This window comes from Streptomyces sp. NPDC001108 (assembly GCF_053598535.1).
In genome coordinates this window covers 1-56,953 of the sequence record NZ_JBSFKL010000019.1, presented here as the reverse complement: position 1 = coordinate 56,953, position 56,953 = coordinate 1, and the positions used below count along the sequence as shown (strand labels likewise).

Here is a 56,953-nt window from a genome sequence, read left to right as displayed (position 1 = left end):
GGACCAACTGGTGTCGCGGAAGAAGCGCTTGATCTCGCCGACGATGGTCGGCATCGCGAAGGTGGGGAATTCCACCCCGCGACTGAGTTCGAATCGGTCGATCGCCTTGATCAGGCCGATCGTGCCGACCTGGACGATGTCCTCCATCGGTTCGCTGCGGGAGCGGAACCGGGAGGCGGCGAACCTGACCAGGGCCAGGTTCAGTTCGACGAGCGTGTTGCGGACGTACGCGTACTCGTGGGTGCCCTCTTCGAGGGATTCCAGCCGGGCGAAGAGCGTCTTGGACAACGCCCTGGCGTCCAGCGGATCGACCTCGTCGAACGGCGGGATCTCGGGAAGTCCTTCGAGGCCGGCGCCGGCGGCGGAAGGATCCGCGGCGAGGACGTCCGTGGCGGGGGAGTCCGCCTGGGCCGGTTCCTGAGGACATGCTGACGTCGCGTGGTGGGGACGCGTTCCGTCGAGCCGGGGTGACATGGGTCTCCTCCATCGTTCTCGGCATATGGCTGCCGATGCCCATACGTGTGCCTGCGGTGAAGCGGCGCCTCCGAAGCCGGTCGTGTCGGGTGGTGTTCTCTACCCTTACCCGGTTCGGACAGACAGTTACAAGCGCCAATTGGGATGTTATGTCCGGTTTGTTGGTGTCGTCCGGTATCGCATGGCACACAGATCGCGCGTCGACCGCGTAATCTTTCAAGAACGTCAGAGGCAGCACATCCACGTCATCCGCACGTCCGCGCACGCGGTGATTCCGGGCGGTGACGATCGACGAAGAGGGGCGGCATGGACCGCGGGACGGTCGGCAGTGCGAATCGGGGTCGACTTCAGGTCGGGGTCCGGACCGAAGGGCGCAGTGAGGTCGTCACGCCCGTGGGTGAGCTGGACCACCACACGGCCGACCTGCTGCGCGAGCCCCTGGAGCGCGCGGTCGAGCAGGGCCGGGCACGCCTGGTGGTGGACTGCTCGGGGCTCGAATTCTGCGACTCCACCGGGCTGAACGTGCTGCTCGGTGCCCGCCTGAAGGCGGAGGCGGCCGGGGGAGGGGTCCATCTGGCCGGGATGCTGCCGGTGGTGGCGCGGGTCTTCGAGATCACCGGCGCCGAGGCGGTCTTCACCGTCCACGACTCCCTGGAAGCGGCGCTGGAGACGTGACCGCGGCGCGCGACCGGCGTGCGGGGGCCGGGGCGCGCGGCCGCGCACGCGGAGCGGTCCCGGGCGCCCCGGGTGTTGCCCGCGTCACGCGATCCGCACGGACGAAGTGGGTGTTGTCACGATTCGGCCGGGCAGAAGACATCCGGCAGGGCCAAGGACGACCCGAACGCTCCGCATCCGTATCCGTACTCGTACCCGTGTCCGTACTCGCATTCGTAACCACATGTGTGATCGCAACTGGAACCGTCCGGAACCGTCGGACGGTTGTGGCGGCGACAAGGTGAATCGGTGAGGTGAAGCGCTGATGAGCACCACCCGGCAGCATCCGCCGGGCGACCTCGGCCGGGAGCCGCAGGACGCCGACGCGGACGAGGGCGCCGCCGCACCCGCGTCCGGTCCGGACGGGCGGCAGTGGCACACCCTGGCGTTGCGCGGTGTCCCCGGGGTCGTACCGGCCGCCCGGGACTTCGCCCGCCAGGCGCTGCACGAATGGGGCTGGCTCCCCGCCTCCGGCGCCGACGCCCGCGCCGCCGCCGAGGACGTCCTGCTGGTCGTCTCCGAGCTGGTCACCAACGCCTGCCTGCACGCCGAGGGGCCGGACGAGATCCGGATCGCCCGCACGGCGAAGGTGCTGCGGGTGGAGGTCGTCGACGGGGGTGCCGGGCAGCCCGCGCCCCGTACGCCGCACCGCGCCGGACGCCCCGGCGGCCACGGGATGTTCATCGTGCAGCGGCTCTGCCTGGACTGGGGCGTGCTGCGGGTGCCCGGCAGGCCCGGCAAGACCGTCTGGGCGGAGCTGGCCGCGCCCGCGTAGGGCGCCCGTCCAGGGCCTTTCACCACACTTCGAGGAGCGCGCCGGATCGGCGCGCTCTTTGTCTTCCCTCCACAAGGTGCCGGGCGTACCTTGAGCGCCCGATCTGATATGTCGTCAGGAAATCGCGTCGGTGGAAACCGGCGTGCGACGACCTCCGGCACGAGGGGAACTCAGGTGTCCTACCAGAAGCGAACAGCTCTCGCGCTGGCGTCCGCGCTGGCGGGCACGGTGGTGCTGATGGCCGCGCCCGCCGCCCACGCCACGGTCGTGGACGTCGACTACAAGTGCAAGACCCCGATCGGCGACAAGCAGGCCGTGTCGCCCATCGACATCAAGGCCGTCAAGAGCGGCGGGGGCTACCGGCTCACGATGTCCTTCCAGAAGGGCGTCTCCTCCAGCCCGATCGAACTGGGCAAGGGCGCCATGAACCCCAGCGCGGTCATCAAGGTGGGCGGCGCCGACTCGGGCCAGGTCCAGGTCTCCGGTCCGTCGAACTCCGCCGCGATACCCGCCAACACCCCCATCAAGATCAGCGACCTGTCCGGTACGTACACCCCGAGGAAGAGCGGCAAGGTCGACTTCACCGCCGGCGTGCTCACCATCAAGGCGATCGGTACGACGACGACCTGCACCCCGGCCAACAACCCCGGCCCCGCGCTCCAGTTGGACGTCACGGCGGCCTCCGGCGGCGCACCGCAGAGCACCTCGGGCGACGGCGGGGGGCAGCTCCCGAAGACCGGTCCGCTCGACTCGGCGGTGGCCCTCGGCACGCTCGGCGGCACGGTACTGCTGGCCGGTGCGGCCGGGGTGCTCTGGCTGACCCGGCGCGGCCAGGGCGCCGAGGCCCGCTGAGACACGGCCCCGCACCGATCCGCCGGACACGCCCAGGGAGCCGCCCATGCCGTCGCCGCCAGGTCACGCCGCCCGACTCGTCCTCGCCGTGGCGCTGTGCGCCCTCGCGCTCGTCCTCGCCCCGGCCACCGGGGCGTCGGCCGCCGACGCGTGGACGGCGCGGCCCGGGGTGTCCGGCTCCGGCGCGGGCGGCCGACCGTACGTCTATCTGGAGGGCCCGCCCGGGGCGGTGCTCCACGACCGGCTCTCCGTCACCAACCCGGGCCGGTCGCCGGTCACCGTACGGCTGAGCGGTTCGGGGCTCGGGGGGCGGCTGCGGACGGCCGCCGCCGAGGTCACCGTCCCGGCCCGCACCCGGGCCGACGTGCCGTTCACCGTGACGGTGCCGACGACGGCTCCGCCCGGCGACCGCCCGGGTGCGATCGCGGTGCGCGGCGGCGGCCGCTCGGCGGACGTACGGGTCCGGCTGCGGGTCGCCGGGCCGACGCTGGCCGCGCTCACCGTGGAGGACGTCGCCGTGTCCGGACGGCTCATCCACTACACGCTGGTCAACCGGGGCAACGCGGTCCTCGCCCCGAGGCTCGCCGTCCGCGCCGACGGGGTGTTCGGGCCGCTGCTCCGGCGTCCGGCCCGGGACCTTCCGGTACGGGTACGGCCCGGCGGGCGGGTCCGGCTCACCGAGCCGTGGCGGGAGCGGCCCGCGTTCGACTCGGCGACCGTACGGCTGGCGGTCGGCGCGGCGGGCGGGGCGCACGACGAGGCGACAGTACGCGCGGTCTCCGTCCCATGGGCGCCGCTCACCGCCGGCGCGCTGCTGGCCCTGACCGGCGCGGGAGCGGGCGCGTACGCCCTGCGTCGGAGGCGGGCGCGCGGTCGGCGGCCGGATGACGGGGAAGGGCGGCGGCCGGACGGCGAGCAATCGCCGCCAGCCGGTGAGGAATTGCGGCCGGTCGGCCGGGAGCACTCCAGGAGCAGGCACGTGGCGAAGGCGGGAGCGGAATCGTGACTGGACAGGCCGGACCGGCAGCACCCCGCGGCGGCGGCCACCGCCGGGCCGCGGCCCCGTGCCCCGCGCTGCTCATGGCCCTGCTGACCGTACTGCTGGCCGCCCTGCCCGTACTCCCGGTGGCGGGCGGCATGAGCACGGCGGGCGCCGCCGACGCCGCCCCCGCCGTCTCCCTCTCCACGCAGCAGGCGGGCAAGGGCGGCACGATCACCGTGAAGGGCGGTGGCTGGCGTCCCAAGGCCCTGCTCATCATGCTGATCTGCGGCCGGTCCACGACCGACCGGGGCGTGATCGGCGGCACCAACTCCTGCGCCAACGCCGAGGGCCAGGCCGTCACCACCGACGGCCGGGGCGTCTTCCGGAAGAAGCTCCCGGTGGCCGAACCACCGGTGCCCTGCCCGTGCGTGGTGCACGTCGCGACCGTCACCGGCGCGTCCGCCACCGCCGACGCCGCGTTCGTCGTCGCCGGGCATCCGATCGCCCCGCTGCCGAAGGAGGGCACCGGCGGGCGGCTGGCGGTGCTCGCCACGCCCCGGCTGGCGGGCGACGGCGGAGTCCTCACCTGGTTCGGCGCCCCGCCGGCCCGGCGGCTGGTCCTCACCGTGGGCAACCTGGGCTCCTCGCCGGTCGAGGACCCGGTCTTCGAGATCGGCACCGCGCACGGCGTCTTCGCCCCGCAGTGGGAGGAGCGGCAGTGGCGCGGCACCGTCCGGCCCGGCGGCAAGGCCCACGTCGAACTCCCGGTCGAGCTGACGGCGGGGGCGCACGGCGACTACCAGGTGTCGTTGCGGTACGGCGGAAAGGTGCTGGCCGAGCAGCCCTGGGGGGTCGGGCGGCCCTGGGGCGTCACGCTCTTCTGGGTGCTGCTGTGCCTGGTGGTGCCGGCCGCCGTGTTCCGGGTCGGCATGGCGGTCGTCGACAAGGTACGGCCCCGCTCCGCACGCCCCGCGCGGCGCGCCCCGAAGCCCGCCCGTAAACCCGCCTCGAAACGCCGCGCCGGTCGGGGCACCGGGCGTCGAGGCACCCCCGACAGACCCACCGGACCCACCGGACCCACCGGACCCACCGGACCCACCGGACCCGACGGGCCCGACGGGACCACCGGCTCCCCGGTCACCACCACGGCCGCGCTGCCGTGGTTCACACCCGATTCCGCACCGTCAGAGAACAGACCGACGACGAAGGGACATTCGTGAGGACGCAACGGACGCAACGCAGGACCGTCGCGGCCGGGGTCGCGATGATGCTCGGCGGCGCGGGCATCCTGCTGGTCGCGAGTCCGGCCCAGGCCGCCGACGTCTCGTACGCCACGGAGTGCATTCCGCCGCCCATCTCGGGGCTGCCGCCCGTGGAGGGCACCACCCAGGTGCAGCTGACCGCGCCCGCCGAGGCGAAGGTCGGGGACACCGTGGAGGTGGTCTGGAAGACGGTCCAGGGCGCTTCCAAGAACCCCGGCATGATCGACCTCCAGAAGGACACGGTCAAACCGACCGGCACCGTGAAGGTCGGCGGCGCGGCGACCGGCACCCTGCAGATGGAGGGGGAGCGGCAGAACCCGCCGATCCCGAAGAACAGCGACATGGTGCTGTCCGACATGAAGGGCACGCTCAAGCTGGAGAAGGCCGGCGAGATCACGCTGACGCCGGACGCGTACAACATCAACGTCTCCAAGCCGATCTCCACCGACACCAAGTGCACCCCGAAGGAGACCGTCCAGCCGGGCGCGACCATCAAGGTCACCGAGGGCGGCGGCTCCACGGCCGGCGGTACGACGACCGGCTCCACCACGGCGGGCGGTACGACCTCCGGCTCCACCACGTCCGGCGGTACGACGGCGTCGGGAGGCACCACGTCCGGCTCCACCACCTCGGGAGGCACCACCGCTGGAGGCAGTGATTCCGGTGGCTCCACCTCCGGCGGCGGCGGTGGCCAGACCGACTTCCCGGGCAAGGAGGTCGCGGTCCACTTCGCCTGCACCTCCCCGGGACCGGCCGACATCGGCTCCAAGGTGACGATCAACGCGAAGAAGAGCGGCGGGAGCTACGCCCTCACGGTCAAGACGGCCAAGGGTGTGATGGACAGCCCGGCCGACCTGCCCGCCGGCGCGCTCAAGCCGTCCATGGACGTCGCCCTCGGCGGCGCCGACAAGGGCTCGGTGAAGGTCACCGGACCCGCCAACGCCGAACCGCTGAAGCTGGGCAAGCCGGTCGACCTGGCCGACATGACCGGTACGTACAAGCCCGGCGCGTCCGGCAAGTCCACCCTCAGCCCCGGCACCCTCACGATCGACGTGAACCTGGGCGGCCAGAAGCTCAGCATCCCGTGCAAGGTGAAGGGCTCGGCGCCCACGTCGCTGACGCTCGACACCGCGGCCCAGGAGGGCGGCGCCACCGGCTCCGCCACCACGGGCTCCTCCGGCGCGGCCGGTTCCGCGGCGGGCGGCACGGCCTCCGGCGGCGGGCTGGCGGCCACCGGGGCCGAGAACACCGGCACCCTGCGCGCCCTCGGCCTGGTCGCGGGCACCGCGATCCTGCTCGGCGGCGCGGTCTTCACCTTCACCCCGTGGCGCAGGCTGCGCACCACCCGGTGACGGCCCGGCTCCCGTAGCCGCGTGGGCCAGGTGCTCCGGAAACACCGCGGGGCCCGCCGCACCGTCGGAACCGAGACGGTGCGGCGGGCCCCGCGTACGCGAGGGGCGCGGGTCAGCGCACGTCGCCCATGAGGGCGCTGACCTTCCTGCGGTACATCCAGATCGCGAACGCGGCGACCACCGCGAGCCCCGCCTCGAAGGCCACGATCCCGGTCTTGTCCAGGTTCACCCCGGCCAGCGAGAGCAGGCTGGTGGTGCAGTCGCCCGCGGTCACCGCGAGGAACCAGACGCCCATCATCTGGCTGCCGTACTTCGCCGGGGCCATCTTCGTGGTGACCGAGAGGCCGACCGGGGAGAGGCAGAGCTCACCGACGGTCTGCAGGAAGTAGATCGACACCAGCCACATCGGGCTGACCTTCTCGCCGTCCGAGGCCATCGTCAGCGGCAGCATGAAGACGAAGAAGGAGACACCGACCAGGAAGAGGCCCGAGCCGAACTTGACGACCGTGCTCGGCTCCTTGCCGCGCCGGTTCAGCGCCAGCCATATCCAGGCGACGACCGGGGCCAGCGCCATGATGAAGACCGGGTTGATCGTCTGGTACCAGGAGGTCGGGAAGTCCAGCCCCAGCACGCTGTTGGTGGTGGAGGACTCGCCGAACAGCGACAGCGTGGAGCCGCCCTGGTCGTAGATCATCCAGAACACGGCGGCCGCGACGAAGAACCAGATGTAGCCGGACATCTTCGACTGCTCGGTCTTCGACAGGTCGCGGTCGCGCTTGATCCGCGCCAGCACCATGACCGGGATCACCAGACCGGCGACGGTGATCGGGACCAGCGCCCAGTTCAGCGTGTAGAGGTCGGCGGCGACGACCGCGCCGTAGAAGACGACCGCGACGGCCAGCCAGATCAGGCCCTTGCGCAGGGTGGAGCGGCGCTCCTGGTCCGACAGCGGCTTCGGTACGACGCTGCTGCGCGGGCTGAGGTGCCGGGTGCCGATCAGGAACTGGGCCAGACCCAGCGCCATCCCGAACGCGGCTATGGCGAAGCCGAGGTGCCAGTTCACCTTCTCGCCGACGGTGCCGATGACCAGCGGCGCGGCGAAGGCACCGAGGTTGATGCCCATGTAGAAGACGGTGAAGCCACCGTCGCGGCGCGGGTCGTCCGGGCCCTTGTAGAGGTGGCCGACCATCGTCGAGATGTTGGCCTTCAGCAGTCCCGAGCCGAGCGCGACCAGCGCCAGACCGGCGAAGAACGTGCCGGTGCCGGGCAGCGCGAGGGTCAGGTGCCCCAGCATGATGATCGACGCCGAGACGGTGACCGTCCTGCGCGGCCCCCAGACCCGGTCGCCGAACCAGCCGCCGGGCATGGCGAGCAGGTACACCATCGCCATGTAGATGGAGTAGATCGAGGTGGCTGTGGCCGCGTTCATGTGCAGGCCGGATCCGGAGACCAGGTACAGCGGAAGCAGGGCCCTCATGCCGTAGAAGCTGAAGCGCTCCCACATCTCGGTCATGAAGAGAGTGGCCAGGCCGCGGGGGTGGCCGAAGAAGGTCTTCTCGGCACCGGAGGTACTGGCCGGGTCCTTCGTCAGGCTGGACGCCATGGTCGATCCTTGTGTGCTCGGGACGCGACGCCGGTGAGCGTGGTGCGCCCGGTGGGGGGAGGCCGGCACCGGCGCGTGCCGGTCCCGCCCCTCACGCCCGGAAGGGGAAGCCGTCCCTCTTCCGTCCGGCACCGTGGGGGAGCCGCCCGGAAGGGGACGAGGACCGACCGCGCCGGGATCCACGCCCGGCACGCTTCCTCGCGTTCCGGGCCCGGCCACAGGTCATTCACTGAAAGTCGCGACTGGTGGGTACCAGCCGGTCAACAAAAGAGACCCTCGGCGCTAAAAGCTGCCCAAGGGTCCTTGAGTCGTGCAACAGGCGTCAAGCAACCATACGGCACGACAGAGCCCCATTTGAAAGGACTTGAGAGATGGATCACAGGTGGAAAGGGAACCGAGGTCGCACATTCGAAGGCGCCGACCCGCCTGATGCGCAGACCCGCAGGGCTTCTGGATCACCTCCCGGCGGCGACCCCGCGCGGACTACCATCAGTCCATGACCCGTGTACTGCTCGCCGAGGACGACGCATCCATCTCGGAGCCACTGGCCCGCGCCCTCCGCCGGGAGGGATACGAGGTCGAGGTCCGCGAGGACGGCCCGACCGCGCTCGACGCCGGCCTCCAGGGCGGGATCGACCTGGTCGTGCTCGACCTGGGGCTCCCCGGGATGGACGGACTGGAAGTGGCCCGCAGGCTCCGCGCCGAGGGACACGCCGTACCGATCCTGGTACTGACCGCCCGGGCCGACGAGGTCGACACCGTCGTCGGTCTCGACGCCGGCGCCGACGACTACGTCACCAAGCCCTTCCGCCTCGCCGAGCTGCTCGCCCGCGTCCGGGCCCTGCTCCGCCGCGGCGCCGCCGAGCCCGCGCCGCAGCCCGCCACGCACGGCGTCCGGATCGACGTCGAGTCGCACCGCGCCTGGATGGGCGAGGAGGAACTCCAGCTCACCGCCAAGGAGTTCGACCTGCTGCGGGTCCTGGTCCGCGACGCCGGCCGGGTCGTCACCCGCGACCAGCTCATGCGCGAGGTCTGGGACACCACCTGGTGGTCGTCGACCAAGACGCTCGACATGCACATCTCCTGGCTCCGCAAGAAGCTCGGCGACGACGCCGCCAACCCCCGCTACATCGCGACCGTGCGCGGCGTCGGCTTCCGCTTCGAGAAGAGCTGACGCCCGCCGCCCCAGGGGCGAACACCGAGGACGGCAACGTCGAGGACGGAAGCACCCAGCACCATGCGCCGCAGACTGATCAACTCCACGCTCGCCGTGGTGCTCGTGGTGATCGGCGTCTTCGGCGTCTCCCTCGTCATCGTCGAGACCCGCACCATCAGCAACAGCGCCCAGGAGAGCGTCGACTCCGAGGCGCTGCGGCTGATCAGCGTCGTCGAGAGCCGGATCCTGGAGGACGAGAAGGTCACCTCGGCACTCCTCTCCCAGCAGATCGACCACAAGCGCTACGCCCTGGTCGAGATCCCCGGCCGGGCCCCCATCGAGCTCGGCAAGCAGCCGTCCGGCAACGTGATCAGCAGCACGGCCGAGGGGGAGCGCGGCGAGAAGGTCACCGTCGAGGAGTCCAGCTCGGCGGTCACCCGTGAGGTCGGCCGCACGCTGCTGATCATCGGCGCGGTGGCGCTGCTGGCCATCGTCTCCGCCGTCCTCCTGGCCGTACGCCAGGCCAACCGGCTCACCTCGCCGCTGACCGACCTGGCCGAGACCGCCGAGCGGCTCGGCTCGGGCGACCCCCGCCCGCGCCACAAGCGGTACGGGGTGCCGGAGCTGGACCGGGTCGCCGACGTCCTGGACGCCTCCGCCGAGCGGATCGCCCGGATGCTGACCGCCGAGCGCCGCCTCGCCGCCGACGCCTCGCACCAGCTCCGCACCCCGCTCACCGCGCTCTCCATGCGGATCGAGGAGATCTCCGTCACCGACGACCCGGAGACGGTCAAGGAAGAGGCGAACATCGCCCTCACCCAGGTCGAGCGGCTCACCGACGTCGTCGAGCGGCTGCTCACCAACGCCCGCGACCCCCGTACCGGCTCCGCCGTCGTCTTCGACCTCGACGAGGTCGTCAAGCAGCAGATCGAGGAGTGGCGCCCGGCCTACCGCAGCGCGGGCCGCGCCATCGTCCGCTCCGGCAAGCAGGGACTCCAGGCCGTCGGCACCCCGGGCGCCGTCGCCCAGGTGCTGGCCGCGCTGATCGAGAACTCCCTCATGCACGGCGGCGGCACGGTCGCCCTGCGCACCCGGGTCACCGGCAACCAGGCGGTCATCGAGGTCACCGACGAGGGCCCCGGCGTCCCCGCCGACCTGGGCGCCCGGATCTTCGAGCGGACGATCAGCGGCCGCAACTCCACCGGAATCGGCCTCGCCGTGGCCCGGGACCTCGCCGAGGCGGACGGCGGCCGCCTCGAACTGCTCCAGCCGAAACCCGCGGTCTTCGCCCTCTTCCTCAGCCGGACCGCCCTGAACCGGCAGGAGCCGGACCGCCCGGTGCGCTGAGCCCCCGGCGCCCCGGACCTACCGGCGCGCGGCGGGCGCCGCCGCGGACTCCTCGGCGGGAGCCTCCACGGGGACGGGCAGAGCCTTGAAGACCCACGTCCGGTAGGACCAGAAACGGAACAGGGTCGCCACCCCGATCCCGAGGACCTTGAAGACGTTGCTCTGGACCGGGGTGTCCCACCCGAAGCCGTACGTCGCCACGTACAGCACACCGGTCTCGATGACCGCCCCCACCGCGCTGAACAGCAGGAACAGCGTCAGCTCCCGGGTCCGGCCGCTCTTGTCGCGGTCCCGGTAGGTCCAGTGGCGGAAGCCGATGTAGTTGCCGAGGATCGCGACGAAGGTGGCCAGCAGGCCGGCCCGCACCGTCGGGATCGGGGTGTAGCGCCAGAGCAGGTTGGACACCACGATGTTGACCACCAGGCCGACCCCTCCGACCACGCCGAACTTGGCGACCTCCCGGGCCAGTAGCTCCAGCCGCGCCCGCAGTCCGCCCCGCTCGCCCATGGTGATCGCTCGCCCGTCCGTCGTGTGTGCCCGCCGTGTACATGCGTCGACTCCGTCAACCCGGTCATGCTAGGGCGTGTTTCGAAAGTCCCGTCTGCCCGGGGGCGCCCGGCCCTTCCCCGAGCTCTCGGCTCCGCTCGAGCAGGGGAGACCCCATTGCTCGCCGCGTTGTCGGGATCACCCCGATACAACCAGTATCGGGGCGACCCTCCGCCTTGCGATCGCACGCACCGGACACCCCCGGGCCTGCCCTCCGGGCAGACGACGCTACTTCCGAAACACGCCCTGGAGCCTGTCCGGAAGGGGGACGGAGGGTGTCGTCCGGAGCCCGCGGAGGCGGCGGATACCCTGGAGGAGTGACGTTTCCGGTAGTCGGCATGGTCGGCGGCGGTCAGCTCGCCCGTATGACCCACGAGGCGGGCATCCCCCTCGGCATCAAGTTCAAGCTCCTCAGTGACACCCCCCAGGACTCGGCGGCCCAGGTGGTGAGCGAAGTCGTCGTGGGCGACTATCGCGACCTGGACACGCTGCGCGCCTTCGCGCGCGGCTGCGACGTGATCACCTTCGATCACGAGCACGTGCCCACCGAGCACCTGCGGGCCCTGGAGGCGGACGGCATCCCCGTACGCCCCGGCCCCGACGCGCTGGTGCACGCCCAGGACAAGGGGGTGATGCGCGCGAAGCTCACCGAGATCGGCGCGCCCTGCCCCCGCCACCGCATCGTGGAGGACCCGGCCGACGTGGCCGCCTTCGCCGAGGAGGCCGGCGGCTTCCCCGTGATCCTCAAGACGGTCCGCGGCGGCTACGACGGCAAGGGCGTCTGGGTGGTCCGCTCCGAGGCCGACGCGGCCGAGCCCTTCCGGGCCGGCGTCGCGGTCCTCGCGGAGGAGAAGGTCGACTTCGTACGGGAGCTGGCGGCCAACATCGTCCGCTCGCCGCACGGCCAGGCCGTCGCCTACCCGGTCGTCGAGTCCATCCAGGTCGACGGTGTCTGCGACACGGTCATCGCCCCCGCCCCCGAGCTGGACGAGACCCTGGCCGGCGAGGCCCAGCGGCTGGCCCTGCGGATCGCCGCCGAGCTGGGCGTCGTCGGTCACCTCGCGGTGGAGCTCTTCGAGACCCGTGACGGCCGCATCCTCGTCAACGAGCTGGCCATGCGCCCGCACAACTCCGGCCACTGGACCCAGGACGGCGCGGTCACCTCGCAGTTCGCCAACCACGTCCGCGCCGTGCTCGACCTGCCGCTGGGCGACCCCCGCCCGCGCGCCCCCTGGACGGTCATGTGCAACGTCCTCGGCGGCGACTACCCGGACATGTACCAGGGCTACCTGCACTGCATGGCCCGCGACCCGCGGCTCAAGATCCACATGTACGGAAAGGACGTGAAGCCCGGCCGCAAGGTCGGACACGTCAACACCTACGGCGACGACCTGGCGGACGTGCGGGAGCGCGCCCGGCACGCGGCCGACTACCTGCGAGGAACGATCACCGAATGACCTCCCCCGCGCCGCTCGTCGGCATCGTCATGGGCTCGGACTCCGACTGGCCCGTCATGGAAGCGGCGGCCAAGGCCCTCGACGAGTTCGAGATCCGCTACGAGGTCGACGTCGTCTCCGCCCACCGCATGCCGCACGAGATGATCGCGTACGGCGAGCACGCGGCGGACCGCGGCCTCAAGGCGATCATCGCGGGCGCGGGCGGCGCCGCCCACCTGCCGGGCATGCTCGCCTCCGTCACCCCGCTGCCGGTCATCGGCGTGCCGGTCCCGCTGAAGTACCTGGACGGCATGGACAGCCTGCTCTCCATCGTGCAGATGCCCGCCGGGGTCCCGGTCGCCACCGTCTCGGTCGGCGGCGCGCGCAACGCGGGCCTGCTCGCCGCCCGCATCCTCGCCGCCCACGACGGCGAGCTGCTGGCCCGGATGCGGGAGTTCCAGCAGGAGCTGAACGACCAGGCGACGGAGAAGGGCAAGCGCCTGCGCAACAAGGTCAAGGGCGCCGACGCCTTCGGCAAGTAGACGCGAGCGAGGGGGAGAACCGGTGGAGCAGCACGTGGAGCGGGCGAGGGAACTCCTCGCCGAGTACCCCGTCGTCGACGGGCACAACGACCTGCCGTGGGCGCTGCGCGAACAGGTCGGCTACGACCTCGACGCCCGCGACATCGCCGACGACCAGTCCGCCCACCTGCACACCGACATCCCCCGGCTGCGCGCCGGCGGCGTCGGCGCCCAGTTCTGGTCGGTCTACGTACGGACCGACATGGCGGGCGACGAGGCCGTCAGCGCCACCCTGGAACAGATCGACGTCGTCACCGAGCTGCTCGCCCGGTACCCCGCCGACCTGCGGCGCGCGCTGACCGCCGACGACATGGAGGCGGCCCGCGCCGAGGGCCGCATCGCCTCCCTGATGGGCGCCGAGGGCGGCCACTCCATCAACAACTCGCTGGGCACCCTGCGCGGCCTGCACGCGCTGGGCGTCCGCTACATGACGCTCACCCACAACGACAACATCGCGTGGGCGGACTCGGCGACCGACGAACCGGGCGTCGGCGGCCTCTCGCCCTTCGGCCACGAGGTCGTCCGCGAGATGAACCGCACCGGCATGCTGGTCGACCTCTCCCACGTGGCGGCCTCCACGATGCGCGACGCGCTGGACACCTCCGTCGCGCCGGTGATCTTCTCGCACTCCTCCTCGCGCGCCGTCTGCGACCACCCGCGCAACATCCCCGACGACGTCCTCGGCCGGCTCCCCGGCAACGGGGGCATCGCCATGGCCACCTTCGTCCCGAAGTTCGTCCTGCCGGCGGCCGTCGCCTGGACGCTGGCCGCCGACGAGAACCTCCGCGCCCACGGGCTGCACCACCTCGACACCACCGCACGGGCCATGGAGATCCACGCCGCCTTCGAGGCGGCCCACCCGCGCCCGGTGGCCACCGTGGCGACCATCGCCGACCACCTCGACCACATGCGCGAGGTCGCGGGCATCGACCACATCGGCATCGGCGGCGACTACGACGGCACCGCCTTCCTCCCCGACGGCCTCGGGGACGTCGCCGGATACCCGAACCTGATCGCGGAACTCCTCCGCCGCGGCTGGTCCGCCGACGACCTGGCCAAGCTCACCTGGCGCAACGCCGTACGGGTGCTGCGCGACGCGGAGGACGTCGCCCGCGACCTGCGCACCCGCCGCGGCCCCTCGCACGCCACGATCGAGCAGCTCGACCGCTGAACGGACGGGGCGCCCCACCGGGGCGCCCCGAACCCGTCCCCTACCCGGCACAGAGGCAGAACGGGTGCCCCGCCGGGTCCGCGTACACCCGGAACGTCCGCTCCCGGTCCGCCGCGTCCAGCACGGTCGCACCCAGCGCCAGCGCCTCCTTCTCCGCCGCGTCCAGATCCGCCACGGTCAGGTCCAGATGGGACTGCTGCGAGGCGTCCGGGCGCGGCCACTCCGGCGGTACGAAACCGGGCGCGGCCTGGAAGGCGATCACCGTGGAGCCGGCCCCGGTCAGCTCCACCCAGTCCTCCCCGCCGGGCACGATCTCCCCGCCCAGCAGCCCCGCGTAGAACCTGGCGAGCGCGATCGGATCCGGACAGTCCAGAACAACAGAACCCAGTGCGGCCACAGCCATGACACAGCCCTCCCTCGGAAACGTGGTTACCGCTACATCGGCTTAACCGGTAACCGTTACTGCATGCTGCCGCACCAGAGGTAACGTCGCAACATGATTGAGAAGGAACATGAGTGAGAAGGACACCGCGCCCGGCCCGCTCGCGCTGATCGAGTCCCTGGTCAACACCCTGGACGTCGAGACGGGCGCGGACACGCTCGACACGGCGGACGGCCGCGCCGCCTTCGGCCTCACCGAGGCCGAGGTCCCGGACGCCCGCGCCCTGCGCGAGGCGCTCCGTACCGCCTGCCTGGCCCACGCGGGCCACCGCCCGCCGCAGGACGCCGGTTCCCCGCTGGACCGGCTGCTCGCCGAGGCGCCGCTACGGGTCACCGTGGACGCGGCCGGCGCCGCCGCGCTGCGCCCCGTCACCGAACCGGCCGGGCTGACCGCCCGGGTCGCCTCGGCCATCGCCGCCGCGGCGGCCGACGGCACCTGGGCCCGGCTCAAGGCGTGCGAGGCCGACGACTGCCGGTGGGCGTACTACGACCGCAGCCCGGCGGGGCGCCGCCGCTGGTGCTCGATGGCGGTGTGCGGCGCCCGCGCCAAGATGCGCACCTACCGCGCGAAGCGCGGCTGAGCGAAACGGGCCGGCCGGCCGGATCAGGCCGTCGGGCGCCCCATGGCCCGGAACGTCCAGCCGGCCGCGCGCCACCGCTCGCCGTCCAGCGCGTTCCGCCCGTCCAGGACGATCCGGTGCGCCACGGCCTCACCGAGCTGCGCCGGGTCCAGCTCGCGGAACTCCCGCCACTCCGTCAGGTGCAGCACCACATCGGCGCCGCGCACCGCGTCCAGCGCCGTCTCCGCGTACCCCAGGGTCGGGAAGAGGAGCCGGGCGTTGTCCATGCCCTTGGGGTCGAAGACGGTGACCTGGCCGCCCTGCAACTGGATCTGCCCCGCCACGTTCAGCGCCGGCGAGTCCCGTACGTCGTCCGAGTCCGGCTTGAACGTCGCGCCGAGCACGGCCACCCGCTTGCCGAGGAACGAGCCGCCGCCCACGGCCTCCCGGGCCAGCTCCACCATGTGGCCGCGGCGCCGCATGTTGACCGAGTCGACCTCCCGGAGGAAGGTCAGCGCCTGGTCCACGCCCAGCTCACCGGCGCGCGCCATGAACGCCCGGATGTCCTTCGGCAGGCAGCCGCCGCCGAAGCCGATCCCGGCCCGCAGGAACTTCGAGCCGATCCGCTCGTCGTGGCCGATCGCCTCGGCCAGCTTCACCACGTCGCCGTCGGTGGCCTCGCAGACCTCCGCCATGGCGTTGATGAACGAGATCTTCGTGGCCAGGAAGGAGTTGGCCGCCGTCTTCACCAGCTCGGAGGTCGGGAAGTCCGTCACCACGAACGGCGCGCCCTCGGTGATCGGCGTCGCGTACACCTCGCGCAGCAGCTTCTCGGCCCGCTCGCTCCGTACGCCGACGACGATCCGGTCCGGGTGCAGGGTGTCCTGCACGGCGAAGCCCTCGCGCAGGAACTCCGGGTTCCAGGCCAGCTCCGCGTCGGCGCCCGCCGGGGCCAGCTCCGCCAGCCGGTCGGCCAGCCGGGCCGCCGAGCCCACCGGGACGGTCGACTTCCCGACGACCAGGGCGGGCCGGGTCAGGTGCGGGGCCAGCGACTCGAACGCGGAGTCGACGTAGCTCATGTCGCAGGCGTACTCGCCGTGCCGCTGCGGAGTGTTCACGCAGACGAAGTGCACATCGCCGAACTCGGCCACCTCCTCCCAGGAGGTGGTGAACCGCAGCCGCCCGGTGGAGCCCTCGATGCCCGCGACGTGCTTGCGCAGCAACTCGTCCAGGCCCGGTTCGTACATCGGCCCCCGGCCGGCGCTCAGCGTCTCGATCTTCTCGGGCACGACGTCGAGGCCGAGCACGTCGAACCCCAGCTCCGCCATGGCCGCGGCGTGGGTGGCGCCGAGGTAGCCGGTGCCGATCACAGTGATCCTGAGGGCCATGAAGTGCTCCTGGAAGATGCGGACAGACATGCGGTGAACGAGCATAGTCCTGCTTCCGAAGGCCCGGATTCCGGCCGCCCGTGCGGTCGCGCCGCCCTTCTGGACCCCTGTCGTGAAGCTCACGCGGCCTTTGCGTAGGCCATCGTGGGCACGGCGCCCTAAAATTGAGTTACTTAACGGTAGTTAGCGTATGGGGAGTGAGCGTCTTGGCGGGTTCGACCGATTTCGACCTGTACCGTCCGGCCGAGGAGCACGAGATGCTCCGGGAGACGGTGCGTGCGCTTGCCGAGGCGAAGATCGCCCCGCATGCGGCAGCGGTCGACGAGGAGGCGCGCTTCCCGCAGGAGGCGCTCGACGCCCTGACCGCGGCGGACCTGCACGCGGTCCACGTACCGGAGGAGTACGGCGGCGCGGGCGCCGACGCCCTCGCCACGGTCATCGTCATCGAGGAGGTGGCCCGCGCCTGCGCCTCCTCCTCCCTCATCCCGGCCGTGAACAAGCTCGGCTCCCTCCCGGTGATCCTCTCCGGCTCGGAGGCCCTGAAGAAGAAGTACCTGGGCCCGCTCGCCAAGGGCGACGCGATGTTCTCGTACTGTCTCTCCGAGCCCGACGCGGGTTCGGACGCGGCCGGCATGAAGACCCGGGCCGTGCGCGACGGCGACTTCTGGGTCCTCAACGGTGTGAAGCGCTGGATCACCAACGCGGGCGTCTCCGAGTACTACACGGTCATGGCCGTCACCGACCCGACCAAGCGCTCCAAGGGCATCTCCGCCTTCGTCGTCGAGAAGTCGGACGAGGGCGTCTCCTTCGGCGCGCCGGAGAAGAAGCTCGGCATCAAGGGTTCGCCGACCCGCGAGGTCTACTTCGACAACGTCCGCATCCCCGCCGACCGCATGATCGGCGAGGAGGGCACCGGCTTCGCCACCGCGATGAAGACCCTGGACCACACCCGCATCACCATCGCGGCCCAGGCCCTCGGCATCGCCCAGGGCGCCCTCGACTACGCCAAGGGCTACGTCCAGGAGCGCAAGCAGTTCGGCAAGCCGATCGCCGACTTCCAGGGCGTCCAGTTCATGCTCGCCGACATGGCCATGAAGCTGGAGGCGGCCCGCCAGCTCACCTACTCCGCCGCCGCCAAGTCCGAGCGCGTCGACGGCGACCTGACCTTCTTCGGCGCCGCCGCCAAGTGCTTCGCCTCCGACGTCGCGATGGAGGTCACCACGGACGCGGTCCAGCTCCTCGGCGGCTACGGCTACACCCGCGACTACCCGGTGGAGCGCATGATGCGCGACGCCAAGATCACCCAGATCTACGAGGGCACGAACCAGGTCCAGCGCATCGTCATGGCGCGCAACCTGCCGTAGCAAGGTTTTCGCAGGTCAGCGACCGTTTCTGATGGCTCGCGGGCGGGGCTCGGCTTCCGGTCGGTGCGGTTCCGTTCGGGCCTGATCCTGGGCGAGAAATCGCCTCTCACCTGCACAAACACAGCGGCCCCCGGGCTTCGCGCCGGGGGCCGTTCGTATGGTCTCCGTGGCCGCCGCACGCCTGGACGAACGATGCGCCGCTGATGTCGAGCGCGTACGGGTCGGTTCCGTTCTGCGTCACTGCACCTCCTGCTCGACTCATCGCGGTCATGGCTGACCGCCGCCGCCCGGCACGGGCGGGAGCTCAGCGTTTCCACCGCCGGAGTGGGGCTCTACTCAGCACGTACGACCACGGCGAACGATGTCCGCATGCGTCGGAATCCGGCGTGCCCGGACCGGCCGGTATGGCTCATGCATTCCACGTCGACGGACGCCGACTCGATGGAAGGCGCCGCCTTCCACTTGCAGCCCAAGCACTCGGCCTCGAACGTCACATCCGTGCCCGGGTGTTCGGTGATCCGGTGCTTCACGTACCGCATCACTGTTCTGACGCTCACAGCCCACCCCTACGGCTCCGCCTGTTGACCTCCGCGACCCTGGCGCTCAGTTCCTCTCGCGCCGGGTGTGGAGGAGGGGCCTGGTAGTCCGGGCACTTCGGGCTGCCGCATGCGCACTTCGGCCGGCGAAGGGGCGAGCCGGGGCCGAGGTCCGCCCCCTCCGGCCCCGGGTCGGACGCGCTCACCAGGAACACGCTGTCGACACCGCATGCCGGGGAGGGGGGTGAGAGGAACTGTCGAGCCCCGCTGCTGCGCAGATGGGCAGTGGCTTCCGTGTTCTGCGCCTTGGCCTCGCCCATCGCGCCGCACCCTCCCGATTGACTCCGATTCGATGTGTCGACGGTAGGAAGTGATGGGTGTCGGGCTCCACTAACTTGCATGGGCTTGCACCACAATTGGTCTTGGCAGCCGAGCACCGAGACTCGGACGGAGTGCGAGGCGAGCAGCCCTGCGAACGGCTCGGTGCCTGACAGCGAAGCCATCGTCAGGATTCCGGCCCGGATGATTCCGATGATCAGGGAGGCGTGTGATGCCGTCGAGCGTGCCCAGCTTCGCTGAGCTGCTTGGCCAGTGCGAGCGATCCGCCCTGCACCTGGAGTTGCGCGACTCGTACGCCCCGACGGAAAGGTTCGAGGCGTGGAAGCGTGGAGAGCGGATCAGCTGGGAGGACCGCGAGTCCTGGTGGGATCCCTATGACCGGTTGATCGAGGACACCGTGGCCAGGGGCGTGGTGATCCGAAGGGCACGGGTGGTGTCTGAACCGGTGTCGGAGTACATCCGCTGGGAGCACTACGTCACACATGCCAATGTCGTGGCAGGGGAGCAGGTCCGCTGGCTGCCCCGGCGACGGACAACGGCCATTTCTCTGCCGGGGAACGACTTCTGGTTGTTCGATGACGCTCTCCTCCGTGTGCACCACTTCTCGGGTGAAGGCGTGGTGGTGGAAGACGAGGTCACGGCCGACCCGGAGGCAGTGAAGCTGTGTTCCGCTGCGTTCGAAGCGGTCTGGGAGCAAGCGATCCCGCACCACCAGTACAAGATCTGAGAAAGCCAGCACCATGCCTCCGCACCCCCCTTCACGCGTTCAGAAGGCTCGCGAAGTCCTGGCCGGCCGTCTGCGCGAGATACGGAGAGACGCAGGGATCAGCGGGCGGGAGCTGGCCGTCCGGTGCGGTTGGTCCGAGTCGAAGTCGTCCCGGATCGAGAACTCCAAGACGCCTCCCTCCGATGCCGATATCCGAGCGTGGTGCGGGGCCTGCGCCGCTGAGGACCAGGCCCCTGATCTGATCGCGGCCAACAGGCAGTCCGCTGAAGCATATGTGGAGTGGAAGCGGCTTCAGCGGACTGGCCTCCGGCGCTTGCAAGAGAGCACCGGCGACCTGTACCGACAAGCCAAGACTTTCCGCGTCTATGTATCCGACGTGATCCCCGGCTTCCTTCAGACCCCGGGCTACGCGTCCGCGCTGCTGTCCTCCATCGCGGATTTCCGAGGGACACCGGACGACGTGAGCGAGGCTGTTGCAGCCCGGATACGGCGAAACGAGGTGCTGAGCGAGGGCGGGCGCCGGTTCTCCTTCGTGCTGGAGGAGCCGGTGTTGCGACACCGGCTGTGCACCGCTGAAACCATGGCGGCGCAGCTCGGCCACCTGCTTGGGGTCATGGAGCTTCAGAACGTTGCCGTGGGCATCATTCCGCTTTCCGGGCAACGGGCCGTGTGGCCCATGCCGACCTTCACGATCTTCGACGACAAGAGGGTTCACGCCGATACCCTCGATGCCGCCTCCACACTCACGCAGCCCAGCCAGGTTGAGCTGTACGCCCGAGCCTTTGAACGCCTCTCGCAGCAGGCTGCACGGGGAGCGGCGGCTCGCTCCCTCATCGCGGACGCGGTGGCATCCCTGAGCTGACCGGCGACGGCGGCCCCGCACGTACGGCTGATCATGGGGAAATGCCGGGAAGGCACCCCGTGAAGGGGGCGAACCAGGTCCAGCGCCGCTCCGACCACTCGGACCGCACGAGGAACGCCACCGCCGAACGGCGGTGGCGCTCCCTATTGGGGGAGACGTGCGGGCGGGCGTCGGTAGTCTGCGCCGGATGGCTGATGGGCCGGTCACCGTTCGGGGAGGGAACATGACGACGCCACTGCCCGCCCCTTCGTTGCGCACCGCCCGCCTTCGGCTGCGCGCCTTCGAGGACGCGGACGGGGACGGGCTCTTCGCACTGCACAGCAGCGCCCGTGTGCTGCGGTACTGGGACTCGCCGCCGTGGAGCGAACGCGAGCGCGCCGGGAGGTTCGTCGAGACCTGTCGGCGGATGGTGCGGGAGGGCACCGGGGTGCGGCTCGCCGTGGACCGTGTCTCCGACGGGGCGTTCCTCGGCTGGTGCGGCCTGGTCGGGTGGAATCCGGACTACCGCAGCGCGTCGCTCGGCTACTGCTACGGCGAAGCGGCGTGGGGCCACGGCTACGCGACCGAGGCCGCCGGCTCCCTGCTGCGGTGGGCGTACGACACGCTGGACCTCAACCGCGTCCAGGCCGAGGCCGACACCCGCAACGCGGCGTCCGAACGGGTGCTGGAGAAGCTCGGGTTCGTCCGCGAAGGGACGCTGCGGGAGGACTGCGTCGTCAACGGCGAGGTCTCCGATTCATGGGTCTACGGGCTGATCCGGCGGGACTGGCGGCCTCCGGAGGAGCCGGTGTCCGTGCGCTGAGCCCGTACCGCACCCCCCCGGACGTGACAACATCCCCGCCCTTTGCCACGTCCGGTCAGATGCCTTCGTACTCCCCGTCGAAGCGGTCCAGATCCTCCTCGGTGCGGGCCCGGAGGAGGGCGGTTCCGTGGTCGTCGCGGATGATGACCCCGTCGTGCGCGTACCAGCGTGAGCCCGGCCGCTGGGCGGTCGGGTACTCCGGGAGCGGGAGGCGGCGGAAGGCCGCGGGGATGTCCTCGGGGTCCAGCCAGCCCATCAGGTCCTCGTCGGCGCAGAGCGCCTCGGACAGGACGAGTTCGACGAGCGCCACGCTCAGCCGGTCCAGCCAGGCGATCCAGTCGTCGGCGGTGGGCCTGGGGACGTCGAGGCGGAACACGACGGGCGGGTCCTCCTGACCGAGGTCCGTGACCCGTATGCCCCAGTAGGCGCAGGACTGGTTCTCGACGCGGAAGACCAGCACGCCCCGGTCCTCGTCCAGGTAGAGGTCCTCCGGGGCGAGCAGGGTGTCCTGATTGCTCGTCAGGTCGGGGCGCAGGCCCAGGAGGTGGTGGGCCTCGCGCAGGGCGGCGGGCAGGGGCAGGCCCAGCCGCTCCGCGGCCGCGTCGAGCTCGGCGGAGGCGCGGCCGTCGGCCGCGGTGAGCGGGCGGGGGCTCCAGTCGCGGGCGAAGGCGCGGACGAAGCGCCACGCCGCCCGCCGGTCGGGCCGCACGCCGACCGCGGCGGTCAACGCCTCCAGGTCCAGGGCGAGATCGGCACCGGAGTCCGGAGCGGGTGCCGAGGCCGCGGTGGACCCCGGGAGCGGGGGCGGTTGTTCCTGCGTCATGGGCGTGACTATAGGGAGCGCCACTGACAGGGCCCGCCAGCGGCAGCACACTCTGCCCCGACTCCCCGCGCTCCGGGGCACTTTCGCGGAATCCCCATCCCTCCCGGTCACGTGATCGGCACACTGGGTGCATGAACAATCACCATCAGGCACTGTCGGATCACCTCGTCATCAACGTGCAGCGCCGGGAGGACCCGGTGTCCATGGTCACCGAGGCGGACGCGTTCGCCTCGTCCCGGACGTACTCGAACGTCGTCATCCGGGGCCCGCTCTTCGGCGTCGCCGAGCAGCGCCGGGGCGAGCGGCCGCGGTGGAGGCTGATCACCGACATGGAGTCCGGCTATCCGCAGGACGTCCGTGACGAGTTGAACAGCTACCTCTGGTTCAAGGCCAGGGACGAGACGGACGATCCCCGTGAGCGGCGTGCCCTGCTCGACGCGGTCCGCCGGCTGGAGACCGAGCGGGTCAACGACCTGACCGTGGGCGACACCCGCTACCGGATCGTGCGCGCCGACGAGTTCGCCCGGATCGGTGAGAGCGGCATGGAGCCGCCCCGGGCCACCGACGTCGACTCGGACGGCTGGGACCTCGAACTTGATACACCCTCGACCACCAAGGGCTTCGTCATCGACCACGCGGCGGCGGTGGGGCTGACCGAGGGGCTCGACCGGATGGGCCTCGTCCCGCTCGCGTACACCTCCCAGCGCTTCCCGGCCGATGTGCTGGCGGACTCGCGGCGTGCGCTGCGGACCCACCCCGGGCTGGTGCTGCTGCCGGTCGCCTTCCGGGTGATGGAGCGCAAGGAACACGCCTGGTCGTTGGTGTCGTCCCAGCACCCCACCCCGCAGGACGCGCGGCGCTCGCTGGTCTACCACCTGACGAAGTTCCTGCCGATGTTCAAGCAGATCGACGAGGACGAGGCGGCCATCTACGCCCGGGCCGCCGAGGCGTTCAGCAAGCGTCGGCGCCCCAACGAGCTGGAGGTGCGCGGGCGGCGCTTCGAGATCATTCGGGTCGAACGGATGATGCGGATCGGCCCCGCCGGTCCGGAGGGCCCGCGGAAGTCGGACGTCGAGATCCACGACCCCATGCGGATGCACCCCGTGATGGATGAGTGGGGCAACATCACCCCCGAGTCGTAGGCGACGCGGGTCCGGACCGGGGTCGGCGTGAAGGCGGAGGCGCCGCTCCCCAGGAAGGGGAACGGCGCCTCGGATCGGTACAGGGTCGGCGGCCCGGGTCAGCAGGCCTTGAGAGCCCCGGAGTTGGTCAGGTTGCCGTCGTAGATCCAGCCGTTGATCTGCGTGCCGTCGATGCGCGCGTGGGTCCAGGTGTTGCCCGCGGAGTTCACCACGTAGCAGTGGTAGTAGAGCTTGGCGGAGTAGACGGTGGCGGTGGTGGGGCAGTCGGCGCTCGGGCCGGTGCGCAGCGGCGCGGAACTGCCGGACACGTATCCGTAGCCGGCGTCCTTGTTGGACCACGCCGGGTGCGTGCACGCGCTTGCGCCGGTGGTGGCCGCGCCCGCGGCCGGGGCGGAGACGATGGCCGCCGAGGCGACCAGGAACGGAAGGGCCAGCGAGGTCCAGAGCTTCGTTCTCTTCACGTTCTTCCTGTTCGTCGTGCACCCGACCTGCCGGAGGGGTGCGCTTCCAGGTACAGGCAGAAACTATGTGCGACCCACAGCCTCTTGGCAGGCGCGTATCGGACACCTGGTTTTCGGGCGTCGAACGCGACGTGAATTCGCACAACTTTTCTATGCTCAAGGTTGCGTGCTGCACGACTTGGTGAACGCTTGGTGAATCATTGACTTGAATCGCATGCATTTCAGCCAAATGCCGGTGCCTGTATGGGCGGCCAGGCCCGAAACCGGATGGCTGGAAGGTGGTGGTTTCAGAGAGGGTGTCCGGCATGTGCCAAGGGGAGTGGGCACGTGCAAGGGCCGGGTGGCTCCTGGGTTTCCAGGAGTCACCCGGCCCTTCGTCCTGCCTTCGAACTGCTGCCTGCAGTACGGCGTTTGGCACATTCCCGGACTCTCGGCCCCGCACTCTGGAGGCAGGCCCTCGCCCGGTCGTCGTCAGCGGCCGGAGACGGTGACCGTCTCGTCGTTCCTGAGCTGGTCCACCAGCTGCTTGACCTTGGCCTTGTCCCAGTCCACGTTCCCGTTGCTGAAGCCCGCGACCGGCATGTTCATCGACTTTCCGTCGCCGCCCGTGACGCCCTTCATGGCGAAGAACATCTGGCCCAGGGACCAGAGCGACATGTCCTTGTCCACGATCAGGGTGTCCAGCCCGGCACCCATCGTCGGGTACAGCTTGAACGGGTTGAGGATCGTGGACGGCGTCGCCGTCTGGCTCGCCAGCGCCGCGAGGAACTTCTGCTGGTTCTTCGTACGGGCCAGGTCGGCCTCGGCGAAGGCGTACCGGGTGCGGACGAAGGCCAGCGACTGCTCGCCGTTCAGCGTCTGCTTGCCCGCCTGGAAGTCGGCGCCGGACTTCTTGTCCTTGAACGCCTTGGGGATGTCCAGCTCCACCCCGCCGATCGCGTCCACGATCTTGGCGAAGCCGCCGAAGCCGATCTCGACGTAGTGGTCGATGCGCAGCCCGGTGTTGAACTCGACCGTGCGGACGAGGAGTTCGGGGCCGTCCATGGCGTACGCGGCGTTCAGCTTGGTGAAGCGGCCGCGGGCCGGGTAGAGCTTGCCGGACTCGGAACCCTTGAACGAGGGGATCTCGACGTTCGAGTCGCGCGGCAGCGAGACGAGCGTCGGCCCGTTCGCCCCGTCGTGCAGGATCATCATCGAGTCGGTCCGCTTGCCCGCCGCGGAGCCGGTGTGCAGCCGCTTCTTGTCGTCGGACGTCATGCCCTCGCGGCTGTCGGAACCGACGATCAGGTAGTTGGTGCCCTTGCCGCTCTCCGGCCGCTCGATGACCTTGGAGAGGTCCACCTCGCGCCTGAGCTTGGAATCGGCCCAGAAGTAGGTGCCTATGGAGACCGCGAGGACCACGATCACCAGGGAGAGCGCGCCTATCTTGATCCGGCGGCGCCAGTCCGGCGCCGAACGGCCCTGCGGGGTGTGACCGCCGCCGGGTCCGCCGCCGTGGCCGCCGCCCCGGCCGCCACCGCCGTAGACCTGGCCCGTGTTGTAACCGCTGTCGTACCCGGTGTTCTCGTCGGGGCCGCCGTACGGGGACGGCTCCGCCCGGCGCTGCCGGGGCGGCCCGGCCGGGCGCGGCGGGGCCGGCCGCTGCTGGGGCGGGGTGGCGGGGCGCTGAACGTGCCGCATCACGCGGGCACCCTCGGGCCGCTCGCCGGCGCTGCCCTGCCCGTAGCGGTTACCGCCGCGGTTGTCGTCGGACCATCCCTCGGGCCAATCGTTCATACGGAACAGTGTGCAGGCCCGAGGCGTCCCTCTTACAGGGGGAGCGGGAAATCGGACCGGGGCTGTTGCGAAGCTGATGCATTGCGCCCGGGCCGAAGCACCCCGCATAAGGTGGACTGTATGACAGATCAGGCCCCGCGCCCGGAGGGCGACATCCCGGGCAAGCCCACCGCCGCCTCCCGGACCACCCTCAGCCACATCATGACCGGCAACGACACCAACCTGCTGGGCACGGTGCACGGCGGCGTGATCATGAAACTGGTCGACGACGCGGCGGGCGCCGTGGCCGGACGGCACTCCGGCGGCCCCGCCGTGACGGCCTCCATGGACGAGATGGTCTTCCTGGAGCCGGTCCGGGTCGGCGACCTGGTCCACGTCCGCGCCCAGGTGAACTGGACGGGCCGCTCCTCGATGGAGGTCGGCGTCCGGGTCATGGCCGAGCGCTGGAACGAATCCACCCCGGCCCAGCAGGTCGGCAGCGCCTACCTGGTCTTCGCCGCGGTCGACGCGGACGGCAGGCCGCGCCCCGTGCCGCAGGTGATCCCCGAGACGGAGCGCGACCGGCGGCGCTACCAGGAGGCGCAGATCCGGCGCACCCACCGGCTGGCCCGCCGCCGCGCGATCAAGGAGCTGCGGGAGAAGCGCGCCGCGGACGGGATCGAGGACTGAGACCTCGGCCGTTCCGTCACGGGCAGACCACCTGGTCGCCCGAGACGGCGCCGTACGGGCCGCTCTCCGGGTCCTCGGCCCGCACCCGTCGCACCTCGCCGAAGTCCCTCCCGGCCGTCACCCGGATCGTCGGCCCCTGCCCCTTCACCGGGTGCAGCCGCGCCCCCGGCAGCGCCACCGCCAGCGACTTCGCGGACCGGTCCCAGCGCGGGTCGTACGTGACCAGGGTCTGTTCCAGGTCGTGCGCGTCCCCGTTCAGCGGGGCGCGGGTGGTGTCGAAGCCGGTGGCGCGCAGCGCGTCGTCGGCCTTCTGCCCGAGGCCGTCCCTCGGCGTCCCGTTGTAGACCTGGATCCGGATCAGTTTCGGGTCCACGTCGACGGGCAGCGCCCGCGGTCCGGCGGGGCGGGCGGGGGCGAGGGGCTCGTCCTCGCGCAGCGCCCGGAAGAGCTTCCTGGACTTCGCCGGGTCCCAGGTGACCGTCGAGCCGATGCCCTTCACCGGGTGCGAGGGGTTCCCCACCGGTACGGAGGTGAACTCCGACGACGAGGGGGAGAAGCCCTGCATCGCCCGGCCCAGCTCCAGCATCTGCTCCGCCCCGAACCCCTCGTCGGCCCGGACCGAGCCCAGCACCGTGGAGACGACGTCCCGGAGCCTCACCGGGTTCAGCAGCACCCCGCTCCCGGTCGCCCGCTCGATCAGTGCGGCGAGGAACTTCTGCTGGCGCTGCATCCGGCCCAGGTCGGCGGCGCCGTCGATGTGCCGGGAGCGTACGTACTGGAGGGCCTGCCCGCCGTTCAGGTCGTGCGGGCCCGCGGCCAGGTCCAGGCCGGTGTACGCGTCCTTCAGCGGCCGGGGCGTGCAGATCCGTACCCCGCCCAGGGTGTCGACCGTCCGCATGAAGCTGGTGAAGTCGACCTCCAGATAGTGGTCGATCTTGATGCCCGTCATGTTCTCGACGGTCCGCAGGGTCAGGTTCGGGCCGCCCTCGGCGTAGGCCGCGTTCAGCTTCATCGGGCGGGCGGGGTGCGGTGCGCCGGTGTCCGGGGCCCGGTGCGCGGGGACCTCGGCGTAGCTGTCCCGGGGCAGTGAGACGACGCTGGCGCGCTTCTTGTCGGCCGACAGATGGACCAGCATGACCGTGTCGGTGCAGTGGCAGGGCGCGCCGCCCAGCCGGTACCTCCGCTTCTCCTGCGGGGTGATCCGGTCGCGGCCGTCGGTGCCGACGAGCAGCAGATTGGTGCCGACGCCCGCGCTCGGCCGGTTCTTCATGTCCTTGAACGGGTCGACCCGGTCGATCCCGGTGTCCAGGCCGGACACCACCGCGTGGCCGACCCCGCCGGCCCCGAGGACCAGCACCGAGAGCCCGGTCACCAGCCGCGCGCCCCAGCGCGGCCGCTCGTCCTGTCTTCTGGACCGCAGACGCGGCGGGACCCCGCGGGAGCTCGACGGGCCCAGGGAGCGGTGCGGTACGGGCACGGGTACCTCCAGGGTGCGAGGGAGAGGGACCGTCCGTACGGTAGGCCAATATGATCTTTTATCCGCCATATCGCTCAGCGGGACGCGCCGGTGTCCCCCGTTCGCGCCAACGCGGCGGCCGGATCCCGGCGCGGGGCGGGCGTCTCCCCGGGAACGTTGCCGGAACGGCCGAAGGGGCCCTCCGGTGTTCCGGGGGCCCCTTCGGTGCCTCGCGAGCGGGTGGCCGGGCTGCCGGGTGACCTGGCGGCTACCAGGTGAAGCCCGGCTGGATGTCCATGCAGGCCGACTCGTCACTGCCGTTGAGAGCCCGCGCGGTGTCCGGGGTCTTCTCCTCTGCGGGGGGCGCCTTGTACTCCCCGTCCTCCCGCCAGTCGGAGCCCACGGTCAGCGTGATGCCGGAGACGTCGGTCGACTTCCGCACCGCGCTCAGCGGGATGCCGAGCGCCTTGGCGACCGCCTGGGCGTTGCCCTTCATGTCCACGCTGGGATACGCCACCGTGGTCCGGTCCGACGCCTCGGTGTTCGCGGTGTCGAGCGAGGACTGGGTGAAGCCCTTCCCGGCCAGCAGCCCCTGGACCGCCGTCGCCCGGCCCTTGACCGGGTACTCGGTCTCGGTACGGGTGCCGTTGCGGATGGTCACCGGCGTCTCGGCCGGGGTCGAGGTGGGCTTCTCGGCGACCGGGGGCTTCTTTTTCTTCTTGGACGCCTTGCCGTCGAGCGGGATGTCGTCGCGGACCATCTGGAAGAGCCGCTCGGCGTCACCAGCCTTGGGCAGGACCCGGCCCTCCAGGCTCCCCGTCCCGTAGACGTTCGGCATCGTCGTCATGGTGATGCGGCTGGTGGGAGCCTTCTTCAGCTCCTCCGCGAGGTCGTACAGCTTCTTGACCGTGTCGAGGCCCTTGTCGACGGTCAGTGCGTCGGTCGCCGCGTCCGCCAGGTCCATCAGCTTGCCGGGGTCGGTGAGCTTGGTGCCCTTGCGCAGTTCGCGGACCATCGAGTTCATGTACATGTGCTGGGCGTGGGTGCGGCCGAGGTCGGTGCCGTCCTCGAAGCCGTAACGGGTGCGCAGCCACTGCAGGGCCTGCTTGCCCTGGACCTTCGTGGTGCCCTTCCGCAGCTTGAGCCCGGAGCCCTTGCCCGCGCTGGTGTGCGAGTAGACGTTCTGCTTGACGCAGACCGGGACGCCGCCGATCGCGTCGGCCATCGAGACCACCCCGGAGAAGTCGATCATCATGAAGTGGTCGATGGTGATGCCGGTCAGCTCGTACCAGGTGGCGACCGAGCAGCCCGGCCCCCCGCGCATCAGCGTCTCGTTGGTCATCTTGAGGCCGATGCTCGCGGGGTAGACCTTCTTCGTCTCCGGGTCGGTGCACTTGGGGATCTTCAGCATGGTGTCGCGCGGCATGCTGATCACCGACATGTTGGAGCGGTCGGCGGAGAGATGGAGCAGCATCTGCACATCGGCCAGGGGCGGTGCCCCGAAGGTGTCCTTGGCCCCGCCGAGCTTCTGGTTCTCCTTGTCGTCCCGCGCGTCCGAGCCCAGGAGCAGGATGTTCAGCGGGGTCTGACCGGCGGAGTTGGCCTTGTGGTCGGCCATCTTCTTGTCGCCGAGGGTCAGATCGGCCTTCTTGATGTTGCTGTTGAGGTGCTCGTAGTAGAGGTATCCGGCCCCCGCGCCGCCGAGTATGAGCAGCGCCAGGACCGAGGCGCTCCAGCGCAGCACCTTGCGCTTGCCGCTCCTGCCGCGCCGCTTGCGGCCGCCACCGCGCCGGTGGCCGCCGTCCGCCCCGGCCTTCGGCCGCTCCCCGTCGCCGGAGTCGGCCCCCTGCTCCGGCCCGTCCTCGTACAGCCCGTCGTCCCAGCCGAGTTGTTCGGCGCGACGGACGCGTGGTCGCGTCCCCTCCCCGGGCGTGCTGCTCCGTCCCACCGGGACCCCCCTGCTGCTCAGTTTCGTGGTTCGGCGCGGTGACCCGGTGTCACTTGGCGCACACTGCCTTGTCGGCGTTGGCTTGCTGGATGTCTTCCGGCGCCTTGGTCGGACCGGTGATGGGCGTGCCCGCCGCCTTGAAGTCCTTCCCGAGGGTCAGGACCATCGCCTGGAGCCCCTCGGCGTCCTCGGTGCCCGGCTTCATGGCCGAGCCGGGCAGGCCCATCATGGCGGCCAGCGCCCGGGCCTGGTCCGCCTGGTTGGGGGCGTACTCCAACGTCGTCTTGTCGATCTTCGACGGGGCGTTGGACTTGTTCGTGGACTTGAGGACGCCCTGCTCGTTCTGGAGCCAGGTGACCGTCGCCTGCGCCCCCCCGGGGACCTCGCCGCCGTTGTACACATCGACGCGGACGTCGGCCGCGGCCGCCTTGGTTCCCTTGAGGAGCTTGTCCTGCTTGCTCTTCGCGGCCTTCTTCTTCGACTTCACCTCGGTGAGCGAGGTGTCGTCGCGCATCATGGCGAACAGCGCGTCCGCCTTGGGCGGGTTGAGTACGACGGTCGCCTTGACCTTCTCCGCCGGGTTGTCGAGCACCGGCACGGTGGTGAAGGTGATGTTCTTGGTGTTGACCTTGCCGATCTCCTGGGCCAGCGAGGACAGCTTCTTCACCGAACCGATGCCCGAGTCCACGGTGAGCGCGTTGACCACCGCGTCCGCCAGCTTGTACAGCTTGGTCGGGCTGGTCAGGGTGTCGTCCGACTGCATCTGCCGGATCATCGACGCGACGAACTGCTGCTGGATCTGGATCCGGTCCAGGTCGCCCCGGTTGCCGAAGCTGTGCCGGGTCCGGACGAACGCCAAAGCGTCCTCGCCCTGGATGCGGTGCTCACCGGCCGGCAGGTTCAGATGGGAGTCCGGGTCGTTGACCGCCTTCGCCAGGCAGATCTGGACCCCGCCGACCGCCGTGGACAGCTCCTTCACCGCGTTGAAGTCGACCATCATGAAGTGGTCGACCTTCAGGCCGGTTATCGCCTTGACGGTGTCCATGGTGCAGCCCGGGCCCCGGCCCTCCTGGCCGAGGCTCTCGTTGAAGCGGACGCCCTGGCTGCCGGGGACCAGCTTCTCCGAGCCGTCCTCCTGCGGGACCTTGCAGTCGGGGATGTCGGTGATCAGGTCGCGCGGGATGCTGAGCGCCGTCGCGTTGGTGCGGTCCTCGGAGACGTGGAAGAGGATGTTGGTGTCCGCGTGGCCGATGCTGCCCTTGTCGCCGTAGCCCTCGTTGCCCTTGCCGGTCCGCTTGTCGGTACCGATGACGAGTATGTTGATCGGGGCGTCGTTGTCGAAGACGTTCTTGTTGCCGGACCCGCCGACGTCGACCGTGTTCAGGCTGCTGTTGAAGTGCTGGTAGAGCGCGTAGCCGCCCACCGACAGCCCGACGAGCACGAAGGCCGTCACACCGCCCGTCCACATCAGCGCCTTCTTGCGCCGCGCCTTGGACGCCTTGCGGGACTTGCGGGCACGCCGGGACCCCGTGGCCTCCGGGTCGGAAGCCTCCGTGCCCCGCGTCCCGTTGGCGGAGCGGCGGCGCTGGCCGGGCACCTCGCGGCCCGGGGCGCCCCGGCGGCCCTCGCGGACCGGGGAGCCGTCCTCGCCGTCGCCGGCCGGGGCACGGCGGTCGCCCCCGCCCCGCCGCCCGCCTTCTCTGTCCTGGACCGGGCCTCTGCTGTGGGGGACACGTGGGCCGGAAGTCCGGGCGGAGTCGCCCGAATCCCCTCCGGAATTATTCAGTCGCAGCTCGTAATCGCCAGTGTTCGGGTTGAGCACCCACTGGTCTGCGGGGTCGATTCCGTCCGCCCGCCCACGGCTTTGCGCATCCACGGTTGCTTGTGTCCTCCGTCGGTGCCACGCGAGGCGCCTCCCCCGATCAGGCGCTCGATCTTTCGCTCCAGAAGTGCGCGGCCAGACGGCCGGCAGCACCGGATCGCGTCACACTATCCGCCCGATTCCACGTCGAGCGACGCGCGTGACAAATTCCACGCTCCTTACAACTGGTCATACTGCTCATTACACGCCGATCACCGGCTCCCGTTTGGGAATTGCTTTACTGCTCGCACAGGTCCGCCGCCGCGTTGTTGCCCGAATACGTGGGCGTCGGAGTGGGGCCGGAAGCATCCGAAGTATCGGCCGCGGCATTGTTTTTCCCGGTGTTCTTCCCGTTGTCATGTGCGAGCTGGTCCGCCGGGACGACAGTGACCGGTTTGTCCGCGCGCAACCGCTTGAAGAGCCGTTCCGCGGCGGGCTGTACGAGTTCGTCCCGGTTTCGGTCGGCGGCGTACGGCTGCCGGGGCACGGTCAGGAACTGCACCTTGTCGGTCGGTACGTCGCGCAGGCCGCGCACCAGGTCGTACAGGTCCTTGAGGTTGTCCAGCCCGGGGTCGGTGGTCAGCGCCTTGGTGGCGGCGTCCAGCACCGGGTAGAGGCGGGTCGGGTTCAGCAGGACGCCGTCGCTCTGGACCTTGTTCACCAGCGCACCCAGGAACTGCTGCTGGCGGTCCATCCGCTCGGTGTCGCTGCCGTTGCCGATCGACTTGCGGGCCCGTACGTAGCCCAGCGCCTCCTCGCCGTCGAGCGTCTGGCGCCCGGCGGGGAGCTTCAGATGGGCGTCGGGGTCGTCCACCGGCTTCTTGAGGCAGACCTGGACGCCGTCGACCGCGTCGACCATGTCCTTGAAGCCGTTGAAGTCGATGATCATGTGGTGGTCTATCCGGATGCCGGTCAGCTTCTCGACCGTACGGATCGTGCAGGCCGCGCCGCCCCGCTCGAAGGCCCAGTTGAACTGGGCGAACATCGCCCTGGTCGTGGTGGAGTCCGCCTGGTGGCAGGCCGGGATGTCCACCATCAGGTCACGCGGCAGGGACATCGCGGTGGCACTCTTCCGGTCCGCCGCCAGGTGCAGCAGGATCGTGGTGTCCGAGCGCTGGCTGCCACCGTCGTCCCGGCCGTACGCGCGGTTCTCGCCGGCCCGGCTGTCCGAGCCGATGAGCAGGATGTTCTCCGCGTCCCGCACCACCGGTACGGGCCGCTCCCGCTCGTACACCTTGAGCTCGGCGGCGACGGAGGTGTCGGTCCGGATGTTGCCGTCGAGCTTCCGGTACAGCCAGCAGCCGACGCCCGCCGCGACCAGGACGACGAACGAGGCGCCCAGCGCGGTCCAGCGCAGCCAGTGGCGGCGGGGGCGGGGCGCGGCGACGGCGGTGACGGGGAGGGGATCGGGTCCGCTCTCCGGCGAGCCGTTCCCCGGGGCGGGCCCGGGGCCGTCCGGGGAGCCGTTCCCGGAGCTGTCCTTGGGGGCGCTCCCGGAGTCGGCCCCCGGGGTGTCCGTGGAGCCGCTTGCGGAGTCGTTCCCGGGGTGCGGCCCGCCCCCGCCCGCCGCCGGTTCGTCCGGCGGCCCGGCGCTTTCGCTCACGTTGCGTCCATCCTTCACGTTCGGCGGCACCTCGGGCCGCCGGTCGCACAAGTAGACGGATGAACTTCACGCTTGGTTGTGCCCCCGATGGCCCGTAGCGCCGATCATGTACCGGAGTTGACGCACAGCCACCGGGGCTCGACCCGGTGTGGGCCGGACGAGTGGCCCCCGGGAGCGTTTGTCATACCGCGGTGGCGGTGGCCCGTTCGCTCGCCACGCGCTTCGCCAGCCCGTCCGCGTCCAGCCGGTCCAGATGGCGGCAGAGGATCACGGACCCCCCGGCGGCCAGCGGCGCGTACAGCCCCGCGGCCAGCCCCGCCCAGGAATCGTACGAACCGCCCGTGAGCAGCCGCGATCCGGCGGACAGGCCCAGCGCCGCCGCCTCCTCGCGGGCCCGCGCCACCAGCTGTACGGACGTCAGCTCCGTGCCGTCCACCACCAGCGCCGGGGCGTTCGGGTCCACCGGGGCGAACGGGGCGAAGCGGTCGCCCTGGCCGGGCACCTCGACCGCGTAGTCCGCGAACCCCTCGGGCGGCTGCGGGAACCGGCCGCCCAGCGGACGGAGCGCCAGGGCGACCCGCTCGCCGGAGCAGGCGCGCGCCGCCTCCAGCCCCTCCGGCCCGCTGACGACGAGATCGGCGCCGGCCGGATCGCCCCCGACTTCGGCGACCACCCCGACCGAGGAGCAGGCGAGCAGCCAGACCGCGGTCTGCCAGTGCGCGGGCAGCAGCAGCGCGAGCCGGTCACCGGGCTCGGCGGCCAGGTCGCCCTGGAGGAGATTGGCGGTCTTGGCCACCCAATTGGCGAAGGTGGCCACGGACAGTTCGACGCGTTCCCCGGTGGCGTCGTCGTAGAAGGTGACCAGGGGGCGGGCCGGATCCGCGGCGAGCGCGGAACGCAGCAGGTCGGCAGGGGTGCGGTCGGTGGCGTTCATCCGCGCAAGCGTACGCGGCGAGGGGTGCCCCCACGGGCGGAAACGGCCGTTCCGGACGCCGTCGGAACCGAGGGGCCGTCAGGTCCGGGCCCCGGTCCAGGTAGCCGGACTTGCCGAGTATGGCCAGGATTGTTCGCATGCGTGCCTTCCTTGCATCCTCGATCGGTGTCGCCTGCGCGGCCGTTCTCGCCCTTCCGTCGGCCGTGCCCGCGGGCGCCGCCCCCGCCTCCGCTCACCGCACCGCCTCCGTGGCGCCGGCCGGATCCGTCGATGTGCCGGGCTCCACACAGTCCCTGGCGCTGCGGGCCCTGCCGCTGCCGTCCGACCGGGTCGACCACCGGACCACCCCCGAACAGGGCCTGCTCGACCGCGAGGTCCACCCCTTCTCCATGCTCGGCGTCGTCTGGAACGACGCGGACGCCGAACTCCACGGCACCGTCCAGGTCCGCACCCGCGCCACCGGCACCGGCACCTGGTCGCGCTGGCAGGACCTGGAGACCCACAACGCCGAACACTCCGCCGACCCCGACACCGCCGAACGCCGGTCCCGCGGCGTCCGGGGCTCCACCGCCCCGCTCTGGGTCGGCGACTCGGACGCCGTGTCGGTCCGGGTACGCCCCGAGGCCCCGGACCCGCAGGACCGGACCGGCACCGCCAGACCGCTGCCCGGCGGGCTGCACCTCGAACTCGTCGACCCCGGCAAGGACCCGAAGTCCCCCGGAAGCGGTACGACGACGGCCGGGCGCACCGGACAGTCCGGGCCGGCGGCGCGGAACGTGCCGGGCGGCATGCTCCCCGCCCTGAACAAGTCCGCCTCCGAAGCACTGGGCGAGGCGGAGGCCGGTCTCGCCCGGGGCGCCCGCCCGTACATCGGGCCCCGCCCCGGCATCGTCACCCGCAAGGGCTGGGGCGCCGACGAGAAGCTCCGGGAACGGACCTTCGTCTACACCAGCACCGTCAAGGCCGCCTTCATCCACCACAGCGCCACCGGCAACAACTACACCTGCGCCCAGGCCCCCGCCGTACTGCGCGGCATCTACCGCTACCACGTCAAGAGCAGCGGCTGGCGCGACATCGGCTACAACTTCGCCGTCGACAAGTGCGGAAACATCTACGAAGGACGGGCAGGAGGCGTGACCAAGGCCGTGCTCGGAGCACACACCCTCGGCTTCAACAGCAACACCATGGGCATCGCGGTGCTCGGCACCTTCACCGACTCCACCCCGCCGTCCGCCGCCGTCAACGCCGTCGCGAAGCTCACCGCCTGGAAGCTCGGCCTGTTCGGCGTCAACCCGAAGGGCAAGGTCACCCTCGTCTCCGGCGGCAGCAACAAGTACAAGAAGGGGGCGAAGGTCAGCCTCAACGTCATCTCCGGCCACCGGGACGGCTATGTGACCGAATGCCCCGGAGCCCGCCTCTACAACAAGCTCGGCTCGGCCCGCAGCAGTTCGGCCCAGATGCAGGGCCGCTGACCCGGGGCCACCGCGACCGCCCGGGGCCGTCACCGACCGCGCTGCATACACTGGCCAGCCGAAATCCCGGCCGGGACCCCAGCAGGAAGCAGAGTCAGCGCGGTGACAGAGGCAAAAGAAGCGATCCTCCTGGTCGGCGGGAAGGGGACCCGGCTGCGCCCGCTCACGGTGCACACGCCCAAACCCATGGTCCCGGCGGCGGGCGTGCCCTTCCTCTCGCACCAGCTGGCGCGCGCCCGCGCCGCCGGGGTCGAGCACATCGTGCTCGCGACGTCGTACCTGGCGGAGGTCTTCGAGCCGTACTTCGGCGACGGCTCCGGACTCGGCCTCCACATCGAGTACGTCACCGAGCTCGAACCGCTCGGCACCGGCGGGGCGATACGCAACGCCGCGTCCCGGCTGACCGCCGCCCCGGACGAACCGGTGCTCGTCTTCAACGGCGACATCCTCACCGGCCTGGACATCCGGGCCCTGGCCGCCACGCACACCGCCTCCAAGGCCGACGTCTCCCTCCACCTCACCCGGGTCGAGGACCCGCGCGCCTTCGGCCTCGTCCCGACGGACGACGACGGCCGGGTCACCGCGTTCCTGGAGAAGCCGGAGACCCCCGAACAGATCGTCACCGACCAGATCAACGCCGGGGCGTACGTCTTCCGGCGCTCGGTCATCGACACCGTCCCGGCCGGCCGCCCGGTCTCCGTCGAACGGGAGACCTTCCCCGGACTGCTCACCGCCGGGGCCCACCTCCAGGGCATGGTCGACTCCACGTACTGGCTGGACCTCGGCACCCCGCAGGCATTCGTCCGCGGCTCCGCCGACCTGGTCCTGGGGCGCGCCCCGTCCCCGGCCGTCCCGGGCCGGTGCGGCGACCGGCTCGTCCTGCCGGACGCCTCCGTCGCCCCCGACGCCAAGATCGGCGGCGGCTCGGTGATCGGGGAGGGCGCACTGGTCGGCGCGGGGGCCCGGATCGACGGCTCGGCGATCCTGGCCGGAGCGGTCGTCGGACCCGGCGCCGTGATCGAGGACTCACTGGTCGGAGCCGGTGCCCGGATCGGCGAGCGGACGGTGCTCAGCGGCGCGGTCGTCGGGGACGGCGCCCGGATCGGCGCCGACAACGAACTGCGCGACGGCATCCGCGTCTGGTGCGGGGCGGTCCTCCCGGACGGGGCGGTGCGCTTCTCCTCGGACCAGTAGGAACGGAAACGGGGCCCGCCGGGCTTACCCTCGACGGGCAGGCCCCGTCACCGACGACCCGGCCGGGAGCCGACCGCCGGGAGCCGGTGGCCGGCGGCCGGGCGCGGCGACCGGGAGCCGGCCACCGAGAACCGACGACCGAGAACCGACCCCTGAGGACCCCGACCCGTGGCAGGACGATTCGCCCCCCGCGGCACGCCGCGCTCCGCCGTTCCGCGCCGGACGGGGACGGCGGCGGCCCCGGTGGCGGACGCCCTCACCCGCGACTGGACCCCGCCCGGCCCGCTCGACCTGCGCCTCGTCCTCGGCCCGCTGCGCCGGGGCCCCGCCGACCCCACCTACCGGATGACCGGCGACGGCACGTTCTGGCGGGCCAGCCGCACTCCCGAGGGGCCCGGCACCCTCCGCGTCGCCGACCGGGGCGGCCGGATCGAGGCGGCGGCCTGGGGCCCCGGCGGGCCCTGGCTGCTGGACCGGCTCCCGACGCTGCTCGGCGCCGACGACGACCCGGACGCCTTCCGCCCGCGCCACCGGCTGCTCGCCCTGACCCACCACCACCGCCCCGGCCTGCGCCTGCTGCGCACCGGGCTGGTGATGGAGTCGCTGATCCCGTCGATCCTGGAGCAGAAGGTCACCACGGACGAGGCGTACCGCGCCTGGCGCCACCTGGTCCGTACGCACGGCACCCCGGCACCCGGCCCCACCGGCCACGCCCCGTTCACCGCGCTGGGCCTGCACGTCATGCCGGACGCCCGCACCTGGTCCCTGATCCCGTCCTGGGAGTGGCACCGGGCGGGCGTCGACGCCAAGCGCTCCGGCACGATCCTGCGCGCCGTACGGGTGGCCCGGCGGCTGGAGGAGGCGGCGGCCATGGACTTCCCGGCGGCCGCGGCCCGGCTGGAGCTCGTCCCGGGCATCGGCCCCTGGACCTCCGCCGAGACCCTCCAGCGCTCCAACGGCGCCCCCGACGCCGTCACCGTCGGGGACATCCACCTCCCCGGCATCGTCGGCCACGCCCTCGCCGACCGCAGGGACGCCGACGACGCGGAGATGCTCGCCCTGCTCGCCCCGTACGAGGGCCAGCGCCACCGGGCCACCCGGCTCGTCCTGCTCTCCGGCCGCATCCCGCCGCGCCGCGCCCCGCGCATGTCCCGGGGCGACATCGCGCGCCTGTAGGGCGTGCCGCGGCGCACCGCGTCCCGGAACCGCCGGGCACCCGGCGGGCTTTCAGCGCACCGTCACGAAGTCCGCCACGGCCCGCTCCGGCCGGTCCGCGGCCGGGGCCGCCGGGCGCCCCACCGCCACCGCGCCGAGCGGATCCCACGACCCCGGCAGGTCCAGCACCTCGCGCACCACGTCACGGCAGAACATCGTCGAGGACACCCACGCCGAGCCGAGCCGCTCGCCCGCCAGCGCGACCAGGAAGTTCTGCACCCCGGCCCCCGCCGCGACCACGAACATCTCGCGCTCCGCGGTGTCCCGCCGCTCGTCCCCGTAGGTGTGGGAGCCGTCCATCACCAGACACGGGACCACCAGGTACGGCGCCCGGCGCAGCACATCGCCCCGCCGCACCCGCTTCGCGATCGACTCCTCGCTCTTGCCGTCCCGGCGCAGATCGGCGATCCACGCCTCCCGCATCGCGTCGAGCAGCCGGGTCCGCGACTCCTCGGACTCCAGCAGGACGAACCGCCACGGCGTCGTGTGATGCGGCGCCGGCGCCGTCACGGCCGCCGCCACGGCCCGCCGCACCGCGCCCGGGTCCACCGGATCGTCGGCGAACTCGCGGACCGTGCGCCGCAGCGTCACCGCCTCCCGCACCGCCTCCGACGTACCGAGCCGGAACATGTCGCCCTCGGCGCCCCGGACCAGCGCACTCGCCCCGGCCGAATCCGCCGGGTCCAGCACCTGCCCGAGCCCGCGCACCACCGCGACCGGCAGCCCCGCCGCCTTGCCCTTGACCAGGTCACCGGCGGCGGCCAGCTCGTCGGCGGTGGCGACCACGGTGGCGCTCAGCGGATTGCCGTACGCGTCGGTCCCGCCGCGCAGGTCGTCCAGCACCCGGACCCCGGCCGCCCCGATCGCCACGTCGGTCAGCCCGCTGCGCCACGGGCGCCCGAAGGTGTCCGTGACGACGATCCCGACCTCGACGCCGAGGGCCGCCCGCAGCCCGTCGCGGATCGCCCGCGCCGAGGCGTCCGGGTCCTCGGGGAGCAGCAGCACCGTCCCGGCCGGGGTGTTCGACGCGTCGACCCCGGCCGCGGCCATGACCAGGCCCTGCCGGTTCTCCACGATGCGCAGCGTGCCGCGCCGGGCCACCACCCGCACCGTCTCCGCGTCGATCGCCGCCTCGCGGTCGGTCGCCTCGACGATCCGGCCCTCCGCCTTGGAGACGATCTTCGACGTGACCAGCAGGACATCCCCGTCGGCCAGGTTCGGCTCGGCGACGGCGATCAGCTTCGCCAGGTCGTCCCCGGCCCGCACCTCCGGCATCCCGGGCAGTGCCCAGACCCGGTACGCGGGCACCCCGCCGTCGTCCGCCCCGGTGGTCACGCCCGGACCTCCTCGGCCAGGGCCAGCGCCTGCCGGGCCATCTCGGCCGTCGCGTCGACGTCGGTCATCATCAGCGGCACGGCGCGGCAGCGGATGCCCGCCGCCTCCACCTCGGCGACCGCCCCGGCGTCCACCGTGTCGACGAGCCAGCCGTCCAGCAGCCCGGAGCCGTAGTGCGCGGCCACGGCCGAGGCCGTCGACTCGACGCCCACCGCGGCGAGCACCTTGTCGGCCATCCCGCGCACCGGCGCGTCCCCGACGATGGGGGAGAGGCCGACGACCGGCACCCCGGCCTCGGCGATCGCCTCCCGGATCCCGGGCACGGCGAGGATCGTGCCCACCGAGACGACGGGGTTGGACGGCGGGAAGAGGATCACATCGGCCTCGGCGACGGCCTCCAGGACGCCCGGCGCGGGCTTGGCCTGCTCGGCGCCGACCGGCACGACGGCCTGCGCGTCGACCGAGGCGCGCAGCTTCACCCAGTACTCCTGGAAGTGGATCGCCCGCCGCTCGCCGTCCAGGTCGACCGCGACATGGGTCTCCACCCGGTCGTCGGACATCGGCAGCAGCCGGACGCCCGGCTTCCAGCGGGCGCAGAGCGCCTCGGTGACGGCGCTCAGCGGGTAGCCCGCGCCCAGCATCTGCGTACGGACGATGTGCGTCGCGAAGTCGCGGTCGCCGAGCCCGAACCAGTCGGGGCCCACGCCGTACGCCGCGAGCTCCTCCTTGACCTGGAAACTCTCGTCCGCACGCCCCCAGCCCTGCTCCTCGTCGATGCCGCCGCCGAGGGTGTACATCACGGTGTCGAGGTCGGGGCAGACCTTCAGCCCGAACAGATGGATGTCGTCGCCGGTGTTGCCGATCACCGTGATGTCCGCGTCGGGCGCGGCCCGCTTGAGGCCACGCAGGAAACGAGCACCACCGATACCGCCGGCCAGAACCACAATGCGCATGCGGACAGTCTGTCAGGCACCACGGACAGTCGTCGCCGCGGCACCGGACGGGCGGCCGGAGCCCGGCGGCGGGCCCCCGGGACCGGCGGGGCGACGGCGTCAGACGGCGGTCACGGCGTCGGCCGCGGCGGCGCACCGCGCGGCGTGCATCGGCATCTCGGTGAGCCCCGGGTAGTAGATGTGCAGGCTGACGGCCGGTTCGAGCGAGTCGTTGACCACCTCGTGCACATAGCCGGGGGCGAAGACCCGCTGCGCGCCGGGGGCCAGGGAGCGGGCGGCGCGCCCGGTGCGCTCGGTCAGCGTCCCGTCCAGGACGGTCAGCACGCCGGAGGACCGGCCGTGGTCGTGGCGCCCGCTGCCCTGACCGGGCACCCAGCTGAGCAGCCAGAGCTCGTAGCCCGGCCCGGTGCCGAGCCGGTGGTACCAGCGGGTGGTGGCGTCGTACCGGACCAGCGGTTCCCAGCGGGCCCGGTCGGCGGCGACGGAACGGGCGAGCCCGGCGAACTCCGCCACGGTGACGGGGTGCTCCCGGGCGGGCTGGAGAAGGTGCTGGACCTCAAGGATGTCGCCGGCGATCTGGAGGTCGCTGTCGCTGTTCATGGATGCGGTGATTCCTCGGCATGGGGGGCGTGTGCGGGGCGCGGGGCCACGGTGCCGACCGTGCGGGGAGCGCGGACGGAGGGGCTAAGCCCTGCGGGGGGTGCGGAGAGGGTGCTGCGGGAGGGGCCGGATCAGAGCCGGGGCCCCGGGGGGCATCAACAGCTGTGACAGCTGGAACAGCAACAGCGCGTCGGGGCAGCGGTGCGGAACCCACGGACGTGGGCGGCGTACATCGCGGCGGTCGCTGGCATGCGTCGAGGGTGACCGGCCGGATCGGCCGATGTCAACTCGGTGGCCGGTGTGCCGCGCGGTGGTTCACCCCGTCCGGGCGCCCGGAACGCAGAAAGGTTTATCCGGTCGGGGCGGCGGAGATGTGGCGCATCAGCCGTGCCCGGAAACCTTCCTGAGGCTCCGTGACCCGAATGTGATCTTGATCGCTTCGGTGATCGAATCGAAACATCGGGGCCGTTCGCGTCGTCTCACTGAGTGAGAAGGGGAGGGGGAGAAGGGGCAGGTGTGACAGGTGAGGTGGCATATGTCAGGTTTTTGGTTATATGCACACTTTCCGTCTAGGTGTGGTTCCGCAGGGTGAATACCCGGGCCAATAGCAGAACCTCGCTTGACTGGCCTGAAGCTACACACTTGTAATTTCACTCGTGTCGTTCGGCCGTGATCAGTATCGGCCGCATCACGGGGACGAGAGAGACAGACGAGGGGCGCACATGACCGAGCTGTTCCAGCAACTGCTGGTCGAGGACGCGGACGAGGAACTCGGCTGGCAGGAGCGCGCACTCTGCGCCCAGACCGACCCCGAGTCCTTCTTCCCCGAGAAGGGCGGATCGACCCGCGAGGCCAAGAAGGTCTGCCTCGCCTGCGAGGTCCGGTCCGAATGCCTGGAATACGCCCTCTCCAACGACGAGCGCTTCGGCATCTGGGGCGGCCTCTCGGAGCGGGAACGGCGCCGCCTGAAGAAGGCCGCGGTGTGAGCCGCCCCGAGGGCCCCACCGGCTCCACACGCCCCACGAACGGAGCGGTGCGGGCCGCCGCACGGGCTTCCTGAACCCGAGGAAGGCCGCTTCCCCGCCCGCCGGAGAAGGCGCCCGTACGAACCGGGGCACCCTTGGGAGCAGCCCCCGACGGCCGCCGCCGTCCGGCCCGTACCGGCCGCCGTCCGCATCCCGCAGCCACCACGGCCCGCCCCCTGCGCCCGCCCGCAGGTGACGGGCCGTCGCCGTGTCCGCGCACCGCTCCGGCCCCGCCCGGCCACCACCGCGTTCCCGCGCTCGGCGCCACCGGGGTGATCCGCACGGGCTAGTGTGGGGCCCCGTCCGAGACGCGCCAACGCCCCGCCGGGGCGCGCGTGTACACCGATGCAGCCCCCGGGGAGACGCCCCCGGACCCGGCCGGAGGGCCCGTACCTCGATGTCCGTGCACAGCCAATCGGCGGCGCCGTACGCGGCCGCCACCGCCCCAGAGTTCCCCCGGCACGTCGTCACCGCCGTGCTCGTCGCCCACGACGGCGCGCGCTGGCTGCCCGACGCGCTCGCCGGACTACTGGGACAGGAACGCCCCGCGCAGAACGTCGTCGCCGCCGACACCGGCAGCGCCGACGACTCCGCGCGACTGGTCACCGAGGCGCTCGGCGCCGACCGCGTCCTGCACCTCGCGCGCCGTACGAGCTTCGGCACCGCCGTCGACGAGGCGGTCCGCACGGCCGGCGTCCTCACCCCCGAGGACCTGCCGTACCTCAAGCGCCCCAGCGGCTGGGACCCCGTCACCAGGACCTGGCGCGACGAGGCGTACGAGATGCCCGAGCTGCCGCACGGCGAACCCGTGCAGTGGCTCTGGCTGCTCCACGACGACTGCGCGCCCGCGCCCGACGCCCTCGCCGAACTCCTCCGCGTCGCCGACCACGACCCGCACGCCGCGATCGTCGGCCCCAAGCTCCGCGGCTGGTACGACCGCAAGCAGCTGCTGGAGGTCGGCGTCTCCATCGCCAACAGCGGCCGCCGCTGGACCGGCCTCGACCGCCGCGAACAGGACCAGGGCCAGCACGACCAGGTCCGCACCGTCCTCTCCGTCTCCACCGCGGGCATGCTGATCCGCCGCGACGTCTGGGAGGAGCTCGGCGGCTTCGACCGCGGGCTCCCCCTGATGCGTGACGACGTCGACCTGTGCTGGCGCGCCCACGTCGCCGGACACCGGGTCCTGGTCGCCCCCGACGCCGTCCTGCGCCACGCCGAGGCGGCCGCCCGCGAACGCCGGCCCATCGACTGCGTCGGACGCTCCGTCGCCTCCCCGCACCGCGTCGACAAGGCCGGCGCCGTCTACACGATGCTGGTCAACGCCCGCGCCAAGGTGCTGCCCTGGGTCCTGCTCAGGATCGTCGTCGGCACCCTGCTGCGCACCCTCGCCTACCTCGTCGGCAAGGTCCCCGGCCAGGCGCTCGACGAGGTCACCGGACTCCTCGGCACCCTCCTGCGCCCCGGCCGCATCCTCGCCGCCCGGCGCGCCCGCGGCAGGGGCGCCGTCGACCAGGCCGAGCTGCGCGGCCTCTTCCCGCCGCCCGGCGCCACCGTCCGCGCCACCGTCGAGCAGGTGGCCGGGAACCTCGGCAGCCGCTCCGACGCCGACACCGGCTCCCGGCACGGCGCCGTCGAGTCCGGCCCCGGCGGCGACGACGCCGACTTCCTGGAGATCGAGCAGTTCGCCCGGCTCAAGCGGATCGGCCGCAAACCCGGCCCGGTGCTCTTCGCCGTCCTCCTCCTCGTCTCGCTCGTCGCCTGCCGCGACCTCCTCGGCGGCGGATCGCTGACCGGCGGCGCCCTGCTGCCCGCCCCCGCCGACGTCTCCGACCTGTGGGGCCGCTACGCGGACGCCTGGCACACCGTCAACACCGGCGGCACCCAGACCGCACCGCCCTACCTCGCCGTCCTCGCGGCCCTCTCCGCGCTCTTCCTCGGCTCGACCGGCTTCGCGCTCACCCTGCTGCTGGTCTGCTCCGTACCGCTCGCCGGGCTCACCGCCTACTTCGCCTCCCGGCCGCTGCTCCCCTCGCGCCTCCTGCGCGCCTGGGCGAGCGTCGCGTACGCCTTCCTGCCCGCCGCGACCGGCGCCCTGGCGACCGGGCGGCTCGGCACCGCCGTCCTGGCCGTACTGCTCCCGCTGATCGCCCGCGCCGCCGTCGCCGCGTACGGGCTGCGGTCCGCCGACGGCGCCCGCGGCAGCTGGCGCGCCACCTGGGCGTACACCCTGCTCCTCACCTTCACGATGGCGTTCACGCCGATCGTCTGGCCGCTCGCCGCCGTCCTCGGCCTCGGCGTCCTCGCCCTGCGCCGCGACGACCTCGTCGCGTACGGGCTCCGCCTCCTCGCCGCGCTCGGCACCCCGCTGCTCGTCCTCGCGCCCTGGTCGCTCTCGCTGCTCACCGAACCGTCCCGCTTCTTCGAGGAGGCGGGCCGGGACATCGGTACGGGGGCCGCCTCCGCGCTCGACCTGCTCTCCCTCAGCCCCGGCGGCCCCAAGGCCGCCGGCGGGATCCTGCTGCTCGGCATCGTGCTCGCCGCCCTGGCCGCGCTGCTGCGCGGCGAGCGGCAGTTCGCCGTGCGCACCGCCTGGGCGGTCGCGCTGGTGGCCCTGGTCTTCGCGGCCCTCAGCAACGGATCGCACTGGGCCGGACCCGCCACGCTCGTCTACGGCACCGCGCTCATCGCCGCCGCGCTCGTCGGCGCGGACGGCGCCCGCATCCGCGTCGCCGAGCTGAGCTTCGGCTGGCGCCAGCCGGTCGCCGCGCTGATCGCCCTGGCCGCCGGGCTCGCCCCGGTGGTGGCCGCCGCGGGCTGGATGATCGGCGGCGCCGACGGACCGCTGGAGCGGCGCGACGCGGTCCAGGTGCCCGCGTTCGTCGCCGAGGAGAGCACCACCCGCGACCAGCCGCGCACCCTGGTCCTCGGCGGAACCCCCGGCACCGTCTCGTACACCCTGGTCCGGGGCTCCGGCGGCCGTCTCGGCGACGCCGAACTGACCGAGGCGGGCGGCAGCAACAGCCACCTCGACAAGGTCGTCGCCAACCTGGTCGCGGGCTCCGGCGCCGACCAGGGCAGCCAGCTCAGCGGCTTCGCCATCCGGTACGTACTGGTCCGCGACGGCGCCCCCGAGCGGATGAGCCGGGTCCTCGACGCGACCCCCGGGCTCAGCCGGCTCAGCCAGCTCGACGGCAGCGCGCTGTGGCGGGTGGAGCGCCAGGTCGCCCGCGTCATGATCGTCCCGTCCGGCACCGGCGGCGAGGAGCTGCCCGTGGGCTCCCTCCCCGTCGAGGCGCACACGAAGATCCCCGCGGGCGGCTCCGGCCGGACGCTGCGGATCGCGGACGCCGCCGACCCCGGCTGGAAGGCCACGCTGAACGGCCGGGCGCTGACCCCGAAGACCGTCGACGGCTGGGCCCAGGGCTTCGAGCTGCCCACCGAGGGCGGCACGCTGGACCTCACGTACGACACCCCGCTCACCCACACCGCCTGGATCTGGACCCAGGCCGCGCTCGCCGTCGTCCTGCTGGTGCTCGCCCTGCCGGGCCGCCGCCGGGAGATCGACGACGACCTGCCCGAGGAGACCGCCCCGGTCCCCGTGGAGCCGGTCGCGGGCGAGGGGCGCCGGGCCCGCCGGCTGCGCGCCGCCGCCCAGGCCGAGGCCGAGGCGGAGAACGGCACGGAGAGCGGGACCGAGGAGCCGGGGGAGACGGCGGAGCCGTACATCCCGGCCCAGCAGGCGCAGGAGCACCAGCAGGCACAGGAGTTCCCGCAGACTCAGGAGTACCAGCAGTCGCAGGAGTACCCGCAGCCCGCCGAGCCCGCCGCGCCCGGTCACGGTGACGACGGGCAGGACGGCTACGCGGCGGTCCCGCAGCAGCAGTACGGCACCTGGGACGCCCCGCAGTACCAGGACACCGGCTACCCGCAGCAGTACCAGGGCGGCGATCAGTACCCGGCCGATCCGTACCAGCAGGACGGGCAGCCGTACGCGTACGGCACTGGACAGGACCACCTGGCCGCCGACCCGTACCAGCAGCAGAACGCCCAGACCTACGACCCGTACGGCTACCAGGCCGCCCCCCAGCAGTACGACCCGCAGGCCCCGTACGACCCGCAGGCCCCGTACGACCCGCAGGCCCCCCAGCCGCACGACGAGAACCCGACCCCGGGCCAGAACCCGTGGCCGACCGGCAACGCATCGCGAGGCGAGTCCGAGTGAAGACCCCCAGCCTGTCCCTCATCGCGGGTGCCGCCGCCCTCGCGGCCGTCACCGCCTTCGCCGCGCTCACCGCACCCGACGGCACCGCGGACGCGGGCCCGGCGAAGGCCGCCGCCCGGCTCCCGGTCGAGCGGACCAGCCTGCTCTGCCCGTCCCCCGGCCTCTCGCCGCTCGCCGAGACGACCTACACCGCCTTCACCCCGGCGGGCGGCTCCGGCGGCCCGGCCGGCTCGGCCGACCTCCACAAGTCCGCCTCGGCCGATCTCGACGACGGCAAGAAGGACGACGGAAAGAAGGACGACGGCAAGGACAAGGAGAAGAAGGACGCCCCCGGCAAGCCGGTCGTCGCGCTCGAGGAGCCCGGCAAGCCGGTCACCGCCGAGGCGTCCGGCGCGGGCAGCCCCGCCCTGGTCGGCACCGCCACCGGCCGGCTGGCCCCCGGCTGGGCCGCCCAGGAGACCACCGTGGTCGAGGCGGGCGCCGGCCGGGGCCTGCTCGGCGTCAGCTGCACCGCGCCCGACACCGGCTTCTGGATCCCGGCCGCGAGCACCGCGAAGTCCCGCGAGGACTACGTCCACCTGACCAACCCGGACGACACCGCGGCCGTCGCCGACATCGAGCTGTACGGACCGGAGGGCTCCCTCAAGTCCGACGTCGGCGAGGGCATCACGGTGCCCGCCCGCTCCAGCGTCCCGGTCCTGATCTCCACGCTGACCAGCCAGGCCGCCGACGACGTCACCGTGCACGTCACCACCCGCACGGGGCGGGTCGCGGCGGTCGTACGGGCCTCGGACGAGACGTCCGGGAGCGACTGGCTGTCCGCCTCCACCGGCCCGACGGACACCCTGGTCCTCCCCGGCATCCCCTCGGACGCCACCTCGGTCCGACTGGTGGCCTTCGCGCCCGGCGACGACGACGCCGATCTGAAGGTGCGGCTGCTCGGCAAGACCGGCGCCATCTCCCCGGTCGGCCACGATTCCCTGCACGTCAAGTCGCGAATGACCGCCAGCGTCGACCTGAAGGACCTCACCAAGGGCGAGGCCGGCTCCCTGCTGCTCACCCCCGTCCGTAGCGGGAAGCGCACCCCGGTGGTCGCCGCCCTGCGGGTGGTCCGCGGCTCCGGCGACAAGCAGGAGATCGCCTACATCCCGGCCACCGGCCCGGTGGGCGAGCGGGCGACCGTGGCCGACAACCGCGACAAGGGCTCAACCCTCTCGCTCACCGCCCCGACCGCCGACGCCACCGTCAAGGTCACGGCCTCGGCGGGCAGCAAGGGCGGCGAACAGACCGTCAAGAAGTACACGGTCAAGGCCGGTACGACGCTGGCGGTCACCCCGCCCGTACCGTCCGGCCTCAAGGGCGGCTACGCGCTGACGGTCGAGACGGAGTCCGGCGGCCCGGTGCACGCCGCCCGCACGCTGACCCTGCCGAAGGGCGGCATCCCGATGTTCACCGTGCAGACCCTCCCCGACGACCGCAGCACGGTCGAGGTACCGGCCGCCCGACAGGACCTCTCGGTCCTCGACGAATAGCCGGACGAACCAAGAGACGAAACGAACGGATCGCCGGACGAACCGGCGAGCAGGCGAACAGCGGAGCCACCGAAAGGGCGCGGGACCGGCACGACCGGCCCGCCCCCTCCGCGTTCCCGGCTACTCCTGCCCGTACCGCGGATCGACCGACTCCGGTGCGAGCCCCAGCAGTTCGGCGACCTGCTCCACCACGACCTCGTGCACCAGCAGCGCCCGTTCGTCGCGGTTCTTGGCCCGGATCTCGACCGGCCGCCGGTAGACGACGATCTGCGCGGGCCGGCCCTTCTCCGCGGAGAGCGACCGCCCCAGCGGCACGGTCTCCTCCCCGGGGCCCGGCACGTCGAGCACCATGAAGTCGACATCGGCGAGCTGCGGCCAGAGCCGCTCCAGCCGTTCCACCGAGTCCTGCACCAGATCGCGGAAGCTCTCCGCCCTGCTGACCGAGAGCGGCACCTGGGGCGGGGCGACGGGACCCCGCATGCCGCGGCCGTGGCGGTCGCGGTGGCGCGGGCGCGGCTCGGACGGGCGGGGAGGTACGGGGCTGTCCATCACTGACGCAGGGTAACCCTCCGCACGCGCCGGTGGGACGGGACGGGCGCAGGGCAATGACATGTCCAATCCTGAACAATCCGGCCAACCAAGGGCTCGTTTCCGGCCCTGCTCCTGACCGTTGATCTCATGCTGTATGGCGCCTTTTGTAGGGAATGAAGGCGGGCGGTGCGGTCGGCCGGACCTGCGATTCCCTGTACCTCCGCAGGTCAGAAGAGTTGTCCGGAAGGCGTCGGGACGGTGCCTGACGGGGCGACACGGTGGGGTGAGCTGGGGGAGAGTCGTCGCAGCCCGTTCAAGAGTGCGGTAACGTCCAATACCGTGAGCCCTGTACGTCGCTGTTCGCGCACCGCGTGCGGCCGCCCTGCCGTCGCGACACTGACGTACGTCTATGCCGACTCGACTGCGGTCCTCGGCCCGCTCGCCACCTACGCCGAGCCCCACTGCTACGACCTCTGCGCCGAGCACAGTGAGCGGCTGACGGCCCCTCGTGGCTGGGAGGTCGTCCGGCTCACCGACCCCTCCGTGCCCACCCGCCCCAGCGGTGACGATCTCGAAGCGCTCGCCAACGCCGTGCGCGAGGCGGCGCGTCCGCAGGAGCGCCCGGCCGAGGCCCGCGGCGTCGGTCCGCACACCGCCGATCCGATGGAGGTCGCGCGCCGCGGCCATCTGCGGGTGCTGCGTTCCCCCGACTCCTGACCGGAATCCGCGGTTCCCCCACCCCGGCCGGATGGCTCCGGATACCTCCGGACACCTCCCTGAGCAGGGCGGGAACGAGCGCCCGGGTAGGTTGGGCGGTCCGCAGAAATCTCAGGAGGACCGGCCGTGGCTGCTGATCTGGCGCAGATCGTGAAGGCGTACGACGTGCGCGGAGTGGTGCCCGACCAATGGGACGAGACGCTGGCCGAGCAGTTCGGGGCGGCGTTCGTCGAGGTGCTCGGCGCGGACGCGATCGTGATCGGCCACGACATGCGCCCCTCCTCGCCCGGCCTGTCGGACGCCTTCGCCCGCGGGGCGGCCGGCCGCGGCGCGGACGTCACGCTCATCGGCCTCTGCTCGACCGACCAGCTGTACTTCGCCTCCGGCAGCCTGGGCCTCCCCGGCGCCATGTTCACCGCCTCGCACAACCCGGCCCGGTACAACGGCATCAAGCTCTGCCGGGCGGGCGCCGCCCCCGTCGGCCAGGACACCGGGCTGCTGGAGATCCGCACCCTCGTCGAGAAGTGGTCCGCCACGGGCGCCCCGCTGCCGGTCGCCGTCCCGGGCACCGTCACCGCGCGCGAGACGCTCGCCGACTACGCGGCCCATCTGCTCTCCCTGGTCGACCTGGACTCCGTACGCCCGCTGAAGGTCGTCGTCGACGCGGGCAACGGCATGGGCGGCCACACCGTCCCCACCGTCTTCGCCGGTCTGCCCGTCGAGCTCGTGCCGATGTACTTCGAGCTCGACGGCACGTTCCCGAACCACGAGGCCAACCCCCTCGACCCGAAGAACCTCCTCGACCTCCAGGCCCGCGTCGTCGCCGAGGGCGCCGACCTCGGTCTCGCCTTCGACGGGGACGCGGACCGCTGCTTCGTCGTCGACGAGCGGGGCGAGGGCGTCTCCCCGTCCGCGGTCACCGCCCTGGTCGCCGCCCGCGAGCTGGCCCGCAACGGCGGCACGGGCACCGTCATCCACAACCTGATCACCTCCCGCACCGTCCCCGAGGTCGTCCGCGAACACGGCGGCACCCCGGTCCGCACCCGCGTCGGCCACTCCTTCATCAAGGCGGAGATGGCCGAGCACGGCGCGATCTTCGGCGGCGAGCACTCCGCGCACTACTACTTCCGCGACTTCTGGAACGCCGACACGGGCATGCTGGCCGCCCTCCACGTACTGGTCGCGCTCGGCGGACAGCCCGGCCCGCTCTCCGAACTGGTCGCCCGGTACGACCGCTACAGCGGCTCCGGCGAGATCAACTCCACCGTCGCCGACCAGGAGGCCAGCACCGACGCCGTACGCGCCGCCTACGCGCCCCGCGACGGCGTCACCACCGACGAGCTGGACGGCCTCACCGTCACCGGCCCCGACTGGTGGTTCAACCTCCGCCCCTCCAACACCGAGCCCCTGCTCCGACTGAACGTCGAGGCCCGCGACGAGCGCACGATGACGGCGGTACGGGACGACGTGCTGGCCCTGGTCCGCGCCGGTTCCTGAGGCCCGGCCGCACCGCCCGCGCACCCGTTCGCCCCGCCCCGCGGCCCCCGTCCCACGGCGGTAGGCTGACGTCGCCCGATCCGTTGCCCGAAGGGAACCGACCATGCCGCTCGAAGCCGGCCTCCTGGAGATCCTCGCCTGCCCGGCCTGTCACTCCCCGCTCGACGACCGGACGGCCGACGACACCCCCGAGCTGGTCTGCACCGGCGCCGACTGCGGCCTGGCCTACCCGGTCCGGGACGGCATCCCCGTCCTCCTCGTCGACGAGGCCCGCCGCCCCGCGTAACGGAGCCCGCACCCCGCACGGTGTCAGCAGGTGATCGGAGGACCGCCCCCCATGCTCGACGAGTCGCTGCTCGACACCCCGCAGGCCCTGGCCCGCGCCGACCGCCGCGGCCTGCTGCGCGGCGCCGCCGAGGCCGGGGCCCGGGTCCGCACCGCCGCCCGGAACGCCGCCGAGGCCGGGATCTCCGCGCTGAACCCGGAGGGGCGGCCCCGCGCCGTCCTCGTCGCGGGCTCCGGAACCGCCGCCTCCGGCGTCGCCGACCTGATCACCGCCCTGGCGGGGGCCTCCGCCCCCGTCACCCGCATCCACCCCACCGGGGTCGCCCCCGCGGCGGGCGCGATGCGCTGGGCCCTGCCCGGCTGGGCCGGCCCCATGGACCTGCTGCTGATCGTCACCGCGGACGGCTCCGAGCCCGGCCTCTCCCTCCTCGCCGAGCAGGCGTACCGCCGGGGCAGCAGCGTCGTCGCCGTGGCCCCGAGCCGGTCGCCGCTGCGCGAGACGGTCGACGGGGCGCGCGGCCTCCTCGTCCCGCTGGCGACCGCGCCGCACGGCGAGTACGACGCCGAGACCTCGGCCGCCGGTCCGGGCACGCTCTGGGCGCTGTTCACCCCGCTCCTCGCCCTGCTGGACCGGGTCGGCCTGCTCACCGCCCCCGCCGAGGCGCTGCAGAGCGTCGCCGACCGCCTGGACCGCACGGCAGAACGGTGCGGTCCGGCCGTTGCCACCTACAGCAACCCGGCCAAGACCCTCGCGGCCGAGCTCGCCGACAGCCTGCCCCTCATCTGGACGGAGGGCGACGCCGCCGGCCCGGTCGGCCGCAGGTTCGCCGCCGTCCTGGCCGAGCTGGCCGGCCGCCCGGCGCTCGCCGCCGAACTGCCCGAGGCGCTGCCCGCCCACGGCACCCTGCTGGCCGGACGCCTCGCCGCGGCCGCCGACCCCGACGACTTCTTCCGCGACCGGGTCGACGAGCCGGACCCGCTGCACGCCCGCGTCGTCCTGCTCCGTGACCGCCCCACCGGCGGGCTGAGCGCGGCCCCCGCCGCGCGCGAGCTCGCCCTCGGCCACACCACCGCGATCAGCGAACTCGAACCCGAGGAGGGCACCGGGCTCGAAGCCCTCGCCGAGCTGCTGGCCGTCACCGATTTCGCCGCCGTCTACCTCGCACTCGCCTCCGCGCCCGAAGCCTGACACCTGCGGTCCTCCCCGTGGACGTCTCGTTCCCGCAGTGTCCACACCAGCACCGCGGACCACTCCCGCGCACCCGCCGGTGCCACGGCTTCCGATGCTCCCGACCCGCGCATCCCCACAAGGACGAACACCATGGACCGGCTCCTCAACACGGTGCGCCCGTACGCCTGGGGCTCCACCACGGCCATCCCCGAGCTGCTCGGCACCGCCCCCACCGGTGAACCCCAGGCCGAGCTGTGGATGGGCGCCCACCCCGGCGCCCCCTCGCTCCTGGCCCGCCCCGGGACCGGCACCCCGCAGTCCCTCACCGACGTCATCGCCGCCGACCCCGAGCGCGAACTGGGCGCGGCCACCGTCCGGAAGTTCGGCCCCCGCCTCCCCTTCCTCCTCAAACTCCTCGCGGCCGGCGCCCCGCTCTCCCTCCAGGTCCACCCCGACCTCGACCAGGCCCGGCGGGGCTACGCGGACGAGGAACGCCGGTCCGTCCCGATCGACGCCCCGGACCGCACGTACAAGGACGCCAACCACAAGCCCGAACTGATCTGCGCGCTCACCCCGTTCACCGGCCTGTGCGGCTTCCGCCACCCCGCCGAGGCGGCCCGCACGATGGCGGCCCTCGGCGTCGACACCCTGAAGCCGTACGTCGACCTCCTCGGCGCCCATCCCGAGGAGGCCGCCCTGCGCGAGGCCCTCACCGCGATCCTCGGCGCCGACCCCGCGGAGACCGCCGACACGGTGCACCGCGCCGCGGCCGCCGCCGAGGCCCTCGGCGGCCCGTACGCCGTGTACGCCCGGATCGCCCGCCACTTCCCCGGCGACGCCGGCGTCCTCGCCGCGATGCTGCTGAACCACGTGGAACTCCGGCCCGGTGAGGCCCTGTTCCTCGGCGCGGGCGTTCCGCACGCCTACCTCTTCGGCCTCGGCGTCGAGATCATGGCCAACTCGGACAACGTGCTGCGCTGCGGACTCACGCCCAAACACATCGACGTGCCCGAACTGCTGCGCGTCGTCCGCTTCGAGGCCGCTGACCCCGGCATCCTGCGTCCCGGGGCCGACCCCCGCGGCGAGGAGCTGTACGAGACGCCCGTGGACGAGTTCCGGCTCTCCCGCTTCGTCCTCGCCCCCGGCGCCGCCCCCGTCGACCTGACCCGCGCGGCCCCGCAGATCCTGCTCTGCGCCGAGGGCACCCCGAAGGCGGGCGCCCTGGACCTCACCCCGGGCACCTCCGTCTTCGTACCAGCGGGCGAAAAGGTCGAAGTGTCCGGTACGGGAACCCTGTTCCGCGCCACAGTGGTGGCCTGACGCACCACCCGCCCCGGCGGCTGCAACAATGTCCGGCCGTAACGCGGCGCCGAGGGCGCGGCACCGACGAAGGGACACCAGGCACCGATGAGTGCGTCAGGCGGAACCAAGGCGATCGTGGCGGCGCTCGGCGCCAATCTCGCGATCGCGGTGGCCAAATTCGTGGCGTTCCTGTTCAGCGGTTCGTCGTCGATGCTCGCGGAGAGCGTCCACTCGGTCGCCGACTCCGGCAACCAGGGGCTGCTGCTGCTCGGAGCCAAGAAGGCCCGCCGCGAAGCCACCCCCCAGCACCCCTTCGGCTACGGCCGCGAGCGCTACATCTACGCCTTCCTCGTCTCCATCGTCCTCTTCTCGGTCGGTGGCATGTTCGCGGTGTACGAGGGCTACGAGAAGATCAAGAACCCGCACGAGCTGGAGTCCTGGTACTGGCCGGTCGGCGTTCTCGTCTTCGCGATCATCGCCGAGGGCTTCTCCTTCCGTACGGCGATCAAGGAGTCCAACGAGACCCGCGGCTCGCTGTCCTGGCGCGAGTTCATCCGCCGGGCGAAGGCCCCCGAGCTCCCCGTCGTGCTCCTGGAGGACTTCGGCGCGCTGATCGGTCTGGTGCTCGCCCTCGGCGGCGTCGGCCTCTCCCTGGCGACCGGCGACGGCGTCTGGGACGGCATCGGCACCCTCTGCATCGGCGTCCTGCTGATCGTCATCGCGATCGTCCTCGCCGCCGAGACGAAGTCCCTCCTGCTCGGCGAGGCCGCGGGCACCGACCAGGTCGAGAAGATCAAGGCCGCGGCCGTCGACGGCGACACCGTGACCGGCGTCATCCACATGCGTACGCTCCACCTCGGCCCGGAGGAGCTGCTCGTCGCGGCCAAGATCGCGGTGCAGCACGACGACACGGCCACCGAGGTGGCCAACGCCATCAACGCCGCCGAGAGCCGCATCCGCGAGGCGGTCCCGATCGCCCGGGTCATCTACCTGGAACCGGACATCTACAGCGAGGCCGCCGCCGCGGCCGGCACCAACCCCGCCAAGGCCCCGGGCGGAGATCCCGACGCCACCCCGAAGCCGCCGGCCGACCCCGGCCACTGATACGCCCCGCACTCCCCGGCCCGGCCGCACCCCGCCGCTCCCCGTCGTTTCCGGTCACGTCCCACGGCCCCCGGAACCGGGACGACTGGGAACGGCCGGGCCGACCGGTGTAGATTCGACGGCAGTGTCAGACGTCGCTGCTGATGGCGGTCGATCGGTCCGAACACCCGGACCGGCCGAGGGAGAGAGGGCCTCCGACGGACTGCGCTGCGAGCGCCCGGGCATTCGTGTGCCCGCCGCCGCAGAGCCATCCGTGCCCGCCTCGACCCCATTACGAGGAGCAGCCCGTTATGACGACGGTCGCCAACCGACAGGACTTCAAGGTCGCCGATCTCTCCCTCGCGGCCTTCGGTCGCAAGGAGATCACCCTCGCCGAGCACGAGATGCCCGGCCTGATGTCGATCCGCAAGGAGTACGCCGCCTCGCAGCCGCTGGCCGGCGCCCGGATCACCGGCTCGCTGCACATGACGGTGCAGACGGCCGTGCTGATCGAGACCCTGGTCGCCCTCGGCGCCGAGGTCCGCTGGGCCTCCTGCAACATCTTCTCCACCCAGGACCACGCCGCCGCGGCCATCGCCGTCGGCCCGAACGGCACCCCGGACGCCCCGGCGGGCGTCCCGGTCTTCGCCTGGAAGGGCGAGACGCTGGAGGAGTACTGGTGGTGCACGGAGCAGGCGCTGACCTGGCCGGACAGCCCCACCGGCGGTCCGAACATGATCCTCGACGACGGTGGTGACGCCACCCTCCTCGTCCACAAGGGCGTCGAGTTCGAGAAGGCGGGCGCCGCCCCGGACCCGTCGACCGCGGACAGCGAGGAGTTCGCCCAGATCCTCACACTCCTCAACCGCACCCTCGGCGAGTCCCCGCAGAAGTGGACGCGGCTCGCGTCCGAGATCCGCGGCGTCACCGAGGAGACCACGACCGGTGTGCACCGTCTCTACGAGATGCACCGCGACGGCACCCTCCTCTTCCCCGCGATCAACGTCAACGACGCCGTCACCAAGTCGAAGTTCGACAACAAGTACGGCTGCCGCCACTCCCTGATCGACGGCATCAACCGCGCCACGGACGTCCTGATCGGCGGCAAGACCGCCGTCGTCTGCGGCTACGGCGACGTGGGCAAGGGCTGCGCGGAGTCCCTGCGCGGCCAGGGTGCCCGGGTCATCGTCACGGAGATCGACCCGATCTGCGCCCTCCAGGCGGCGATGGACGGCTACCAGGTCGCCACCCTCGACGACGTCGTCGGCCAGGCCGACATCTTCGTCACCACCACGGGCAACAAGGACATCATCATGGCCTCCGACATGGCCAAGATGAAGCACCAGGCCATCGTCGGGAACATCGGCCACTTCGACAACGAGATCGACATGGCCGGTCTCGCGAAGATCGAGGGCATCGTCAAGGACGAGGTGAAGCCCCAGGTCCACACCTGGACGTTCCCCGACGGCAAGGTCCTGATCGTGCTGTCCGAGGGCCGCCTGCTGAACCTGGGCAACGCCACCGGCCACCCCTCGTTCGTCATGTCCAACTCGTTCGCGGACCAGACCCTGGCCCAGATCGAGCTGTTCACCAAGCCCGAGGAGTACCCGACCGACGTCTACGTGCTGCCCAAGCACCTGGACGAGAAGGTCGCCCGTCTCCACCTGGACGCCCTCGGTGTGAAGCTCACGACGCTCCGCCCGGAGCAGGCCGCGTACATCGGCGTCGAGGTCGAGGGCCCGTACAAGCCCGACCACTACCGCTACTGATCCCGCCCCGTCCGCCGACGGCCTCCAGCGGCCGCCGACGGACGGAACGGCCCCAGCGGCTACGAGAAAGCAGGCCCCCGCACCCCCGTGCCGGGGGCCTGCTCCCGTCCCGCGCCGCTCAGCCCGAGGAACCTCGAAGGACCCCATGCCCCGCGGCCGATATTCGCTTCACGATCTCCACGATCACTCCCCCCTCGGTGACGAGCACTTCCACTGCGCCCCCGGCCCCTCCGGCTGGCGCTATCTCTCCCGGACCACCGCTCCCTCCGGCGAGCACACCGGCTCCGTCGATCTCACCGTCGACGACCTCGGCAGTCCCGTCCGACTCGAACTGCACGCGGCGAGCTGGCAGGTCCGCGGCGCCGCCCTCGACGGCGTCACCTGGGTCCGCACCGACCCGGCCGGCATCCGTGCCACCGAGGGCAATGTCCGCGCCCACGCCTTCACCGGTACCTCGCCCGCGTTCCTCGTCGCGACCGCACGGCTGCTTCGCCTCACCCCCGATTCCACCGCGACGCGCGTCCGCCTGGTCGCCTTCACCGACCCGGTCCTCGCACCCCGCACCGTCGACCAGTCCTGGTCCCTGGTGAAGAGTGAAGCGCACGCCACTGACAACGGCCTTCTGACCGTGGACGAGTACCAGGTCATCGCCCTGGACACCGGCGAACAGCACACCGTCCACCTCGCCGGTGACGTGGTCCTCGCGGCCCCGGGCATCGAGCTCGAGGACCTGGACTCCCCGCCCTCCCCGGCCCCCTCGCGCTAGCCGGCACCCGATGTGCGTTCGCTGTCGCTGACCTGCTAGTCTTCCCCTTGCCCCAAAAAAGCTGTTGACACAGCCGCTGCGGGGAGGTAGATTTTGCGGGTTGCGTCGGACTGGACAAGTCCGATCGCACCGGTTAACGTCTACTTCGCTCTCGCCGGAAATGAAGTTTCCGCGGAGCCATCGATCCTTACCTGTCTCAACATGAAGCCGAATTTTCGGCCGAATGTTTCTGATAAAGTCGGATCAGCCGAAAGGCAAAGACCTTCCAGCAGGTCACCGGAATTCAAATTCGGACCGGAAACGGAACGAAAAAGAGTCTGGTAAGGTTGGAACCGCCGGAA

52 protein-coding genes (1 of these 52 cut by a window edge) are annotated in these 56,953 nt (G+C 72.0%); 33 read left to right on the top strand and 19 right to left on the bottom strand.

All coding sequences use genetic code 11. The annotated features are described in order from the left end of the window. A protein-coding gene (locus ACWC97_RS30030) for an RNA polymerase sigma factor SigF (RefSeq protein WP_450652694.1) crosses the window boundary here: on the bottom strand, nt 1–474 show its 5' portion. Its footprint begins 456 nt before the window's first position; the window shows 474 of its 930 coding nt (coding positions 1–474); its start codon is at nt 472–474; its stop codon lies beyond the left edge, outside the window. 306 nt (nt 475–780) lie between these two features. On the opposite strand from ACWC97_RS30030, the gene ACWC97_RS30025 reads away from it, so the two are divergent. The 6 genes from ACWC97_RS30025 to ACWC97_RS30000 all read left to right on the top strand — a co-directional run bounded on the left by ACWC97_RS30025 (nt 781) and on the right by ACWC97_RS30000 (nt 6,411). Continuing rightward, nucleotides 781–1,149, top strand: coding sequence for an STAS domain-containing protein (locus tag ACWC97_RS30025; protein ID WP_385206548.1), 369 nt, complete (start codon nt 781–783; stop codon nt 1,147–1,149). A gap of 304 nt (nt 1,150–1,453) precedes the next feature. Continuing rightward, nucleotides 1,454–1,963: an ATP-binding protein gene (locus ACWC97_RS30020; RefSeq protein ID WP_352276994.1), complete on the top strand. Its 510-nt coding sequence runs from the start codon at nt 1,454–1,456 to the stop codon at nt 1,961–1,963. A 174-nt stretch (nt 1,964–2,137) separates the two neighbouring features. Continuing rightward, the gene (locus tag ACWC97_RS30015; protein ID WP_352276996.1) at nt 2,138–2,815 is read left to right on the top strand and encodes a peptidase; all 678 of its coding nucleotides are present in this window, start codon (nt 2,138–2,140) and stop codon (nt 2,813–2,815) included. 46 nt (nt 2,816–2,861) lie between these two features. After that, complete coding sequence (locus ACWC97_RS30010; RefSeq protein ID WP_450652691.1) at nt 2,862–3,821, top strand: COG1470 family protein; 960 nt, start codon at nt 2,862–2,864, stop codon at nt 3,819–3,821. Then, nucleotides 3,818–5,017 carry a hypothetical protein gene (locus tag ACWC97_RS30005; protein ID WP_450652689.1) on the top strand — a complete coding sequence of 400 codons (1,200 nt, stop codon included), beginning with the start codon at nt 3,818–3,820 and terminating at the stop codon, nt 5,015–5,017. The genes ACWC97_RS30010 and ACWC97_RS30005 overlap by 4 nt, the downstream gene beginning before the upstream one ends. Before the next feature lie 44 nt (nt 5,018–5,061). Continuing rightward, nucleotides 5,062–6,411 carry a hypothetical protein gene (locus tag ACWC97_RS30000; protein WP_352277082.1) on the top strand — a complete coding sequence of 450 codons (1,350 nt, stop codon included), beginning with the start codon at nt 5,062–5,064 and terminating at the stop codon, nt 6,409–6,411. 112 nt (nt 6,412–6,523) lie between these two features. On the opposite strand, the gene ACWC97_RS29995 is transcribed toward ACWC97_RS30000, so the two are convergent. Then, nucleotides 6,524–8,014: a peptide MFS transporter gene (locus tag ACWC97_RS29995; protein ID WP_352276999.1), complete on the bottom strand. Its 1,491-nt coding sequence runs from the start codon at nt 8,012–8,014 to the stop codon at nt 6,524–6,526. 496 nt (nt 8,015–8,510) lie between these two features. On the opposite strand from ACWC97_RS29995, the gene ACWC97_RS29990 reads away from it, so the two are divergent. After that, entirely contained in the window at nt 8,511–9,188 is a 678-nt protein-coding gene (locus tag ACWC97_RS29990) for a response regulator transcription factor (RefSeq protein WP_352277000.1), read from the top strand. A 63-nt stretch (nt 9,189–9,251) separates the two neighbouring features. Then, nucleotides 9,252–10,517, top strand: a complete 1,266-nt coding sequence (locus tag ACWC97_RS29985) for an ATP-binding protein (RefSeq protein WP_352277001.1) — start codon at nt 9,252–9,254, stop codon at nt 10,515–10,517. An 18-nt stretch (nt 10,518–10,535) separates the two neighbouring features. Here the strand turns inward: ACWC97_RS29985 and ACWC97_RS29980 are convergent, their stop codons facing one another. Further along, nucleotides 10,536–11,024 (bottom strand): GtrA family protein, encoded by a 489-nt coding sequence (locus ACWC97_RS29980; protein ID WP_352277003.1) that lies wholly within the window; start codon nt 11,022–11,024, stop codon nt 10,536–10,538. A 356-nt stretch (nt 11,025–11,380) separates the two neighbouring features. On the opposite strand from ACWC97_RS29980, the gene ACWC97_RS29975 reads away from it, so the two are divergent. The 3 genes from ACWC97_RS29975 to ACWC97_RS29965 are packed head-to-tail and all read left to right on the top strand — an operon-like array spanning nt 11,381 to nt 14,251. Beyond that, nucleotides 11,381–12,520, top strand: a complete 1,140-nt coding sequence (locus ACWC97_RS29975) for a 5-(carboxyamino)imidazole ribonucleotide synthase (protein WP_450652687.1) — start codon at nt 11,381–11,383, stop codon at nt 12,518–12,520. Beyond that, the gene (purE, locus tag ACWC97_RS29970; RefSeq protein ID WP_450652685.1) at nt 12,517–13,041 is read left to right on the top strand and encodes a 5-(carboxyamino)imidazole ribonucleotide mutase; all 525 of its coding nucleotides are present in this window, start codon (nt 12,517–12,519) and stop codon (nt 13,039–13,041) included. Before ACWC97_RS29975 ends, purE begins: the two co-directional genes overlap by 4 nt. 22 nt (nt 13,042–13,063) lie before the next feature. After that, nucleotides 13,064–14,251: a dipeptidase gene (locus ACWC97_RS29965; protein ID WP_352277007.1), complete on the top strand. Its 1,188-nt coding sequence runs from the start codon at nt 13,064–13,066 to the stop codon at nt 14,249–14,251. A gap of 40 nt (nt 14,252–14,291) precedes the next feature. Here ACWC97_RS29965 and ACWC97_RS29960 read toward each other — a convergent pair whose 3' ends face one another. Beyond that, a complete protein-coding gene (locus ACWC97_RS29960) occupies nt 14,292–14,654 on the bottom strand; it encodes a VOC family protein (protein WP_352277008.1) in 363 nt (120 codons plus the stop codon). 109 nt (nt 14,655–14,763) lie between these two features. Here ACWC97_RS29960 and ACWC97_RS29955 point away from each other — a divergent pair, with 109 nt between their 5' ends. Then, a complete protein-coding gene (locus ACWC97_RS29955) occupies nt 14,764–15,273 on the top strand; it encodes a CGNR zinc finger domain-containing protein (protein ID WP_450652682.1) in 510 nt (169 codons plus the stop codon). 23 nt (nt 15,274–15,296) lie between these two features. Here ACWC97_RS29955 and ACWC97_RS29950 read toward each other — a convergent pair whose 3' ends face one another. After that, nucleotides 15,297–16,640: a UDP-glucose dehydrogenase family protein gene (locus ACWC97_RS29950; RefSeq protein ID WP_352277084.1), complete on the bottom strand. Its 1,344-nt coding sequence runs from the start codon at nt 16,638–16,640 to the stop codon at nt 15,297–15,299. A gap of 206 nt (nt 16,641–16,846) precedes the next feature. Here ACWC97_RS29950 and ACWC97_RS29945 point away from each other — a divergent pair, with 206 nt between their 5' ends. Continuing rightward, nucleotides 16,847–18,004, top strand: coding sequence for an acyl-CoA dehydrogenase (locus tag ACWC97_RS29945; protein WP_352277086.1), 1,158 nt, complete (start codon nt 16,847–16,849; stop codon nt 18,002–18,004). Between the two features lie 332 nt (nt 18,005–18,336). On the opposite strand, the gene ACWC97_RS29940 is transcribed toward ACWC97_RS29945, so the two are convergent. Continuing rightward, nucleotides 18,337–18,546 carry a DUF7848 domain-containing protein gene (locus ACWC97_RS29940; RefSeq protein ID WP_450652739.1) on the bottom strand — a complete coding sequence of 70 codons (210 nt, stop codon included), beginning with the start codon at nt 18,544–18,546 and terminating at the stop codon, nt 18,337–18,339. Nucleotides 18,547–18,894: 348 nt separating this feature from the next. Between ACWC97_RS29940 and ACWC97_RS29935 the strand changes: the two genes are divergently transcribed. The 4 genes from ACWC97_RS29935 to ACWC97_RS29920 all read left to right on the top strand — a co-directional run bounded on the left by ACWC97_RS29935 (nt 18,895) and on the right by ACWC97_RS29920 (nt 21,270). After that, nucleotides 18,895–19,119, top strand: a complete 225-nt coding sequence (locus ACWC97_RS29935) for a hypothetical protein (protein WP_450652680.1) — start codon at nt 18,895–18,897, stop codon at nt 19,117–19,119. Beyond that, the gene (locus ACWC97_RS29930) at nt 19,091–19,606 is read left to right on the top strand and encodes a DUF6879 family protein (protein WP_450652678.1); all 516 of its coding nucleotides are present in this window, start codon (nt 19,091–19,093) and stop codon (nt 19,604–19,606) included. Before ACWC97_RS29935 ends, ACWC97_RS29930 begins: the two co-directional genes overlap by 29 nt. A gap of 13 nt (nt 19,607–19,619) precedes the next feature. Beyond that, on the top strand, nt 19,620–20,468 hold the full coding sequence (locus tag ACWC97_RS29925; RefSeq protein WP_450652676.1) for a helix-turn-helix domain-containing protein: 849 nt from the start codon (nt 19,620–19,622) through the stop codon (nt 20,466–20,468). A 223-nt stretch (nt 20,469–20,691) separates the two neighbouring features. Further along, the gene (locus ACWC97_RS29920) at nt 20,692–21,270 is read left to right on the top strand and encodes a GNAT family N-acetyltransferase (protein WP_450652674.1); all 579 of its coding nucleotides are present in this window, start codon (nt 20,692–20,694) and stop codon (nt 21,268–21,270) included. Between the two features lie 55 nt (nt 21,271–21,325). On the opposite strand, the gene ACWC97_RS29915 is transcribed toward ACWC97_RS29920, so the two are convergent. After that, nucleotides 21,326–22,093, bottom strand: coding sequence for an SMI1/KNR4 family protein (locus tag ACWC97_RS29915; protein ID WP_450652673.1), 768 nt, complete (start codon nt 22,091–22,093; stop codon nt 21,326–21,328). A 131-nt stretch (nt 22,094–22,224) separates the two neighbouring features. Here ACWC97_RS29915 and ACWC97_RS29910 point away from each other — a divergent pair, with 131 nt between their 5' ends. Continuing rightward, a complete protein-coding gene (locus ACWC97_RS29910) occupies nt 22,225–23,235 on the top strand; it encodes a DUF5954 family protein (protein WP_450652671.1) in 1,011 nt (336 codons plus the stop codon). Between the two features lie 98 nt (nt 23,236–23,333). Here the strand turns inward: ACWC97_RS29910 and ACWC97_RS29905 are convergent, their stop codons facing one another. Then, a complete protein-coding gene (locus tag ACWC97_RS29905; protein WP_352277019.1) occupies nt 23,334–23,696 on the bottom strand; it encodes an SH3 domain-containing protein in 363 nt (120 codons plus the stop codon). Between the two features lie 471 nt (nt 23,697–24,167). Beyond that, nucleotides 24,168–25,472, bottom strand: a complete 1,305-nt coding sequence (locus ACWC97_RS29900; protein ID WP_450652668.1) for an LCP family protein — start codon at nt 25,470–25,472, stop codon at nt 24,168–24,170. A 120-nt stretch (nt 25,473–25,592) separates the two neighbouring features. Between ACWC97_RS29900 and ACWC97_RS29895 the strand changes: the two genes are divergently transcribed. Further along, nucleotides 25,593–26,141: an acyl-CoA thioesterase gene (locus ACWC97_RS29895; RefSeq protein ID WP_352277022.1), complete on the top strand. Its 549-nt coding sequence runs from the start codon at nt 25,593–25,595 to the stop codon at nt 26,139–26,141. Between the two features lie 16 nt (nt 26,142–26,157). On the opposite strand, the gene ACWC97_RS29890 is transcribed toward ACWC97_RS29895, so the two are convergent. From ACWC97_RS29890 to ACWC97_RS29870, 5 genes are all read right to left on the bottom strand, one after another. After that, nucleotides 26,158–27,687 (bottom strand): LCP family protein, encoded by a 1,530-nt coding sequence (locus ACWC97_RS29890; RefSeq protein ID WP_450652666.1) that lies wholly within the window; start codon nt 27,685–27,687, stop codon nt 26,158–26,160. A gap of 178 nt (nt 27,688–27,865) precedes the next feature. Next, entirely contained in the window at nt 27,866–29,545 is a 1,680-nt protein-coding gene (locus ACWC97_RS29885; RefSeq protein WP_352277025.1) for an LCP family protein, read from the bottom strand. A 49-nt stretch (nt 29,546–29,594) separates the two neighbouring features. Beyond that, nucleotides 29,595–31,421, bottom strand: coding sequence for an LCP family protein (locus tag ACWC97_RS29880; RefSeq protein ID WP_352277027.1), 1,827 nt, complete (start codon nt 31,419–31,421; stop codon nt 29,595–29,597). Nucleotides 31,422–31,644: 223 nt separating this feature from the next. After that, entirely contained in the window at nt 31,645–33,009 is a 1,365-nt protein-coding gene (locus ACWC97_RS29875; protein WP_385206468.1) for an LCP family protein, read from the bottom strand. Nucleotides 33,010–33,190: 181 nt separating this feature from the next. Then, nucleotides 33,191–33,943: a TIGR03089 family protein gene (locus tag ACWC97_RS29870; protein ID WP_450652664.1), complete on the bottom strand. Its 753-nt coding sequence runs from the start codon at nt 33,941–33,943 to the stop codon at nt 33,191–33,193. A 137-nt stretch (nt 33,944–34,080) separates the two neighbouring features. Between ACWC97_RS29870 and ACWC97_RS29865 the strand changes: the two genes are divergently transcribed. The 3 genes from ACWC97_RS29865 to ACWC97_RS29855 all read left to right on the top strand — a co-directional run bounded on the left by ACWC97_RS29865 (nt 34,081) and on the right by ACWC97_RS29855 (nt 37,785). Then, on the top strand, nt 34,081–35,415 hold the full coding sequence (locus ACWC97_RS29865) for a peptidoglycan recognition protein family protein (RefSeq protein ID WP_352277030.1): 1,335 nt from the start codon (nt 34,081–34,083) through the stop codon (nt 35,413–35,415). 102 nt (nt 35,416–35,517) lie between these two features. Then, nucleotides 35,518–36,609, top strand: a complete 1,092-nt coding sequence (locus ACWC97_RS29860) for a mannose-1-phosphate guanylyltransferase (RefSeq protein WP_352277032.1) — start codon at nt 35,518–35,520, stop codon at nt 36,607–36,609. 168 nt (nt 36,610–36,777) lie between these two features. Further along, nucleotides 36,778–37,785 (top strand): DNA-3-methyladenine glycosylase family protein, encoded by a 1,008-nt coding sequence (locus ACWC97_RS29855; protein WP_450652661.1) that lies wholly within the window; start codon nt 36,778–36,780, stop codon nt 37,783–37,785. A gap of 51 nt (nt 37,786–37,836) precedes the next feature. On the opposite strand, the gene ACWC97_RS29850 is transcribed toward ACWC97_RS29855, so the two are convergent. From ACWC97_RS29850 to ACWC97_RS29840, 3 genes are all read right to left on the bottom strand, one after another. Then, nucleotides 37,837–39,159 (bottom strand): coenzyme F420-0:L-glutamate ligase, encoded by a 1,323-nt coding sequence (locus ACWC97_RS29850; protein ID WP_352277036.1) that lies wholly within the window; start codon nt 39,157–39,159, stop codon nt 37,837–37,839. Beyond that, nucleotides 39,156–40,112, bottom strand: coding sequence for a 2-phospho-L-lactate transferase (gene cofD / locus ACWC97_RS29845; protein ID WP_352277038.1), 957 nt, complete (start codon nt 40,110–40,112; stop codon nt 39,156–39,158). Before cofD ends, ACWC97_RS29850 begins: the two co-directional genes overlap by 4 nt. A 99-nt stretch (nt 40,113–40,211) precedes the next feature. Continuing rightward, nucleotides 40,212–40,712 carry a cysteine dioxygenase gene (locus ACWC97_RS29840; protein ID WP_352277040.1) on the bottom strand — a complete coding sequence of 167 codons (501 nt, stop codon included), beginning with the start codon at nt 40,710–40,712 and terminating at the stop codon, nt 40,212–40,214. Nucleotides 40,713–41,434: 722 nt separating this feature from the next. Here ACWC97_RS29840 and ACWC97_RS29835 point away from each other — a divergent pair. The 3 genes from ACWC97_RS29835 to ACWC97_RS29825 all read left to right on the top strand — a co-directional run bounded on the left by ACWC97_RS29835 (nt 41,435) and on the right by ACWC97_RS29825 (nt 47,491). Then, nucleotides 41,435–41,698 (top strand): WhiB family transcriptional regulator, encoded by a 264-nt coding sequence (locus tag ACWC97_RS29835; protein ID WP_030927001.1) that lies wholly within the window; start codon nt 41,435–41,437, stop codon nt 41,696–41,698. Nucleotides 41,699–42,134: 436 nt separating this feature from the next. After that, the gene (locus ACWC97_RS29830) at nt 42,135–45,959 is read left to right on the top strand and encodes a glycosyltransferase (protein ID WP_450652659.1); all 3,825 of its coding nucleotides are present in this window, start codon (nt 42,135–42,137) and stop codon (nt 45,957–45,959) included. Then, nucleotides 45,956–47,491, top strand: a complete 1,536-nt coding sequence (locus ACWC97_RS29825; RefSeq protein ID WP_450652657.1) for a DUF5719 family protein — start codon at nt 45,956–45,958, stop codon at nt 47,489–47,491. The genes ACWC97_RS29830 and ACWC97_RS29825 overlap by 4 nt, the downstream gene beginning before the upstream one ends. A 120-nt stretch (nt 47,492–47,611) precedes the next feature. Here ACWC97_RS29825 and ACWC97_RS29820 read toward each other — a convergent pair whose 3' ends face one another. After that, nucleotides 47,612–48,040 (bottom strand): metallopeptidase family protein, encoded by a 429-nt coding sequence (locus tag ACWC97_RS29820; protein WP_352277044.1) that lies wholly within the window; start codon nt 48,038–48,040, stop codon nt 47,612–47,614. A gap of 321 nt (nt 48,041–48,361) precedes the next feature. On the opposite strand from ACWC97_RS29820, the gene ACWC97_RS29815 reads away from it, so the two are divergent. The 8 genes from ACWC97_RS29815 (at nt 48,362) to ACWC97_RS29780 (ending at nt 56,612) form a co-directional block, all read left to right on the top strand. Continuing rightward, a complete protein-coding gene (locus tag ACWC97_RS29815) occupies nt 48,362–48,739 on the top strand; it encodes a DUF3499 domain-containing protein (protein WP_352277046.1) in 378 nt (125 codons plus the stop codon). Nucleotides 48,740–48,865: 126 nt separating this feature from the next. After that, nucleotides 48,866–50,236, top strand: coding sequence for a phosphomannomutase/phosphoglucomutase (locus ACWC97_RS29810; RefSeq protein WP_450652654.1), 1,371 nt, complete (start codon nt 48,866–48,868; stop codon nt 50,234–50,236). Between the two features lie 103 nt (nt 50,237–50,339). Further along, nucleotides 50,340–50,522, top strand: coding sequence for a Trm112 family protein (locus ACWC97_RS29805; protein WP_352277050.1), 183 nt, complete (start codon nt 50,340–50,342; stop codon nt 50,520–50,522). Nucleotides 50,523–50,573: 51 nt separating this feature from the next. Next, nucleotides 50,574–51,710, top strand: coding sequence for an SIS domain-containing protein (locus tag ACWC97_RS29800; protein WP_450652652.1), 1,137 nt, complete (start codon nt 50,574–50,576; stop codon nt 51,708–51,710). Between the two features lie 132 nt (nt 51,711–51,842). Next, nucleotides 51,843–53,012, top strand: coding sequence for a mannose-6-phosphate isomerase, class I (gene manA, locus ACWC97_RS29795; RefSeq protein WP_450652650.1), 1,170 nt, complete (start codon nt 51,843–51,845; stop codon nt 53,010–53,012). A gap of 87 nt (nt 53,013–53,099) precedes the next feature. Next, nucleotides 53,100–54,098: a cation diffusion facilitator family transporter gene (locus ACWC97_RS29790; RefSeq protein ID WP_352277055.1), complete on the top strand. Its 999-nt coding sequence runs from the start codon at nt 53,100–53,102 to the stop codon at nt 54,096–54,098. Nucleotides 54,099–54,388: 290 nt separating this feature from the next. After that, nucleotides 54,389–55,846 carry an adenosylhomocysteinase gene (gene ahcY, locus ACWC97_RS29785; protein ID WP_352277057.1) on the top strand — a complete coding sequence of 486 codons (1,458 nt, stop codon included), beginning with the start codon at nt 54,389–54,391 and terminating at the stop codon, nt 55,844–55,846. A gap of 145 nt (nt 55,847–55,991) precedes the next feature. Continuing rightward, complete coding sequence (locus ACWC97_RS29780; protein ID WP_450652648.1) at nt 55,992–56,612, top strand: hypothetical protein; 621 nt, start codon at nt 55,992–55,994, stop codon at nt 56,610–56,612. Between the two features lie 140 nt (nt 56,613–56,752). On the opposite strand, the gene ACWC97_RS29775 is transcribed toward ACWC97_RS29780, so the two are convergent. After that, nucleotides 56,753–56,953: hypothetical protein (locus ACWC97_RS29775; RefSeq protein WP_450652647.1), on the bottom strand; the 201-nt coding region annotated here is incomplete at its 5' end.

Coding starts and splice junctions, on each gene's coding strand:
- ACWC97_RS30025 (WP_385206548.1), top strand. CDS start 781: ATGGACCGCGGGACGGTCGGCAGTGCGAATCGGGGTCGACTTCAGGTC.
- ACWC97_RS30020 (WP_352276994.1), top strand. CDS start 1,454: ATGAGCACCACCCGGCAGCATCCGCCGGGCGACCTCGGCCGGGAGCCG.
- ACWC97_RS30010 (WP_450652691.1), top strand. CDS start 2,862: ATGCCGTCGCCGCCAGGTCACGCCGCCCGACTCGTCCTCGCCGTGGCG.
- ACWC97_RS30000 (WP_352277082.1), top strand. CDS start 5,062: ATGATGCTCGGCGGCGCGGGCATCCTGCTGGTCGCGAGTCCGGCCCAG.
- ACWC97_RS29995 (WP_352276999.1), bottom strand. CDS start 8,014: ATGGCGTCCAGCCTGACGAAGGACCCGGCCAGTACCTCCGGTGCCGAG.
- ACWC97_RS29990 (WP_352277000.1), top strand. CDS start 8,511: ATGACCCGTGTACTGCTCGCCGAGGACGACGCATCCATCTCGGAGCCA.
- ACWC97_RS29985 (WP_352277001.1), top strand. CDS start 9,252: ATGCGCCGCAGACTGATCAACTCCACGCTCGCCGTGGTGCTCGTGGTG.
- ACWC97_RS29980 (WP_352277003.1), bottom strand. CDS start 11,024: ATGGGCGAGCGGGGCGGACTGCGGGCGCGGCTGGAGCTACTGGCCCGG.
- purE (WP_450652685.1), top strand. CDS start 12,517: ATGACCTCCCCCGCGCCGCTCGTCGGCATCGTCATGGGCTCGGACTCC.
- ACWC97_RS29960 (WP_352277008.1), bottom strand. CDS start 14,654: ATGGCTGTGGCCGCACTGGGTTCTGTTGTTCTGGACTGTCCGGATCCG.
- ACWC97_RS29955 (WP_450652682.1), top strand. CDS start 14,764: ATGAGTGAGAAGGACACCGCGCCCGGCCCGCTCGCGCTGATCGAGTCC.
- ACWC97_RS29950 (WP_352277084.1), bottom strand. CDS start 16,640: ATGGCCCTCAGGATCACTGTGATCGGCACCGGCTACCTCGGCGCCACC.
- ACWC97_RS29930 (WP_450652678.1), top strand. CDS start 19,091: ATGCCGTCGAGCGTGCCCAGCTTCGCTGAGCTGCTTGGCCAGTGCGAG.
- ACWC97_RS29925 (WP_450652676.1), top strand. CDS start 19,620: ATGCCTCCGCACCCCCCTTCACGCGTTCAGAAGGCTCGCGAAGTCCTG.
- ACWC97_RS29920 (WP_450652674.1), top strand. CDS start 20,692: ATGACGACGCCACTGCCCGCCCCTTCGTTGCGCACCGCCCGCCTTCGG.
- ACWC97_RS29915 (WP_450652673.1), bottom strand. CDS start 22,093: ATGACGCAGGAACAACCGCCCCCGCTCCCGGGGTCCACCGCGGCCTCG.
- ACWC97_RS29910 (WP_450652671.1), top strand. CDS start 22,225: ATGAACAATCACCATCAGGCACTGTCGGATCACCTCGTCATCAACGTG.
- ACWC97_RS29900 (WP_450652668.1), bottom strand. CDS start 25,472: ATGAACGATTGGCCCGAGGGATGGTCCGACGACAACCGCGGCGGTAAC.
- ACWC97_RS29895 (WP_352277022.1), top strand. CDS start 25,593: ATGACAGATCAGGCCCCGCGCCCGGAGGGCGACATCCCGGGCAAGCCC.
- ACWC97_RS29890 (WP_450652666.1), bottom strand. CDS start 27,687: ATGGCGGATAAAAGATCATATTGGCCTACCGTACGGACGGTCCCTCTC.
- ACWC97_RS29870 (WP_450652664.1), bottom strand. CDS start 33,943: ATGAACGCCACCGACCGCACCCCTGCCGACCTGCTGCGTTCCGCGCTC.
- ACWC97_RS29865 (WP_352277030.1), top strand. CDS start 34,081: ATGCGTGCCTTCCTTGCATCCTCGATCGGTGTCGCCTGCGCGGCCGTT.
- cofD (WP_352277038.1), bottom strand. CDS start 40,112: ATGCGCATTGTGGTTCTGGCCGGCGGTATCGGTGGTGCTCGTTTCCTG.
- ACWC97_RS29840 (WP_352277040.1), bottom strand. CDS start 40,712: ATGAACAGCGACAGCGACCTCCAGATCGCCGGCGACATCCTTGAGGTC.
- ACWC97_RS29835 (WP_030927001.1), top strand. CDS start 41,435: ATGACCGAGCTGTTCCAGCAACTGCTGGTCGAGGACGCGGACGAGGAA.
- ACWC97_RS29830 (WP_450652659.1), top strand. CDS start 42,135: ATGTCCGTGCACAGCCAATCGGCGGCGCCGTACGCGGCCGCCACCGCC.
- ACWC97_RS29820 (WP_352277044.1), bottom strand. CDS start 48,040: ATGGACAGCCCCGTACCTCCCCGCCCGTCCGAGCCGCGCCCGCGCCAC.
- ACWC97_RS29805 (WP_352277050.1), top strand. CDS start 50,340: ATGCCGCTCGAAGCCGGCCTCCTGGAGATCCTCGCCTGCCCGGCCTGT.
- ACWC97_RS29800 (WP_450652652.1), top strand. CDS start 50,574: ATGCTCGACGAGTCGCTGCTCGACACCCCGCAGGCCCTGGCCCGCGCC.
- manA (WP_450652650.1), top strand. CDS start 51,843: ATGGACCGGCTCCTCAACACGGTGCGCCCGTACGCCTGGGGCTCCACC.
- ACWC97_RS29790 (WP_352277055.1), top strand. CDS start 53,100: ATGAGTGCGTCAGGCGGAACCAAGGCGATCGTGGCGGCGCTCGGCGCC.
- ahcY (WP_352277057.1), top strand. CDS start 54,389: ATGACGACGGTCGCCAACCGACAGGACTTCAAGGTCGCCGATCTCTCC.
- ACWC97_RS29780 (WP_450652648.1), top strand. CDS start 55,992: ATGCCCCGCGGCCGATATTCGCTTCACGATCTCCACGATCACTCCCCC.